A 46,089-nucleotide genomic window follows, 5' to 3' on the forward strand; every position below is an offset into this window, starting at 1 on the left:
GCAAAAACCCAGCCATAGGCTGGGTTCTCTGAATAGTGGTGCCCGGACTCGGAATCGAACCAAGGACACGGGGATTTTCAATCCCCTGCTCTACCGACTGAGCTATCCGGGCAACGGGGCGCATTAAACCTGATTCGCCGCACCTCGTCAACGAAATTTATCTGTTTCGCAGCCGACTGGACAATCTATCACCACATTGCGTCAAAAGCACGCATCTTCAGGCGAAAAACGCCGTCCAGGCTACCGAAATCGGCATCGCCAGCACCAGGGCCGGCAGCATATTCACCACGGCGAACATTTTAATTCCGCAGATGCGCAAACCGGTGGCAACCAGCAGCATCCCGCCGACAGCGCTGAAATCCGCCATCATCATCGGCGTGGTTAACGGCATAATCAACGATGCGCAGGCCGCCAGCGCCAGCTGGATGGCCAGCATCGGCACGCTAATGGCCGAGACCGCCAGCCCCAGGGTGCAGGCGAAAATGGTGGCGGTAAAGAAGTCGAGAAACGCTTTGGCAATGAGAATGCTGGCGTCACCGGTCATTCCTTCGCGCATCGCGCCGAAAATCCCGGTTCCGCTGGCGCAGAACAGGACGATAATCGCGACGTAGCTTTGAATATACGACTCATGCGCCGAACTCTTTATCTGGCCCTTTTTTGGCGAAAGCAGCTGCTGAAGCTTACTCACCAGCGTATTAATGCCTTTCTCCATATTACATACTTCGCCGAACAGCGCGCCCACCAGCGTTGAAAGCACCATCACCGGCAGGTTGGCGCATTTGATCACCAGTAGAATACCGATGCCTAGCGACGCCAGCCCAAAAATAGAGGTCATTGATGTACGAATCCGTTCCGGCAATCTTTGACTTAAGAGTGCGCCAAGTACGCCGCCCAGAAGGACCGCACCGGCGTTAATAAATGGCCCTGTAACCACAGTATGACTCCTGTTAATTATCCCTAACGACTGCATTATTATGGCGCGAAGCTGGCCAAAAGGCTTGCGCATCCGTGGGGTCGCTGCATACGTAATTCATCTTGCACGGTACATTTAAAGGTGACATGATTGCGCGAATTTTCTCCTCCTCTGAATGAGGCCGCCGGGATGACGACATCGCCACTACATCACCAGTGCCGCTGCGTACAGATGCGCATGCTGCCTCGTCTTGCTACCCTTACTCTGCAACTTCTGCCCGTCATGCGGTGAGCGTAACGCAGGCTCACTGCAGGACAACAGTAAGATCGGACGCGGTCTGCTTTTACTGATGTCTGGCGGTCGGAGCTGGGATCCAGCCAGACCCTGACAGTTCGTTGGCCAGAGCAGAGATGCCCTGGCCTAAGCCTTTTACTCTCCGGAAACGGGTATCCGCGCTCATGAAATCAATGCACATTGCCGCCAGCCGCGAGCTGGTATCCCACCTGTCCACCCACCGTCGCGTGGTGGCCCTGGACAGTACTGATTTTACCGATGTGGCGGCAGTCGTCATTACCGTGGCGGACAGCCGCAGCGGCATCCTTGCGTTGCTGAAACGCACGGGCTTTAACCTGCCGGTCTATCTGTTCAGCGAAGCTGAGCACGAAAAACCAGAAGGCGTGACGGCCATCGTTAGCGGCAAAGAGCAGGAGTGGCTCGAACTGGAAGCCGCCGCCTGCGGCTATGAAGAGAACCTGCTGCCGCCGTTCTTCGATACGCTGACTCAGTACGTAGAGATGGATAACAGCACCTTCGCGTGCCCCGGCCATCAGCACGGCGCCTTCTTTAAGAAGCATCCAGCGGGGAGGCAGTTCTTCGACTTCTTTGGTGAGAACGTCTTTCGCGCCGACATGTGCAACGCCGACGTTAAGCTTGGCGATCTGTTGATTCATGAAGGGTCTGCGAAACACGCGCAGAAGTTCGCGGCGAAGGTCTTCAACGCCGATAAAACCTATTTTGTCCTTAACGGTACCTCGGCGGCGAACAAAGTGGTGACTAACGCGCTGCTGACCCGCGGCGATCTGGTGCTGTTTGATCGCAATAACCATAAATCCAATCATCATGGGGCGCTGATTCAGGCAGGCGCGACGCCGGTCTATCTCGAAGCATCGCGCAACCCGTTCGGTTTTATCGGCGGGATTGACGATCGCTGCTTCGATGAAAAATACCTGCGCGATCTGATTCGCGAGACGGCGCCGGAAAAAGCTGATATGCCGCGCCCGTTCCGCCTTGCGGTGATCCAGCTCGGAACCTATGACGGGACGGTATACAACGCCCGCCAGGTGGTCGATAAAATCGGCAGCCTGTGCGACTACATCCTGTTTGACTCGGCCTGGGTCGGCTACGAGCAGTTTATCCCGATGATGGCCGACTGTTCGCCGCTGCTGCTGGACCTGACGCCGGATGACCCGGGCATTTTTGTTACTCAGTCGGTGCATAAACAGCAGGCCGGTTTTTCGCAAACTTCGCAGATCCATAAAAAGGATAACCATCTGCGAGGGCAGGCGCGTTTTTGCCCACATAAGCGGTTGAATAACGCCTTTATGCTGCATGCCTCGACCAGCCCGTTTTATCCGCTGTTCGCGGCTCTCGATGTGAATGCCAAAATCCATGAAGGGGAAAGCGGGCGCCGCCTGTGGGCCGAATGCGTGGCGCTGGGTATTGACGCGCGCAAAGCGATTATCGCTAACTGCAAAATGATCCTGCCGTTTATTCCGCCAATGGTCGCGGGACGCCCGTGGCAGGATCACCCCACCGAAACCATCGCCCGCGAGCGGCGCTTCTTTAGCTTTGAACCGGGCGCGCGCTGGCACGGCTTTGAGGGCTATGCCAGCGAACAGTACTTCGTTGACCCCTGTAAGCTGCTGCTGACGACGCCAGGAATCGATGCGCAGAGCGGGGAATATACTGATTTTGGCATCCCGGCGACCATTCTGGCCCACTATCTGCGCGAAAACGGCATCGTGCCGGAGAAGTGCGATCTGAACTCTATTCTGTTTCTGCTGACCCCCGCCGAAAGCGAGGAGAAGCTGGCGCAGCTGGTGGCGATGCTTGCCCAGTTTGAGCAGCATATCGAATCGGATACGCCGCTGGCCGAGGTTCTGCCGAGCATCGTTAACAAATACCCGGTGCGCTATCGGGACTACACCATCCGCGAGCTGTGTCAGGAGATGCACAACCTGTACGTTAGCTTTGAGGTGAAGGATCTGCAAAAAGAGATGTTCCGCAAGCAGAGCTTCCCGCGGGCGGTCATGAACCCGCAGGACGCCAACCGCGAGTTTATTCGCGGTAACGTCGAACTGGTGCGCTTAAGCGAAGCGGAAGGGCGCATTGCGGCGGAGGGCGCGCTACCGTATCCACCGGGCGTGCTGTGCGTCGTGCCTGGCGAAATCTGGGGCGGGGCGGTGCTGCGCTATTTTCTGGCGCTGGAGGAGGGCGTCAATATGCTGCCGGGCTTCTCGCCGGAGCTCCAGGGGGTCTATAGCGAAACGGACTCTGACGGCATTAAGCGTCTGTATGGCTATGTGCTGAAAGCATAAAAAAGCGCCCCGTTGATATCACCGGGGCGCTTTTTTTTATTCGTACATCTCGGGTGAAGCCGTTTATTTAATGTACGACGGTCTGCGCACCGGCTGGTACGCGAACGTGCTTGTATTTAAACAGCGCGACGAAAGCAAACGCCAGAACCAGCGAATAGCCGGCGAAAATCAGCCATACGGTTTGCCAGTCGGTAATCCCTTCGACGGTAAAGTGCTCCACCACTTTGCCGCTCACCATCCCGCCAAGTATGCAGCCGAAACCGTTGGTCATCATCAGGAACATTCCCTGGGCGCTGGCGCGGATTTCCGGGCGAACCTCTTTTTCCACAAACACCGACCCCGAGATATTGAAGAAGTCGAAGGCGCAGCCATAAACGATCATCGACAGCACCAGCAGCACGGTGCCGAACGGAGTCGGGTCGCCGTAAGCGAACAGGCCGAAGCGCAGCATCCACGCCACGATACTAATCAGCATCACGTTCTTGATGCCGTAGCGGCTGAGGAAGAACGGGATGGTCAGAATGAACAGGGTTTCCGAGATCTGCGAAATCGACATCATCACCGAGGCGTGCTGCACGATAAAGCTGCTGGCGAACAGCGGATCTTTATCAAAGCTGTGCAGGAAGGTGTTGCCGAACATATTGGTGATTTGCAGTTCGGCGCCAAGCATCATCGAGAAAATAAAGAAGATCGCCATACGTTTGTTTTTAAACAGCGCGAAGGCATCAAGGCCCAGCATGGCGGTCCAGCTCTGGTTTTTCTGCTGATTGGCCACCGGAATATGCGGCAGCGTCAGAGTGAAGAGCACCAGCAGCAAGGAGAGCGCCGCGCCGATATAGAGCTGCATATGGCTCAGCTCAAAGCCGGAGAAGCTGACGCCCCACATGGCGAGGATAAAACCGATGGTGCCCCAGATGCGAATCGGCGGGAAATCGGTCACGATATCCATGTTCGCAGACTGCAGGCGGTAGTAGGAAATGGTGTTAATCAGCCCCAGCGTCGGCATATAGGCCAGCGAGTTAAGCAGGATGACGAGGAACATCTCGCCCGGCGTAGTGACCTGGGCGGCGAGCCACAGCGTCAGCGCGCCGACCAGATGGCAAATGGCGTAAACCCATTTGGCGCTGATCCATTTATCGGCAACGATACCAAGCAGCGTCGGCATAAATACCGCAGCGATACCGAGCGAGCTATAAACCGCTCCGATGGCCGCACCGTCAAACTTCAGGGTAACGAACATATATGAGCCGAGCGTGGTCAGCCAGCTTCCCCAGAGGCAGAACTGCAGGAACGACAGTATTTTGAGCTGCAGCTTAAGATTCATGTTTTGATCCTCACGGATATAGAATTGTTTTGTGTTTTAAATAACATTTGTAGCGTTATTTTGGTTGGATTCTATCATTCATGGGGTGGATACTTTTGTTAACTGCCGCAGAAAATCGCAAAACAGTTGCGCAACTCTATTGTGTATAGCAGAAGGAAGGCGCCCTTGAGGAAACAAGGGCGTTGGCAGAGGATTACTTGCGGCGGTAGCCTTTTTGCGCGGTGTTTACCTTGTAGAGATAACGGCGCGATTCGGCGGACGGGTGACGGCTGGTGATGGTCTGATAAACGTCGCCCGGCGTCATATTATTGATGATATTCGCGGCCTGAATCTTATCGCTGGAGAAGACCCGCAGCACGCTGCCCGCGCCGCCGTTATAGGCGGTAATCACCGCATAGCGACGCGAGGTGGGGTTAGCAATACCGGCCAGATAGACGTTGTTCAGCATGGCCAGATAGGCGGTCCCGGTATCGATATTATTGGCCGGATCGAACAGATAGCTGCGGCTCGGCAGGCCGGATTTCCCCTGCGAGCGGAACACATCCTTCCCGGCACTGTGCTGCACCACCTGCATCAGCCCCAGCGCGTCGGCATGGCTGACTGCATAGGGGTTAAAGGACGATTCGGTTTGCATAATCGCCAGGATCAGCGACTCATCAACGCCATATTTGCGCGACGCCTGACGGACCATGCCAATGTATTTATGCGCACGTTTGTCGAGATGGTTCGGCACCAGGTTGATGGTGATGCTGTAGATCATGCGCGGACCGTTGCTGCGGCTTTTCAGACGCGTTTGCAGCAGGTAGTCCGCAAAGCGTGAGGCGCGCCACTCCCAGCGAATCGACTCACCGGTGTTATCCACGACCTGACCATACAGGAACGGTTCTTTTGAGATCTGAATGTCATCGACGTCGGAATAGAGGTCGATGGAGTTAGGGTCGTCGCCCATCAGCAGGGTTTTAATAATCGCCTGGCGCAGACGCCCGGCCGGGTCGGTGCCGGCGATGGTTTCGACGGTAATCGTCCCGGCGTCAAAGTTGATGTGGCTGCGGGTTTGATACTGGTCGGTGTATTTGACGTAGTCTTTCGGCCCGGCGAGCAGAACTTCGTTATAACCCCAAATGTTCTCGATGTTATGGGCGAACTGGCCCATCAGAATATCAAAGCCGTTGGTGTCCTTCACCCACGCCTCGTTATACTCGGCGCCTTTTTTGGTTGAGCTGGAACACGAAACGAGCAAAGGCGCAATCAGCGCTAGCGCTAAGTATTTTTTCATCATTCCGGGAGTGCGTGTTGTGTTTGTTGTGGTAAAGGGCCATCAGGCCCTTACTGTTTTTCTGGCGGCGTATAGCCTTCGATGTGTACGTCTTTACCTTCAAACAGGAACTGAACCATCTCCTGCTCCAGCAGTTTGCGATGCTCGGGATTCATCATGCTGAGTTTTTTCTCGTTGATCAGCATCGTCTGTTTATGCTGCCACTGGGCCCAGGCTTCTTTAGAGATTTCGTTATAGATACGTTTGCCCAGTTCGCCCGGATACAGCTGAAAATCCTGGCCATCGGCTTCACGCTGCAGGAAAGTACAAAAAATCGTTCTGCTCATTCTTAATCCTCTTTAATCGCCAGAAAGCTAAACCGGTGCTCCGGCTTTTAACTGTTGCAACAAGCGCTCCACGGGGGCCGCCAGACCGACGGACGGCGGCTGCGCTAAGTTATACCAGAGTGCGCCCCCTTCATCCATGCATGCGCCGGATGAGTGCACTGTAAGCCACATCGGCACAATATCCAGATGGAAATGGCTGAAAGTGTGGCGAAACGCGGTTAATTGCGTCAGATTATCGGCTTTAATCTGGCGCTGCGCCAGCCACTGCCGCAGCGCATCTTCATCTTCAAACTGCGGGAAGCAGAACAATCCGCCCCATAAACCCACCGGCGGGCGCTGGCAGAGAAATACCTCATCGCCGTGCTGCATCAGCAGGAAATAGCCGGTACGTTCCGGGATCGTCTGTTTCGGTTTTTTGCCTGGATATTGAGCCCATGAATGACTGGCGTAGGCCACGCAGCCGTTATTCAGCGGACAGAGCTCGCATTTGGGCTTAGAGCGGGTACACACCATCGCCCCGAGGTCCATCATGGCCTGGTTAAAACGCTCAACCCCTTTTGCTGGCGTCACGTCCTCACTAATATCCCACAGGCGTTTCTCAACCTCTTTTTTCCCCGGCCAACCGCTGACAGCATAGCAGCGCGCGAGCACGCGCTTCACGTTGCCGTCGAGAATCGGATAATGCTGACCGAGAGAAAGGGATAAAATCGCCCCGGCGGTGGAACGACCCACGCCCGGCAGCGCGGCGACTTCATCAAAAGTTTGCGGGAAGTTTCCGCCGTGCAGGGTGGCCACCTGCTGCGCCGCTTTATGCAGATTGCGCGCGCGGGCGTAATAGCCCAGCCCGGTCCACAGATGGAGGACTTCATCGAGTGGCGCATTGGCCAGATCGGTAATTGTTGGGAAACGCGCCATAAAGCGCTCAAAATAGGGGATAACCGTCGCCACCTGCGTTTGTTGCAACATCACCTCGGAGAGCCATACTTTGTAGGGCGTCTTGCCGATTTGCCAGGGCAGGGTTTTACGTCCGTATTTGTCGTACCAGTCCAGTACCTGGGCTGAAAATTGCGCGGCGAGAAAAGTCAAAGCTACGGCTCCGGGATAGCGATTATAAGGTGGCAGATTGCAGCACAAGGGCGAGAGGCTGTAAACCCTTGCATCCGCCGGGTAACTTTGGATAATGCCCGTTTTCCGAACACTCTCACAAGCAGACTTAACTTTTATGAAAAACGACGTCATATCTCCGGAATTCGATGAAAACGGCCGTCCGCTGCGCCGTATTCGCAGCTTCGTCCGTCGTCAGGGCCGCCTGACTAAAGGTCAGCAGCACGCGCTGGACACCATTTGGCCGGTGATGGGCGTTGAATTTAACGATGCGCCGCTCGATTTTGCCGCGCTGTTTGGCCGTGAAGCGCCCATCACGCTGGAGATTGGTTTTGGTATGGGCGCTTCGCTGGTGGCGATGGCGAAAGAGAAGCCGCAGCAGAATTTCCTCGGCATTGAAGTGCACTCTCCTGGCGTCGGCGCCTGTCTGGCGTCTGCTGAAGAAGAGGGCGTGCAAAATCTGCGCGTTATGTGCCACGATGCGGTAGAAGTGCTGCACGCGATGATCCCCGATAACTCCCTGAGCATGGTGCAGCTGTTTTTCCCTGACCCATGGCACAAAGCGCGTCATAATAAGCGCCGGATCGTTCAGCCGCCTTTTGCCGAACTGGTGAAAAGTAAACTGAAGCTGGGCGGCGTTTTCCATATGGCGACCGACTGGGAGCCCTATGCCGAGCATATGCTGGAAGTGATGTCCTCGCTTGAAGGATATCGCAACCGGTCAGAAAGCAACGACTATGTGCCGCGCCCGGAATCGCGCCCGGTAACCAAATTTGAACAGCGTGGCCATCGTCTTGGCCACGGCGTATGGGACTTAATGTTCGAGAGGGTGAAATAATGGCAACGAATCGTAGCCGTCGTCTGCGTAAAAAAATGCATATCGACGAATTTCAGGAAGTGGGTTTTTCCGTCGCGTGGCGTTTTGCGGAAGGAACCAGCGAAGAGCAGATCGACCAGACCGTTAACGATCTGATTGATGAGGTGATTGAGCCTAATAAGCTGGCCTTTGACGGCAGCGGCTATCTCTCCTGGGAAGGCCTGATCTGCCTGCAGGAAATCGGTAAATGCACCGAGGAGCACCAGGCCATTGTGCGTAAATGGCTGGAAGACCGCGGGCTGGCCGATGTACGCACCAGCGAACTTTTTGATATCTGGTGGGACTAAGTTTGACAAGGGTCGGCAACTGCCGGCCCGTTTTGTCTGAAGGGAGTTAAATGATGCGCAAAACGCTGTTAGCTGTGGCGCTTTCCGTCACCGCTTTGTCCGCGCATGCGGACTACCAGTGTAGCGTCACGCCGCGTGACGATGTCATCCTCAGCCCGCAGCAGGTGCAGGTGAAAGGCGAAAATGGCGATCTGGTGATTAAGCCGGACGGCAGCCTGAGCTTTAACGGGAAAGCGTATTCTCTGAACGCCGCTCAGCGCGAACAGGCTCAGGACTATCAGGCCAGCCTGCGCAGCAGCCTGCCGTGGATTGATGAAGGCGCACGCTCGCGGGTAGAAAAAGGCCGCGCCGCGCTGGATAAAATTATTACCGAACAGGTAGGGGCCAGCAGCAGCATGCATAGCCGCCTGACCAAGCTTGATGCGCAGCTGAAAGCGCAAATGAGCCGCATAATTGAACATCGTAACGATGGCCTGACGTTCCACTATAAAGCTATCGATCAGGTGCGCGCCGACGGCCAGCAGCTGGTAAACCAGGCGATGGGCGGCATCCTGCAGGACAGCATCAACGAGATGGGCGCGAAGGCGGTTCTCAAAGGCGGCGGTAACCCGCTGCAGGGGATCCTCGGCAGCCTTGGCGGCCTGCAAACCGCCATTCAGGATGAATGGAAAAATCAGGAAGCCGATTTCCAGCAGTTTGGTAAGGATGTCTGCAGCCGCGTGGTTTCCCTTGAGGATAGCCGCAAAGCGCTGGTGGGGTCCTTAAAGTAAGCTTTATTCCGCTACCTGCGTCCGCAGGTAGCAAAATCAGATTTCATTTATCCTGCCTGCGGTGGCGAACTCCTTATGATGCCTGCTGTATTCATAAAAGGAATTTGCTGATGAAATATGCATGGAAAACGCTCACCGTCCTGATGATCGCTTCCCCTTGTCACGTGCTGGCGGATGCCAACACGCCAACAGACGACGTGGTAAAACAGCAGTTTGCTGAACAGACTGGCGGGATTATGCGCTTGCAAAATGTGACGCTGAAGCAGCTAGACGCCAGGGGAAATCAGGCGACCTATATGCTGGAAGGCGATATGGCCGCCGCGGAAGATCTCTATATTCGCGTCGGCGTCGCGGGAGATTACTTTTTTTATGAGCGAGTCTGGACCAGGGGGCGGCCGGTAAAGTTCTCCGCCATGATGACCGCGGTAGGGACCAAAGACTCCGGCTGGCAGACCGAATTCTTTTCTCTGCAGATGGCGGCGAAGAGGGGCGGGAGAACCTTTAAGGAAATCGGAGGGGATGAAAGTAAAACCCTGATCGTCAATGACCACAAATTTATGGCGCAATTTGCCAAAATTGACGCCAGCTTTGCCGCCAGCAAAGCCACGATGAAGACGCTGCAAGGGCAACAGGATGCGCTGAAAACCGAGATCGCCGCGTTAGAGAAGCAGATTAACCGTTCATGGGGTACGGATGCGAACGGCAAGCCGCTCGATCGCAGCGACGTGCAGCAGGCGATGCTGGAAAAAATGTATGAAGTAGACCGGCAAAACGATCCGCTGAAGTTCGAGAATCATTACTACAAAACTCTCTATGAACCCGCACTGGCCGTCTGTCAGAAAAAAGCGGTTTGCGATGCCGCGCCGCTGCGCGCCGAGCGCGATGCCGTGCTGAATGAGCAGAAGCGTAACTATTATCGCCAGCATAAAGAGATGAGTGAAAATATCAAAGCGGAGATGGCCGCGCGCGATAAAAAGATAGCGCCGCTGCAGAAGCAAAAAGGCGAACTGAACGCGCAGCTGATGGCGCTGGAGATCCGCTACCGGGAGTTGGCTCGCGACGAAAAATACTGGCAGGAGGGGCTGGAGAAGATGCGCCGCAACGGGGTTCTAAAGTAGCCGGATCAGGTTCGGAATGGCCCGGCTGCGCCTGGCGCGTATGAGCTTGTCGGATGACAGAATATTTTGCTATTGAAGCTTTTGTCGGCCGGGCACGGCGCTAGCCGCCGCCCGGCAGAAGCGTTAGCTCAAGGTCTAACGCCCATTCTTCCTCAGGAATGCGTCCCCTCCTTTCCAGGGCAATAACGCTACATCAGCCCCAGCAGCTGCGGAATAAACAGCGAAATCTGCGGGATATAGACAATCATCATCAGCGCGATCAGCAGGGCGGCGTAGAACGGCAGCAGCGGTTTGATCAACTGCTGAATTTTGACACCAGAAATAGAACAGCCAACGAACAGCGCGCTGCCAACCGGTGGGGTGAGCAGCCCGATACACAGATTGGCGACCATCATAATACCGAAGTGCACCGGATCCATCCCCAGGTCCTGCGCGATTGGCAGGAATATCGGCGTGAAAATCAGCACCGCTGGGGTCATATCCATAAAGATCCCGACGATTAACAGCACGATATTTATCAGCAGCAGAATCACCACCGGGTTTTCAGAAACGCCCATTAGCGCGTCGCTTATCATGTAGGGAATGTCGGCGTTGGTCATCGCCCACGACATGCCCACGGAAAAGCCAATCAGCAGCAGCACAATAGAGGTCATGACTACCGATTCCAGAATCAGCTTCGGCAGATCGCGCCACTTCACTTCCCGATATATCAGTACCGACAGGATAAAGGTGTAGACCACGGCGATGGCAGAGGCTTCCGTCGCGGTAAAAATGCCGCCAAGGATCCCGCCCATCACAATGATGACCAGCAGCAGGCTGGGCAGAGCATCGAAAAACGCTTTTGCCGCCTGGGCGCAGGTCGGACGCTCGGAAACCGGATAGCCGCGACGTTTAGCAATGACGGCACAGACCACCATAATAGCCAGGCCCATCAGGATGCCCGGCAAATAGCCGGCCATAAACAGCGAGGCCACCGAGACGCCGCCTGCGGTCAGGGAAAAGACGATCAGTACGTTTGACGGCGGAATAAGCAGACCCGTGATGCAGGATGAGACGTTCACCGCCGTAGAGAAGGCCGGATCGTAGCCTTTCTGCGTCTGTATGGGGTTGAGCGTGCCGCCGACCGCGGCGGCGGCGGCGACCGCTGAGCCTGAAATCGAGCCGAACATCATATTGGCCAGCACGTTGACGTGGCCCAGAGAGCCCGGCACGCGTCCGACCATCACCTGGGCCAGATTGATTAAACGTATGGCAATCCCGCCGCTGTTCATCAGGGTTCCGGCAAAGATAAAGAATGGAATCGCCAGCAGCGCGAAGTTATCGAGGCCGTTTGCCAGGCGCTGAGAAACGGTAATCACTGCGATATCCCAGGGGAACATCAGCAGCATCGAACCGACGGTAGCGATGCCAATGGAGAAGGAGATAGGTACGCCAATAAAAACCAGAATAAAGAAAGAGCCAAATAGCATCAGTGCGATATAGCTGTCCATCAATTTGCCCCCGCTGCAGAGTGCTTCATGTTTTTCAGTCCGGTGCTGATAAAACACAACGCGTAGAACATCATAATGATCCCGGTTAGCGGCAGGATCAGATACACGTAGCCCATGGGGATTTGCATCGCCGCTGAGACCTGGGACGTCGATAGCGTTTTCTCAATCAGCTTCACGCCGCCGGTCACAATTACTGAACCAGCAAAAATAAAGATCAGCAGATTAATGATGACGCTGAGAAGCGCCTGCCTGCGAGGAGGGAGCGTCATCGCCAGTAAATCGATAGCCAGATGACGCTGGGCGCCGACGGTATATGCCGCACCCAGCAGCCCGACCCAAATCATTAAAAAGCGCGCCAGTTCGTCGGTCAGGGTGCTTGGCTGGTTTAGCACGTAGCGGCTAAATACCTGCCAGACGACGCAGACCACCAGCGCAATCATAACGGCGACGGAGAATGCGGCGATCGTGCGGTCCACCGCCAGCTTTATGCGGTTAAGTATCATCTTTGAGTTCCCGGTGAAAGGGGCCAGCGGCTGGCCCGCTAAGTGTTATTCAGCAGCAGCTTCAAATTTGGCCAGCAGAGCCGCCTGCTTCGGATCTTTTTTGAAGTCATCAAAGAGCGGTTGAACGGCGGCGCGGAACGGTGCTTTATCAACTTTGATAATTTCGCCGCCCATGGCTTTGGCCTGCGCGCGGGTGTCGGCGTCAATTTTGTCCCACAGTTTTTGCTGATAGGCCTCTGAGGCTTTCGCCGCCTCGTTCAGGATTTGCTGCTGCTCCGGCGTCAGCTTGTCCCAGGTTTTGCTGGAGATAACGAGGAAATCCGGGATGGAGGCATGTTCATCTTCTGAGAAAACCTTAGCGATTTCGATATGGCGCGTTTGCACCCAGGAAGGTACGTTATTTTCCGCGCCGTCCACTACGCCCTGCTGCATCGCGGTATAGACTTCACCAAACGAAATTGGCGTTGGCGAACCGCCCATTAATTCGATCATTTTCAACGTTGTCGGACTGGCCTGGACGCGGATTTTCAGCCCTTTTAAATCTTCCGGTTTAGTAATGGGTTTTTTAGCATAAAAACTTCGGGTCCCGGCAACATAAGCGGAAAGGGCAAAGAATCCTTTATCTTTCGTGGACTCCATTATTTCTTTACCCACTTCACCGAAGACGACTTTATTGAAGTGATTCTGATCCTTGAACAGGAACGGTAAATTATATATCGCGTAGACGTTATCAAATGACTCCAGGTCGCTGGCGGAACCTTTCGTCATATCCAGTGCGCCGTTTTGTAATAACTCCATCGTTTCACGCGCGCTGCCCATCTGGCTACTCGGGTAAATGCGAATTTTCATATTGCCGTTGGAAAGTTGGTTAACCTCTTTCGCCATCTGCTCAAACGCCTGATGAACAACGTGGCTGCGTTCAAGGTTATGTGCCAGTTTTAACGTAACTTTTTCAGCTGCGCTGGCGCCCGCTGAGAGCAGGGCAAGCAAAGAAACACACACCAGAGAACGAGAAAACGAGAGTTTTTTCATGAGCCGGCTCCATGCACTTAGGTTAATTGGTCAATATCTAATGAGTCATTCTTTGTTTCTGTATGACATATTATCCTGGTTGTCGTACACCTTTAAGCTGTCTGACTCACACTTTTTCCCAATGAGACGATGAAATGCGTATTTTTGTGCGTTAGGTTATATTTATTTTCTATAAATGAATGTGAATTAATTTTTATTAAGAATGCTGAACTGAGATTCTTCGGGAATTGCGATATTAATATTTCGGGAAAAACGAATAATTAATTATCCCGCTATTTATATAACGGGATAATCAGGGAGAGGTTTATTCGCTGAGGAATAATTCGAGAAGGGAGTTCAAAAATAGCTTGCCGTGCTCGGTAATCTGCCAGCAGCCTTCATCTTCCGTCAGGTAGCCCTGGGCAATAGCGGCATCGATTTGCGGGCGGATCGTCCGCTCGTCGAGGCCGGTAAAGCGGCTGAATTCATCCCGTGGCGCCGCTTCGAGCAGGCGGAAACGGTTCATAAAGAACTCAAACGGTTTATCTGCGTTCTCAACATCATGCTGGCGCTCCAGGTAACGGCCTTCCATATAGCCGCGCGGGTGGCGGGTTTTCGCCGTCCGCAGAATGCGTCCGTCCGCAAACGTCACTTTACCGTGCGCGCCGCAGCCAATGCCCAGGTAGTCGCCAAAGCGCCAGTAGTTCAGATTATGCTGGCACTGATATCCCGGTTTTGCATAGGCGGAAGTTTCATATTGCCGGTAGCCCGCGGCGCTAAGCAGGCTATGCCCCTGCTCATAAATATCCCACAGCGCATCGTCGTCAGGCAGGACCGGCGGTCGCGAACCAAACAGGGTATTTGGTTCAATGGTCAACTGATACCAGGAGAGATGCGGCGGATTGAGCGCAATCGCCTGGCGCAGGTCGTCCAGCGCCTCTTCCAGAGACTGGTCCGGCAGACCATGCATTAAATCGAGGTTAAAGCTGCGCAGTCCCAGACCGCTTGCCAGGTTTGCCGCGCGTTTGGCTTCCTGTGGCCCATGAATGCGCCCCAGACGCTGCAGCTTTTGCTCGCTAAAGCTCTGTACGCCGATGGAGATGCGATTAATGCCGGCGCGCTGATACTCCACGAAGCGATCCGCTTCCACGGTGCCGGGGTTGGCTTCCATCGTGATTTCGGCTCCGGCCGCCAGCGGAAGAGCCGCGCGTACGCCATCGAGTAGGGTTTGCATCGCCGGGCCGGAGAGCAGGCTCGGCGTACCGCCGCCAATAAAAATCGTCCCGATTTCACGTCCCTGCGCATAGTGGGCGTCGGCGCGCAGATCGTTCAGCAGATGCTGGACATAGTCATCATGCGGCACTTCGCCCTTCAACGCATGCGAGTTGAAATCGCAGTACGGGCATTTCTGCACGCACCACGGGATGTGAATGTAGAGGCTCAGGGGCGGCAAATTAGCCATTACGTAAGGCTTCCAGTAACAGTTTCAGCGCTCGTCCGCGGTGGGAAATGGCGCTCTTCTCTTCACGGCTCAGCTCCGCTGCTGTTTTACCTTCCGTCGGAACAAAGAAAATCGGATCGTAACCAAAGCCGCCGCTGCCGGCGGCCTGGCGAGCGATGATGCCTGGCCAACTGCCGTGGCACACCAGCGGCGTGGGATCTTCCGCATGGCGCAGATAGACCAGCACGCAGTGGAACTGCGCCTGGCGCTTATCGTCCGGCACGTCGCGTAGCGCGTCGAGCAGTTTTTCCAGATTGCGCTGGTCGGTCGCATCTTCACCGGAATAGCGGGCAGAATAGATGCCAGGCGCGCCGCCTAACGCATCGACGGCCAGACCTGAGTCATCGGCGATAGCCGGAAGGCCGGTAATCTGCGCGGCGTGGCGCGCTTTAAGAATGGCGTTTTCGATAAACGTGAGGCCGGTTTCCTCTGCGGAATCCACGCCCAGTTCGGTTTGCGCCACGATATCGAGGCCAAAATCTGCCAGCAGCGAGGCCAGCTCGCGCACTTTACCGGGATTGCCGGTGGCGAGAACAACTTTTTGCATAAGAGATCCTGTCTATTCTGTCAGCGCAGCGACCCCGTCGGGGATCTGCTGCGGATGAATGATTTTTATCTGTTTGTGGCGACCCAGTTCGCCCTTCTCAATAAGCACCTGGCTTTTTGCTACGCGAAACTGTTTGGCGAGAAATTTTACCAGATGGGCGTTGGCCTGGCCGTCAACGGGTGGCGCGGTAATGGCGACTTTGAGCTCGTCGCCATGTAAACCAACGATGCTGTCGCGGCTGGCCTTAGGCTGAATATACAGCCTTAAGACCAGACCGTCAGCGCAGGCCTGGACAGCACTCATAGCGCCATCCACAGCCCCGGAAGCAGAACGTTACCGGTAGCCTGCAACAGTTCGGCGATACCCATATTGATCACGTACAGCAGCAGAACCAGCACCATCGGCGAGAAATCAATTCCGCCCATTGAGGGCAGCAGCCTGCGGATAGGGCGCAGCAGCGGGTCTGCCAGCTGCATCAGAACATATTCCACCGGGCTACGGCCCTGGCTTACCCAGCTCATGATCGCCATTAACAGAAGAACCCAGAAGATCAGCGAGCCGACGGTTTTGATAAGGATCAGCAGCGCGGAGATCCAGATAATCGGCTGGAAGGTGACGACCATAAACAGGACGATAGCTTTCACGACGCAGAGAATAAAGGCGACCAGCAGGGAGGCGCTGTCGAGCGGCCCCATCGCCGGGATAATGCGGCGCAGCGGCCCAACGACAGGCTGCGTAGCCTTGACCACGAACTGCGAAAACGGGTTATAAAAGTCGCAGCGCGCCCACTGCATCCAGACGCGTAACAACACGACCATTGTATAAAGCTCAATGACCGTTGAGAGCAGGAAAGTCAACGTCTTCATGGCGTTCCTCAGATTCCTTATTTTTTGCTGTAGTCGCGCGCGCCGAAAATTGCGGTTCCGATGCGCACCATAGTGCTTCCCGCCTCGATGGCGGCTTCCATATCATCCGACATTCCCAGCGACAACGTATCGACGGTAGGGTAGTGCGTTTTTAGCCGCGCAAATGCTACCGCCATTTGTTGGGCGACGGCAAACTGCCTTACATATTCTGACTCAGGCGCGGGGATGGCCATTAAACCGCGCAGCTGCAGATTCGGCAATTTAGCGATCTCTGCCGCCAGCGCGTCCAGCTCTGCAGGCGGAATACCCGACTTGCTCTGCTCATCGCTAATGTTGATTTGAATCAGCACGTTGAGCGGCGGCATGTCGGCAGGGCGCTGTTCACTGAGGCGAGCGGCGATTTTGAGTCGATCGACGGTATGACACCAGTCAAAATGTTCGGCCACGAGGCGGCTTTTGTTGGACTGCAGCGGACCAATAAAGTGCCACTGCAGCCCGCTTGCCCCGGTCTCCTGAAAGTAGCGGATTTTCTCCACCCCTTCCTGAACATAGTTTTCGCCAAACGCGACCTGGCCTGCGGCCATCGCTTCTTCGATAGCGCTCGCAGGTTTCGTTTTACTGACTGCAAGCAGCGTAACTTCTTCTGGAGCACGGCCGCAGCGTGCGGCAGCGGCTGAGATTTTGTCCCGGACCTGTGCCAGGTTATGCGCAATATCGTTCATATACCGAGGATGAGTTATGGAACTGGAAGAAATAGTGGCCCTTAGTGTAAAGCATAACGTCTCCGATCTACACCTGTGCAATGCTTCAGCGCCGCGCTGGCGTCGCCAGGGAAAGCTGGAGCCTGCGCCTTTTACCTCCCCTGATATCAGCAAAATACTCCATGACTGGCTCAACGCCGAGCAGCTCGCGCAGTGGCAGGCCAGCGGGCAGGTCGATTTCGCTTTAGCGCCGGCTGGCGGGCCACGCCTTCGCGCCAGCGCATTTGCCCACAGCCGCGGCCTGTCGCTGGCGCTGCGTCTGCTGGCGGAAACCTGCCCGCAGCTGGAGGCGCTCGGTGTACCAGCCGCCTTAAGCGAGCTGCTCAATGAGGAGAGCGGGCTTATCCTCGTCACGGGCGCCACCGGCAGCGGGAAATCAACTACCCTGGCGGCGATGGTGGGCTATCTTAATCAGCGCCTCAATGGTCATATCCTGACGCTGGAAGATCCGGTCGAATTTATTCACCACAGCGAGCGTTGCCTGATCCAGCAGCGGGAAATCGGCCGCCACTGCCCCTCCTTTGCCGCGGCGTTACGCGCTGCGCTGCGTCAGGATCCGGACGTCATTCTGTTAGGGGAACTGCGCGATAGCGAAACTATCCGCCTGGCACTTACGGCAGCGGAGACCGGACATCTGGTTATGGCGACGCTGCATACGCGCGGCGCGGCGCAGGCGGTTGAAAGGCTGGTGGATGTTTTTCCCGCCCAGGAGAAAGAGCAGGTTCGCAGCCAGCTGGCGGGAAGTTTGTGCGCGGTACTGGCACAAAAATTGTTTCCGGATGCTGCAGGCGGCAGAGTTGCGCTATACGAGCTTTTAGTTAATACCCCAGCAGTGGCGAATTTGATCCGGGAGGGAAAAACGCATCAGCTGCCCGGCGTGATGCAAACCGGGCAGCAATCTGGCATGCAAACATTTACGCAAAGCTTTCAGCAACGTACGGCAGCGGGTCTTTTATAGCTGCATTTTTTATATTCAGACATCTTACCAATGGCTTGTTATGATAATGTTTTATTAATGTTCGGTATTATTATTTTATATTACAAAGAACCATATGGAATTAAGCCGAATAATGTAGGCTATGAAAAACGAATTGACATAAACCTCCCATAACCAGGAAAAAAGTTTGATAATCTTTTGACTCTCTCAAGGTATTCGATTTATGCTGTTTACAGGGATAGGAAAATTCCCATGGAATATTGTTTCAAAGTGTAAATTTGGTTTTTATTTATAAATACACCGGCGATGGTATTCTTGTTAATTCATTTAACCGCTATGAAGGCGGGTATCAACTAAGGAGAGTTTTAAGTGATTAATTTTTCTGAGGATTTAGTTCTTTCTCATCAGGTTACCTTTATTACTCACCCCTCAATTCAAAGCAAGGCATTTGCAACCTGGCTGGCTGACAGGTTATCTGCTACAGTGATCCTGCAAAATATTAACAAACCCCTCGCGCAACGACTTGTGAAAGATTCTGTAATATTATTTGATATTGCGGTTTCAAATAAAAAGTTGAATAGCGTGTGGCGTGATATTATTCGCCTGCAGGTAGATAACCCCCGTTTATTGATTATCAACAGCGCACAAAAGTATGAGCTCTACGAAATGGCACAGTGGCCAGCGCTTTATGGCGTTTTCCGTCACGACGATGATGAATTGCGCTTAATTGAGGGCGTTAAAGCTGTGCTTAACGGCGAACAGACGGCTGAATTGAGCGTAATGCACCCGGCTATGTACGCAGCGGATCATCAATCGGCGCCTGTGGAAAGTTCGCCGCTGACCGAGCGCGAATGTGAAATCCTTAATGAACTTCGCTGCGGGGCGACCAATATGGATATTGCTCGCGCGCTGTTTATCAGCGAAAACACGGTGCGTACCCATCTGTACAACGTGTTCCGTAAGCTAAGCGTGAAGAACCGAACCCAGGCGGTCAGCTGGGCGAATGAGCATCTGCGTCACTAAAAACTGAATCAGGATGATGGCGCCTGTCGCTGCGATGTGGCGCCAGCATTCAGGATCAGAAGCCCTGCTCGAAGTAGCTTTCCAGAATAATGACAGCGGACGCTGAATCAATGCTGCCTTTATTGAGCGCACGGAATCCACCGTGTTCAAATAACCCGGCTCTGGCTTCCACCGTGCTCAGACGCTCATCGTGCAGGATTATCTGCACGCCGAAACGGCCATGGATTTTATTCGCGAAGTTGCGCGCGCGCGCGGTCAGAGGTTGCTCCGTACCGTCCATATTCAGCGGCAGGCCGACAACCACCTTTTCGGGCTGCCACTCTTTGAGCAGCTTCTCGATAATATTCCAGTCAGGTTTGCCGTCCTGCGCCTTCAATGCGGGCAGGGGGCGGGCAGTGCCGGTGATGCGCTGCCCTACGGCGACGCCGATGCTTTTGGTGCCAAAATCAAAGCCTAAAAACGTTCCGCTCATCAGGCATGCCCCGCTGCGGCCGGCATGGTGACGATATCGATGCCGATCAGCTTCGCAGCCTCGCGCCAGCGGTCGGCTATTGGCGTATTGAACAAAATGTTCCGATCCGCCGGCGCGGTGAGCCAGGCGTTATCCAGTATCTCTTGCTCCAGCTGACCTTTCTCCCAGGAGGCATAGCCCAGCGCAACCAGCACGTTGTCCGGCTGTTTATCCGTGCCCAGCGTTTCGAGCACGTCGCGGGAGGTGGTGATCACCGTATTATCGGAAATACGAATGCTGGAAGAAAAGTCAGAGGGCGGCGAGTGCAGTATAAAACCCCGGTCCTCGGCCAGCGGGCCGCCAACCATCACCGGTTTATCCAGGCGGATCTCGGGATTGCGCGGCTCAGGCGTGATTTTTAACTTCTCCAGGATCCCTTCAACCTGCAGATTTTCCATCGGCTTATTGATGATGATGCCCATGGCGCCGTCATCGTTATACTCGCAGATATAGACTACGGAGCGACGGAACATCGGGTCCTGGAGAGCAGGCATGGCAATCAGAAAGTGATGCTGTAAATTCATTGTCAGAGGTTCTGTTCCTGGTTCAAAAAAGCAGCACCCAGTATGCGGGTAAAGCAAGAGAGTGTCGATTCACTTTATCTTGCAGGCGTCACGGCCATTGCCTGTCTGAGCCTGAAAGTGAATCTCTGAAGCGAGCTTCAGGCTACAGGCGTTGGCCCATAGCCTGAATGAGCGCGTTATTTATTGAGGCGCTTTTCGATGGCGTCCATCAGCATCCCGGTGATGGAAATCGGGAAGGCGGCTTCGATTTCACGTACGCAGGTTGGGCTGGTGACGTTAATTTCCGTCAGGCGATCGCCGATGATATCCAGGCCGACGAAGATTAAGCCTTTGGCCTTCAGCGTCGGGCCTACGCGGCGGGCGATAGCCCAGTCGCTTTCGGTCAGGGGGCGCGCTTCGCCACGGCCGCCGGCGGCGAGGTTGCCGCGAGTTTCGCCACCCTGCGGAATACGGGCCAGGCAGTAAGGAACCGGCTCGCCGTCCACGACCAGTACGCGCTTATCGCCGTCTTTAATGGCCGGCAGATAGTTCTGCGCCATGCAGTAGCGGCTGCCCAGCTCGGTCAGGGTCTCGGTAATCACGCCGAGGTTAGGGTCACCCTCTTTCACGCGGAAAATGGAGGTACCGCCCATGCCGTCCAGCGGCTTGAGGATGACATCGCCGTGCTTTTCCCAGAAGGCTTTCAGCTGAGCTTTATTGCGGGTGACCAGCGTTTCCGGCGTCAGCTCGGAGAACCAGGCGGTAAACAGCTTTTCGTTACAGTCGCGCAGGCTCTGCGGCTTATTGACGATAAGCGTGCCTTTCTCTTCGGCGCGTTCGAGGATGTAGGTCGCATAGATAAACTCGGTATCAAACGGCGGATCTTTACGCATCAGAATGACGTCCAGGTCCGCCAGAGGCAGATCCTGCTCGCCGTTGAACTCGTACCATTTGTCGTAGTTCTGCTCGACGCTCAGCTTGCGCGTACGGGCGCGGGCTTCACCGTTGATTAAGTACAGATCGTTCATCTCCATATAGTGGAGTTCATAGCCGCGACGCTGCCCTTCCAGCAACATAGCGAAGCTGGTGTCTTTCTTGATGTTGATGGTTGCGATGGGGTCCATCACGATGCCGAGCTTAATCATTGTTCTTCTCCGTTAACGCTTCAACCTAAGTCGCCAAAACGCACCTGCAGGGCGGTAATGGCAGTGAGCGCAGTTGTCTCTGTACGCAGAACGCGCGGTCCCAACAGGATATCAGTAAACTGGTAGCGAGCGGTCATCGCTATCTCTTCTGCCGAAAGCCCGCCTTCCGGACCGATCAGCAGTCGGATACGTTCGACCGGCAGCGGCAGCGTATTGATGCTGGCGCTGGCGCGAGGGTGTAAATTGAGCTTCAGGCCCTCGTCCTGCTCCGCGCACCAGGCTTCGAGCTGCATTGCCGGGCGGATCTCCGGCACCACGTTGCGGCCGCTTTGCTCGCAGGCGGCAATGGCGATTTTCTGCCACTGCTGAATCTTCTTGTGCAAACGTTCGGCGTCCAGTTTAACGCCACAGCGTTCGGAAAACAGTGGCGTTATGAGGCTTACGCCAAGTTCGATCGATTTCTGGATGGTGAATTCCATTTTTTCGCCGCGTGACATCACCTGGCCTAAATGGATATGCAGAGGGGATTCGCGGTTATCGATTTTGCCGCTCTGTACTTCAACCAGCACATGTTTCTTACCTGCCTCGACAATGACCGCCTCGAAGACCTGATTGCTGCCGTCAAAAAGCTCGATTGCCTGGCCTTTACCCATCCGTAAAACGCGACCGACATGGTTGGCCGCGTCGTCGGAGAGGGCTATCTGGCTACCCGTAGTGATGCGTTCCGGGTGATGGATGCGAGGGATGCGCATGCTTGATATTCCGTTCTTCGCGCAGATATTGTCTTCCCTCATTAAAGAGGGAAGCGTGAAGCTGCAAATTAACAATTGCCGCTAGTGTAGGTTAGCTCTTTTGCGCCTGGCAAGCCTGCAGGACGTAAGGATTATGGTTGCCCTGAACTTTTGCAATACGCGCGTCGCGTTCGCATTCCCAGCGTGTTACCGGGTACAGCTTATTCCAGGCGGTAAACAGCTGGGTTTGCTGGCGGGAAAGATTAAGCTGGTAGCGGTCGCGCATATAGAAGTAGGTGCGGGCAATCGCGCCCCGGGCGCGAGCCGGCGGCTCGGCAACTTTATCTTTAAAATCAACCTTCATCGCGCACTGGCCGTACTGGCCTTCGCCACCGTTCCACTGGCTGTACATAAAGTTGGCGCGATCGCCGTTGACCTCGCCAACCGCCGGCTGCAGGTTATGCATGTCGCTTTCCATCTTGCGATAGACCGGGTCTTTGGCGCAGTTTTTCCGCCCGCCGTCCTGCCAGCATTGAAGCTGGTGACCAAACAGCCAGGCCGGAACCACGTGTTCCCACTCTACCCGGCTGGCGCGGTTCTCATTTTTACGCACTTTATAGCCGCATGATTCCAGATCGATAACGCCCTTTTTCCCCTGCCAGTTGATTTTACAGCCGCAGTAGAAATCGCCGGGGACGTCGGCGTTGACCTTGACGCCAGCGGCTTTGGCCTGAGAAAAACTGTTGATTCCCTCCGCAGCAAGCGGGGCACACGCCGCCACGCTAAGAAACGCGGCAGCAAAAATATAAATACGGGACATCGTTAACTCCGTGTCAAAACGAGCCCGCAACGTAACGAATGTGATTGCCTGATGCAATCAGTCAGATCAGAAAATTTCCAGTTATTTCCGGAGATTACTTTTCCGCCACCAGCACGTCGCCGCAGCGCACGCAGCGATAGGTGGCCTCACCGCGCATCACGCGATTGTGGCGGCGAACGGTAAGCTGATGCTGCTGACACTGGCAGCGGTAGGGGAAGGTATTTTTACGGACAGAATCGAGTTCGAAACGATGAGTACGCAGCGCCGGTACGCCCAGTACGCTCTCCATCATCCATTTCCACTCTTTTCCGTGCGGCGCCACGCGGCCAAAGTGTTTCCATACCAGCAGATGGGCCAGCTCGTGCGGCACGACTTCGTCGATAAAAGCCTGCTGGTTTTCCAGCAGCAGCACCGGGTTAAGGCGAATTTCGTTTTTCTCCAGCCAGGCGGTACCGGCGGAGGTTCCCCGCTGCTGATAAACCAGCACCGGTTCAGGGTAATGTCGTCCCAGCTTGAGGTTCGCTTTGGCAAGATTTTCCCGCAGGCTGCGCATAACGGCCTGTTGAAGGGCAATGGGAATTCGGGGTGTTTTCATAGCGCCAGAGGATAGTGCGGCGGGATGAGGAGAGCAAGAAGAAGCTTCCTCCCGGAGGGGAGGAAGCGTGTATCGTACTAGTCGCGCGCGCCGATTTCGCGCAGTTTACGGCCTTTCATCAGATTACGTTCAATATGTTCCAGCGAAACGTTTTTGGTTTCCGGGATCAACCACAGAGTCAGGAAGATGAACAGGATGTTAAGGCCGCCATAGACCCAGAAGGTGTTGGCGCTGCCCAGCGAGTTCAGCATCGTCAGGAAGGTCGCGCCGACGATCATGTTGGCAATCCAGTTGGTCGCCGTTGAGCAGGTGATACCGAAATCACGCCCTTTCAGCGGCTGGATTTCGGAGCACAGCACCCAAATCAGCGGGCCGGCGCTCATCGCAAAACCCACGATGAACATCAGCAGCATCAGGACGGCAAAGTACTGCGCCGTGGCGGAGTGGATGCCGATATGCATCATGCTGCCCAGCACGCCCATGCCGAGTGCCATGACGATAAAGCCGAGGATCAGCGTCGGTTTACGGCCCCAGCGGTCAACCAGTCCGATGGCGATAAAGGTCGCCAGAACGTTGGTCAGACCGACGATGACGGTCCCCCACATCTGTTCGGTGGTGTTGGCATAGCCCGCCAGTTCAAAAATCTTCGGCGCGTAGTACATGATGACGTTCATACCGGTGAACTGTTGCATCACCTGCAGCAGGACGCCGAGGAACACCGCGCGGCGGAAGTTGCTGTTTTCTTTGAACAGCGACCAGCCGGACTGTTTTACCTTCAGGCTTTCGCGGATCTCATCCAGCTCGCGTTTCGCTTCAGCGCTGGTGTCGCGCAGGCGCAGCAGAACGCGTTCGGCATCGACAAAGCGGCGCTTAGCGGCAAACCAGCGCGGGCTGTCCGGCAGGAAAACTACGCCAATCAGCAGCAGCACCGCCGGGATAATGATCACCCCGAGCATCCAGCGCCAGGCGCCGCTGTAGCTGAAAGCGGTATCCGAAAGATACGCCCCGAGAATACCAATGGTGATCATCAGCTGGTACATCGAAATCATGCTGCCGCGAATTTTTTCCGGCGCAATTTCCGACAAATACAGCGGAGCCGTGTAGGAAGCGACGCCAACGGCGAGGCCGAGCAGCACGCGAGAAATGAGCAGGACTTCCACATTCGGGGCGGCGGCGGAGAACAGGGAACCGGCAACGAACAGGATGGCGCCAATCATCAGGCTTTTTTTACGCCCGAGTTTGAAGGAGAGCCAGCCGCTGCCGACCGCGCCGACCGCGGCGCCGAACATCATGGAGCTTACTACCCATTCCTGCGTATGAGCGCTTATCTGGAACTCGTTGGCAATAAAGGGTAAGGCACCCGCAATAACACCAATATCCAGGCCAAATAGCAGGCCTGCCAGTGCGGCGAGGAAGCAGACAAAGAACGTCATCGTCTTGTTTGAACGCCCTTGTTTTTTGTTGTCAGGCATAACGCCCTCCGGTTGAGTTATTGATTCTGTCGAGGCATAGGGTAGGTAAATGCGTAGTAAAAAAATGTGATAATAATCACGCTGGTGTAATCGGTTACACTATCGTAAAGAAAGGTAATCACATTTAATTTATTTAAATCAGCATTTTAATAAAGTTTAGCTCAAGAAATTTAAAGCGCTAATCAGAGTTTGCTGAAATATTGTGTAACAAAGCCAAGGGTTATTACATTTTTCGCGCACGTCGAGGAAAAGGATGTTGCACATGGGATGTAATCGCTTCCATAGGAAGCTTTGCAAAGGGCTGGATGCAGAGGCTGCGGTTATACGGTTGAAAATAAAAAGGCCAGCGCGAGGCTGGCCTTAAGAGCGAGAAGAGCAGGGGCTTATTTCAGGCCGGCCGCTTCGCGCAGCTGAGCTGCTTTGTCGGTTTTTTCCCAAGGGAAATGTTCGCGACCAAAGTGACCGTAAGCCGCCGTCTCTTTGTAGATCGGGTGCAGCAGGTCAAGCATCTGGATCAGGCCATACGGACGCAGGTCGAAGAACTCACGAACCAGTAGCGTCAGCTGCTCGGACGATACTTTTTCGGTACCGAAGGTTTCAACCATAATCGAGGTCGGCTCTGCGACGCCGATGGCGTAGGAAACCTGAATTTCGCAACGATCGGCCAGACCGGCGGCAACGATGTTTTTCGCCACATAGCGCGCCGCGTAGGCCGCAGAACGGTCGACTTTAGACGGATCTTTACCGGAGAACGCGCCGCCGCCGTGGCGAGCCATGCCGCCGTAGGTATCAACGATGATTTTACGCCCGGTCAGGCCGCAGTCGCCCATCGGGCCGCCGATAACAAAACGGCCGGTTGGGTTGATAAAGAATTTGGTCGCGCTGTTCAGCCACTCGGTCGGCAGCACCGGTTTGATGATCTCTTCCATGACCGCTTCCTGCAGCGATTTCTGATCGATGCTTTCGGCGTGCTGTGTGGAGAGAACGACTGCATCAATACCGACAACTTTGCCGTCGTCGTACTGGAACGTCACCTGGCTTTTTGCGTCCGGGCGCAGCCACGGCAGGGTGCCGTTTTTGCGTACTTCAGCCTGACGCTGCACCAGACGGTGAGCGTAGGTGATCGGCGCAGGCATCAGCACATCGGTTTCGTTAGTCGCATAGCCAAACATCAGGCCCTGGTCGCCCGCGCCCTGCTCCAGCGGATCGGCGCGGTCAACGCCCTGGTTGATGTCCGGAGACTGTTTACCGATAGCGCTCAGCACCGCGCAGGAGTTGGCGTCAAAGCCCATATCGGAATGCACGTAGCCAATTTCACGGACCGTATTGCGGGTGATCTCTTCGATATCAACCCAGGCGCTGGTAGTGATTTCGCCACCCACCAGAACCATGCCGGTTTTGACGTAGGTTTCACATGCTACGCGCGCTTTTGGATCCTGTTCAAGGATCGCATCCAGCACGGCGTCGGAGATTTGGTCAGCAATTTTGTCGGGATGCCCTTCGGATACGGACTCTGACGTAAAGAGGTGTTTTGCCATGTTTTATTTCACCTGTGGACGATTCGGGTAGCTCATACTGTTGTGTAGAATGGCTTTGACGGATGACTCTACCAAAGCTTGCAGGTAGTGACACGAGCAGTCTGAGTGTTAATCAGTATAGATGGATTAACTTCTGGACGGCTATTTTAGGGCAGTTCTTGACCCCATTTCCAGCCTTTTTTGATATTCGTCGCATTTATAGAAAAAGGGCGGTGGCAATTTTTCCTGACAATGCCCGGCAACGCGCATATTTTTATTTTGCTTTTTACCCCGCTTATCGGTATAAAACGCCGCGCGCGGCTCATTAAAACAGCGCACGAGCACTCACCTCGTGACGCCACTTCCAGCCGGGTTAAGCAGTCTGTATTGACAGAGTCCCGCAGCGGCTTTTTTGCTGGCTGTCCGGATCCTATAGCTTTGGCTTGTCGCTGGCCCGTACCGGGGCAGTGTGGAGGTGATACCAGATAATGAACCCACGTTTTTCGCCTGACTCGTCGCGTCGTTCCGTCGCGCGTCACTATTCCTCAATCCGCATCTCTCTCATGCAAACCAGCCGATGTTCTACCCATCTCGGCGCTTCTCAGGATTCCAGGGCCGGCAGGCTACAGGAAAACTGAACAAGGGCGCTCTTGCGATAGCAAGGGTTTTCTCGTGGTTTCTCCGGACTGTCATACTCCGTTCGGGTACGTGTTTTACGATGATATGAATAAGAAACCGGTCGCTCAGCCGCAAGTCCAGCACTATCTACTGGGATTTCGGACTGTTTATGGGTTGTTATCGCTTCTTCGGATTGCGATAGTAGTCAACTGTTTTACACTTGTTACTAAAATTTGAGGTTCGCTATGTCTGACGACATGTCTTTATCTTCGCCTTCGTCAGCAGGCGATCACGGTGTACTACGTTCCATGCAGGAGGTTGCGATGAGCTCCCAGGAAGCCAGCAAGATGCTACGTACTTACAATATTGCCTGGTGGGGTAATAACTACTACGACGTTAACGAACTGGGCCATATCAGCGTCTGCCCGGATCCTGACGTTCCGGAAGCGCGCGTTGACCTTGCCGAGCTGGTGAAAGCGCGTGAAGCTCAGGGGCAGCGCCTGCCTGCACTGTTCTGCTTCCCGCAGATTTTGCAGCACCGCCTGCGTTCGATTAACGCCGCCTTTAAACGGGCGCGTGAGTCTTATGGCTATAACGGTGACTACTTTCTGGTTTATCCCATCAAGGTTAACCAGCATCGCCGCGTGATTGAATCGCTGATCCACTCCGGCGAACCGCTGGGTCTGGAAGCCGGCTCGAAGGCCGAGCTGATGGCGGTACTGGCGCACGCCGGCATGACCCGCAGCGTGATTGTTTGTAACGGTTATAAAGACCGTGAATATATCCGCCTGGCGCTGGTGGGTGAAAAGATGGGCCATAAGGTCTATCTGGTCATTGAGAAAATGTCGGAAATCGCCATCGTGCTGGAAGAAGCCGAACGGCTGAACGTGGTGCCGCGTCTTGGCGTGCGTGCGCGTCTGGCTTCGCAGGGCTCTGGCAAGTGGCAGTCCTCCGGCGGCGAAAAATCCAAATTCGGCCTCGCGGCGACCCAAGTTCTGCAGCTGGTTGAAATTCTGCGCGCTGCAGGGCATCTCGACAGCCTGCAGCTGCTGCACTTCCACCTTGGCTCGCAGATGGCCAATATTCGCGATATCGCCACCGGCGTGCGTGAATCGGCGCGTTTCTACGTCGAGCTGCATAAGCTGGGCGTGAATATTCAGTGCTTCGACGTTGGCGGCGGTCTCGGCGTTGACTATGAAGGGACCCGTTCGCAGTCCGACTGCTCGGTGAACTATGGCCTGAACGAATACGCCAACAACATTATCTGGGCAATTGGCGATGCCTGTGAAGAGAACGGTCTGCCGCATCCGACGGTGATTACCGAATCCGGCCGTGCGGTCACCGCGCACCACACCGTACTGGTATCCAACATCATCGGCGTTGAGCGTAACGAATATACCGAGGCGACCCCGCCCGCGGAAGATGCCGCGCGTCCGCTGCAAAGCATGTGGGAAACCTGGCTGGAGATGCAGGAAACCGGCAACCGCCGCTCGCTGCGCGAATGGCTGCACGATAGCCAGATGGATCTGCACGATATTCATATCGGCTACTCCTCCGGCACCTTTAATCTTCAGGAACGCGCCTGGGCCGAGCAGCTGTATCTGAATATGTGCCATGAAGTGCAGAAACAGCTCGATCCCAGCAACCGCGCGCATCGCCCGATAATCGATGAGCTGCAGGAGCGTATGGCGGATAAGATTTACGTCAACTTCTCTCTGTTCCAGTCGATGCCGGATGCATGGGGTATCGATCAGCTATTCCCGGTGATGCCGCTGGAAGGGTTGAACAAGGTACCGGAACGCCGCGCGGTGCTGCTGGATATCACCTGCGACTCCGACGGCGCAATTGACCACTACGTCGATGGCGATGGCATTGCGACCACCATGCCGATGCCGGAATACGATCCGGAAAATCCGCCGATGCTGGGCTTCTTCATGGTAGGCGCCTACCAGGAGATTCTGGGCAATATGCACAACCTGTTCGGCGATACGGAAGCCGTAGACGTGTTTGTCTTCCCTGACGGCAGCGTCGAAGTGGAGCTGTCGGATGAGGGGGACACCGTCGCGGATATGCTGCAGTACGTCCAGCTGGATCCGAACACGCTGCTGACGCAGTTCCGCGATCAGGTGAAAAAGACCGATCTCGACGCTGACCTGCAGCAGCAGTTCCTTGAAGAGTTCGAAGCGGGTTTATACGGCTACACTTATCTGGAAGACGAGTGATATACGTCCTCTCCGTAGCGGAGAGGGAAGAGAGAGGGGAAGGCTCATTACGCCATTCGCCAGACTCACTTGAACACGTAGACATTTGCGGCGATAATTCGCCCAATTAAGCAGCAAACTTATTCAAACCCTTCCTCGTCGGGCCTAACGACGCGGAGGGGTTTTTTTATATTTGTATTTCAATACAACGACTGTAAAAGAGGTCATAACCATGAGCACCTTAGGTCATCAATACGATAACTCCCTGGTATCCAACGCATTTGGCTTTCTGCGTCTACCGATGAATTTTATGCCGTACGACAGCGATGCGGACTGGGTCATCACCGGCGTACCGTTTGATATGGCGACCTCCGGACGCGCGGGCGGGCGTCATGGCCCGGCGGCGATCCGTCAGGTGTCGACTAACCTTGCGTGGGAGCATAACCGTTTCCCGTGGAACTTTGATATGCGCGAGCGGCTGAACGTCGTGGACTGCGGCGATCTGGTTTACGCTTTCGGCGATGCGCGTGAAATGAGTGAAAAGCTGCAGGCGCACGCGGAAAAACTGCTGGCGGCAGGTAAGCGCATGCTTTCATTCGGCGGCGACCACTTTGTGACGCTACCGCTGCTGCGCGCTCATGCTAAGCACTTCGGCAAAATGGCGCTGGTGCATTTCGATGCCCACACCGATACCTACGCCAACGGCTGCGAATTTGACCACGGCACCATGTTCTATACCGCGCCGAACGAAGGCCTGATCGACCCGCACCATTCAGTGCAGATCGGCATTCGCACCGAGTTTGATAAGGACAACGGGTTTACCGTGCTGGATGCGGGTCAGGTTAACGACCGCAGCGTCGACGACGTGATCGCTCAGGTGAAACAGATCGTCGGCGATATGCCGGTATACCTGACCTTTGATATCGACTGCCTGGATCCGGCGTTTGCGCCGGGCACCGGTACACCGGTGATCGGCGGACTGACCTCCGATCGCGCGATCAAACTGGTGCGCGGCCTCAAGGATCTGAACATCGTCGGTATGGACGTGGTGGAAGTCGCTCCGGCCTATGACCAGTCCGAAATCACCGCCCTGGCGGCGGCGACGCTGGCGCTGGAAATGCTCTACATTCAGGCGGCGAAAAAAGGCGAATAAGCCTCAGACGCTGACTGCTGCTGCGCGACGCATGCGCAGCAGCAGCATGCCTCCGGCGCAAAGCGTTATCAGCTGCGATACTACCAGCACCGAGAATCCTGAGCTTACCGATCCCGCCGATTTCATGACCATTCCCATCAGCAGCGGGATAAACGCCGCGCAGATATTACCGATGCCATTAATAATGCCATAGGCGCTGCCTACCGCTTCGCGCGGCGCATGATGCTGCACGACCGCCGGGATCGCCGCGCCCTGCAGCCCCCAGAAAACGTTCGCCGCCAGCATAAACAGCGCCAGCATCGCCTGCTGGTGGCTGAGCATCAGCGCCAGTACCGACAGAGCGGTCAGCAGGCCGCCGATAATAAACAGCACCGGCGCCTGCTCCGGGCGCATTTTATCGAGAAGTACCCCTCCGAGAAATTTTGAACCCAGGCTCAGCAGAAACGGAACCGCCGCCAGCAGGCCGGTAGCCTGTAGCGAGAAGTGATGCTCGTCGCGCAGCCAGGCCGGCAGCCAGGCGCTGCTGCCCCATAGATAGCTGAGGGTGGCGATCTCCACCAGCAGGATCCAGCCCAGCAGCGGCGTGCGCCAGGCGAGGGTCAAGGTTGTAATCATACCGGGCCTGGCGCGGCGTTCATTGACGACTGGAGCAGGTAAAAAGCGCCAGACTAAGCCGCCGCCGAGCAGCAGGTTGAGCAGCGCCAGGGCGTAAAACGATCCCATCCAGCCGACGTGCGCCATCAGCCAGGTGACCAGCGGAAAGCCAGCCGCCAGCCCGAGCGAAACGCCGAGAGCGGTCACGGCGTTAGGTTTACCGACCTCATCGGCGGCGAAGCTATCGCTGATAAAGCGGGTTTTCAGCGAGAATAACGGCCCCTCGGCAACGCCGAGAACGATGCGCGCGATTAACATGCCCAGCAGGGAGCCCAGCAGCGGAGAAACCGCGCAAACCAGCGCCCATATCGCTACGCCGCTTAACAGCCCCTGGCGATAGTTGAGCTTACTTTCTATAAGGGGAGTTAATATTAAAGCCGATAAACCATAACCAAGAAGAAAGCATGTCATCAGCATGCCTTGTAACATTCTGTTTTCATTTAAATGAAAGTGAGCGGCAAATTCGGGGTTCAGAATCATCACTGAGATATTTACCCGATCGACGTAAGAAATAATTATTAACAAAAGTAATGCGATAGTACCTTGCCATCTTGCCGCCATGATTTACCTCTTTTTAAATTTAATACATTTTGGTTATTATTTTTTTGACGCCAGAAATAATCACTTAACTAAAATGGTTCACCTATGAAACTCATTGTTTATTAAGGTTTAATTTTCTTTTTGTTTCATATGTGAAACACCGCAAGCTCCCTTCCTGTTCATTTTTAACGATCTTCATGAAAAGAAGTCAATAGCGCATTTTGTTTCTGAAGAGATAGCGTTTTTTATAATGAAAGGGCGCTTTAAATATCATCATTTCATCTGGCTGCTTTTTTTCGTGATCAATTCCACAGTTAGCTAATTAAAAAGCCATTCATTAACAATTTGGTCACATTGCTGCTTGACGAAAGATACATCGCTTTTATATTGACCGTATTAAATAAGAAACAGAGTTTCATATATGAAACAAAGCCCGGAGGAATGCGATGAGCTGGATTGGCGTGTGTGACGCGGAGCAAGTACAGGAAGATTTCCCCTATAGCGGCAGTATCGACGGTAAAGAAATCGGTATCTATCTGATTGATGGCGAATATTACGCGCTGGAAGACGTTTGTCCCCATGCGTATGCGCTGCTGAGCCAGGGCTTTGTCGAAGATGGCAAGGTGGAGTGCCCGCTGCATGAAGCGGTATTCGACGTCAAAACCGGCCAGTGTCTGCACGGCCCCGGCGGGCGCAACCTGCATCGCTACCCGGTGCGGGTATACGACAAGCAGATCCAGATTTCTTTTATCGAGGAGAACGTGGCATGAGCGAAACCCTGGACTTTAACCCGGCGCTGCCGGAAAGCCGTCAGTTTACGCCGCCGGTGGAAGGCGGAAACGGCAACATTCACAAACCCGGCGACTACACCAATCTGATCTGGCAAACCCGCAGCCGGGTGCCGGAAAGCTGGGAGCTACAGCTTATCGCCACCCTCGAGACGCTCTTTGAACAGGGCGCAGAAAGCCTCGGTGAGCTGGTGAACGGCCTGAACGGCGTCAGAATGCACGACCAGCAGGGGGAACCGTGGAGCGAGAGCAGCTTCCAGGCATTTCTGCAGGTAAACGGATACTGAGGACACAGCGATGACAACAACGGTACAAAACTATCTTGATAAAGGATTACGCGGCCTGTGGTATCCGGTGCTGGCGAGCTGGGAAGTGCAGTCGGCGCCGGTGGGGATTACCCGCCTCGGCGAACAGATTGTGGTCTGGCGCAATAAAGATGGCCAGGTGCAGGCGCTGGAAGACCGCTGCCCGCATCGCGGCGCGCGCCTGTCGATGGGCTGGAACCTGGGCGATCGCATTGCCTGCTGGTATCACGGCGTGGAAGTGGCCGGTAACGGCGAAGTGAAAGACGTCCCGGCGGTTGACCGCTGCCCGCTGGTGGGTCAGCAGTGCGTTCGCAGCTACAGCGTTCAGGAAGCGCATGGCGCCATTTTCCTGTGGTTTGGCGTCACCGCCGACCAGCAGCCTGATGAGCTGAGCTTTCCGGAAGAGCTGGCCAATAGCGACAAATTTAGCCACTTCCTGTGTACCGCAGCGTGGAAATGCAACTACCAGTACGCGCTGGAAAACGTGATGGACCCGATGCACGGCACCTATCTTCACTCCTCCTCGCACTCGATGGCGGAAGGCGATCGCAAAGCCGACATGGTGCTGCAGCCGACGAAAACCGGGTTTATTTTTGAGAAGAAAGGGCAGGTTGGCGTTAACTTCGACTGGGTCGAACTGGGCAGCAGCGGGGCCTACTGGATGCGCCTCTCTATTCCGTACAAAAAGCGCTTCGGGCCGGGCGGCCACTTCTGGATTGTCGGCATGGTGGTGCCGGAAGATAACGACAACTGCCGCGTCTTCTTCTGGCGCATCCGCGGCGTACAGGGCTGGCAGCGCGATCTATGGCGATTTATGTACCGCAACCGCCTGGAAAAACTGCACTGGGAAGTGCTCGAACAGGATCGCGTGGTGCTGGAAAGCCTGGCGCCGAATGCCCGCGATCGCGAATATCTTTATCAGCACGACGTCGGCCTTTCCCGCCTGCGCCGCATGATGCAGAAAGCGGCAAAAGAGCAGTTGGCGGCCCTGGAAGAGCAGCAGGGAGCCGCCTGATGAACGGTCTGTTGAACGGAAAACGTATCGTCGTCACCGGCGCGGCGCGCGGCCTGGGCTATCACTTCGCCGAAGCCTGTGCCGGGCAGGGCGCGGCGGTAGTGATGTGCGACATTCTTCGGGGCGAACTGGCGGAAAGCGCTCATCGTCTGCAGGAAAAGGGCTACTGCATTGAATCCCATGAGATCGATCTCGCCGATAGCGAGTCGATCGACCGGGTATTCAGCGCTATCGGCGAGCGGGGGGCGATCGACGGGTTAGTGAATAATGCGGCGATGGCCACCGGCGTCGGCGGGAAAAACATGCTCGATTACGATCCGGATCTGTGGGATCGGGTGATGACGGTTAACGTCAAAGGCACCTGGCTGGTGACCCGCGCGGCGGTGCCGCTGCTGCGTGAAGGGGCCGGGATCGTCAATGTCGCTTCGGATACCGCTCTGTGGGGAGCGCCGCGGCTGATGGCCTACGTGGCCAGTAAAGGTGCGGTGATCGCGATGACCCGCTCGATGGCCCGCGAACTGGGGGAGAAACGGATCCGCATAAACGCCATCGCGCCGGGGCTGACCCGCGTTGAGGCGACGGAATACGTGCCCGCGGAACGCCATCAGCTGTATGAAAACGGTCGCGCGCTCAGCGGCGCGCAGCAGCCGGAAGACGTCACCGGCAGCGTAGTCTGGCTGCTCAGCGATCTGTCGCGGTTTATCACCGGCCAGCTGATCCCGGTCAACGGCGGTTTTGTTTTTAACTAATAAGTGAGGCGGTATGGCGAACGAGCAGGAAGTGAAGTATCTGGTGCCGGGGCTTGAGCGCGGCCTGCAGCTGCTGCTGGCTTTTGGCGAACAGCATCGCGATCTGACCTTCGCCGAGCTGCACCGGCTGGTGGATATGCCGAAAGCGACCGCCTATCGCGTGGTGCAAACGCTGGAGTATATGGGCTTTCTCGAACGCAACGCGCGCACCAATACCTTTTCGCTGGGGATGAACGTGCTGCGGCTGGGCTTTGAATATATTGCCTCGCTGGATATCGCCCAGGTAGGTCAGCCGGTTATCGAGCAGTTGCGTGATGTCAGCCAGTGCAGCAGCCATCTGGCAATCCGCGATGGCCGGGACATCATCTACATCGCTCGCGTCAGCGCGGCCGGTTCGCGGATAAACCAGGTCAGCGTCGGCACCCGGCTGCCGGTGCACTGCACCTCGCTGGGCCGCATGCTGCTGACCGATGTTTCACGCAGCGAGTTTGAACAGCTGTTCCCCAACGAGCGGCTGCCGGGCAACACCCCGGGCCAGCTGCACGATCGCGAAGCGCTGTGGCAGATGGTGCAGCAGGATAAAGCCCGCGGCTATGTGATTGGCGAGTCTTTCTTTCGCCACGGCATTTCGTCGATTGTCTACCCGGTGTATGACCGCAGCGGCCGGGTGGCGGGAGTCGTTAGTATCCTGGTGCCCTCCGATGAGATCCCGCAAAGCGATCGCGAGCGGCTGCAGAACGACGTCAGCCTGGCGGCGGACAAAATTTCCGGTTTCCTGGGATATTTGTCTCAGGCAAGTTAAATCAAACACTTAACGGCAGGCGCTTGAGTGCGTCGGGCATGTTTTACGCCCAAATTCGGGCGACTGAACGGTAAAGAGGCGACGAAAAATGAGTATTACCGGAATTGAAAAGCTGGAATTTGGCGTAGATGACCTGAACCATAGCGCCAAATTTATGCACGATTTTGGCCTGGCTGGCGACGCCAGCGGCCGCGTGTTCACCACCCTCAGCGGCGCGCGCATTGAGCTTAACCCTTTGGAGGCTGCCGACCTGCCGCCGGCTTTTGAAACCGGCAATACGCTGCGCCGTATGACCTGGGGCGTAGCGGACCAGGCGGCGCTGGAAGCGCTGCGTCCAAAGCTGGAACGTCAGCCTGGCTTCCGCAGGGTCGACGGCGCGCTGGAGTGCCTCGACCCGAACGGCATGACGCTGCGAGTGCAGGTCAGCCAGCAAAAGGCGGTGGAGCTGAACGTCGAGCCAATTAATCAGTGGGGCGATATTCGTCGTATCGACACGCCGAGTCCGGTTTACGACCACGCGCAGCCGATCAACGTCGGCCACGTGGTGTTCTTCGTTGAAGAGCTGGCGGCGGTCGAAAGCTTCTATCGCGAGGTGCTCGGCTTCCAGGTGTCAGACCGCTACATTAACCGCGCGGTCTTCCTGCGCTGCGGCGCGCGCGGTGGCCATCACAACCTCTTCCTGCTGCAGCTGCCGAACCGTAAGCGCGGGCTGAATCATGTTGCTTTCACCGTCCGCGATATTCACGAGGTGATCGGCGGCGGCATCGCGATGAACAAAAATGCCTGGAGCACTTTCATCGGCCCCGGTCGCCACCCGGTCTCCTCGGCCTACTTCTGGTACGTCAACAGCCCCACCGGCGGCGCCTTCGAGTACTACACCAACGATGATTATCTGACGGAAAACTGGCAGCCGCGCGAACTGGAGCACTCGTTGGTCTCCTTTACCGAGTGGGCGGTGGAAGGCGGAATCGACCACGATACCCGCCGCCAGCAGAAAAAAACGGAGGCGGTATGACGGCGCGGATCGTGATAGTCGGCGGCGGCCAGGCGGGCGGCTGGGCGGCGAAAACGCTGCGCGACCAGGGCTTCGGGGGCGAGATTTGCGTAGTGGCGGAAGAGGAATGGGATTTCTATGAACGGCCGCCGCTGTCCAAAGCCGCGTTGCTGGATACCGATGCGCAGCTACCGCGCTTGTTTTCGCACGAGGCGCAGCAGGCGCTGAACCTGACCTGGTACCGTCCGCTGCGTGCAGAGCGGATTGACCGACTAGCTAAAACGGTGATTTTAAGCAACGGCGAACGCCTGAGTTACAACGTCCTTTTAATCGCCACCGGGGGGCGAGCGCGTCTACCGGACGAGTCGTGGGCGGCGCATCCCCAGGTTTATACCCTGCGTCACTGGCAGGATGCGCAGCGTCTGAAAAGTCGTCTGGCGGCAAGTCAAAAACTGGCGATAGTCGGCGGCGGCTGGATTGGCCTTGAGATTGCCGCTTCGGCGCGCAAATGCGGCGTGGCCGTAACCCTTTATGAGCAGCAGCCAGCATTGTGCATGCGTTCGGTGAGCGCGGAAGTTTCGCAGGCGCTGGCGCAGATGCACCGCGAGCAGGGTGTCGATATTCGCTGCGGCTGCGGCGCGCTGGAGCTGGAAGAGGATAACGCTCTGCCAACGCTGCACTGCGACGGCCGGCGGGAAACCTTCGATGCGGTGGTGGTGGGGATCGGGGTCGATCTTAATCTCGAACTGGCGCGCGACGCGGGGCTGAAAACCGAGCGCGGGATCGTTGTGGATAGCCAGGGGCGAACGTCGGATCCGTTCATCTTTGCTGCCGGGGATGTGGCGCAGCATCATCACTACGGCCTGTGCATCCAGTCCTGGGCCTTCGCCCAGAATCAGGCGGTGGCGACGGCAAAAGCGATGCTCAACCCCGATGCGCCAGGCTACGACGACGCGCCGTGGCTGTGGTCGGATCAATATCAGCACAATATCCAGATCCTCGGTATTCCGCAGCCGGGCAGCAGAACGATAGCGCGTGAAGATTCGCTGTACTTCTCGCTGGACGAAAACGGGCGGCTGACGCAGCTGGTGGCGTTTAATGATGCGCGCACCGTCAAGCTGGCGAAGCGCTGGATGGCGGCGGGGAGGGATCTTTCCGATGTCCCGCTCGCCGACCCGGCTTTTTCACTGATGTCGTTGCGATAGCTAACCCGCACCCTTAAGGGGGAGAAATGACCACATTAGAGACTAACGCCGCGCCTGCTGAGGCGAGCGGCGAGGGCATCCGCACGCCTGAAAAAGCGGTTCGCTGGGCCATTCCGCTGTCGCTGCTGGCCTGCGTACTGCTGGCGTTCTTCGACAAAATCAGCATCGCCGCGCTGTTTTCCGATAGCCACTTCCAGCAGGCGATGGGGATCGATTTCGACACCACCCGTCTGGGCATACTGATGAGCGCTTTCCTGCTGAGCTATGGATTCTCTTCGGTGCTGCTAAGCGGCCTGGGCGACCGTATTGCGCCGCTGCGCCTGCTTACCGGAATGATGGCGGTGTGGTGCGTTTTGATGCTGGTGATGGGCTTTACCCATAACTATACGCTGATGGTGACGCTGCGAATTTTGCTGGGTATCGCCGAAGGGCCGCTGTTCCCGCTGGCGTTTGCTATCGTGCGCCATACCTTTCCCCAGCATTTGCAGGCGCGCGCCACCATGCTCTGGCTGCTCGGGACGCCGGTCGGCGCGGCGATTGGCTTCCCGCTATCGATTTGGCTGCTCAACACCTTCGGCTGGCAGAGCACCTTCTTTGTAATGGCGATGCTGACGGTACCGGTACTGATTTTTGTGCGCATCGGGCTGCGCGGCATCACGCTGGAGGCAAAAGCCAGCGGCGGGCAAACGTCGCAGGAGGCACGCCGCAGCGCGCGCCGCGAGCTGTTTGTCAGCCCGCACTTCTGGATGATCTGCATCTTCAACATCGCCTTTCTCGCCTATCTGTGGGGCATCAACGGCTGGCTGCCCGGCTACCTGATTAAGGGTAAAGGCATTCATCTCGAACACGCCGGCTGGCTGTCGTCGATGCCGTTTATCGCCATGCTGCTCGGCGAAATCATCGGCGCCTGGCTGTCTGACCGCGTCGATAAGCGCGCCGCCGCCTGCTTTATTTCCCTGGCGGGCGCAGGCATTGGCCTGGCGGCGGTGATGCATTTCACCACCCCGCTGCCGGTGATTGCGGCGATGAGCTTTAGCACCTTTATGTGGGGGACCGGCGCACCGAATATTTTTGCGCTGCTGGCCAAGGCAACCCATCCGCGAGTCAGCGCCACGGCGGGCGGGATTTTCAACGGGCTGGGAAACTTTGCCGGGGCGCTATCGCCGGCGGTGATGGGCGCGCTGATCGCCTTCACCCACAGCATGGATTCCGGGCTGATTTTTCTGGCGGTGATGGCGGCGGTGGGCTGCGTCCTGTTACTGCCGCTGCTAAGACGTTACTGAGGATAAAACGATGACTGATTCAACCGTAACTGCAAAACCGAGTCTCAAACCTGAACATCTGACGATGGAGGAGTGGGTCGAGTCGCGTATCGCGCGCTTTGAAGGCCGTAAATACGACTGGAATGCGCTGAAGTTCCAGGCAGATTTTGACCCGAAATATCGTCGCGCGCAGATGCGCTACATCGGCACCGGCGCGACCGGCGTCGCCAGCGATAGCAATACCGTCCAGGCGGAACACTTTACCTTCTCCACCATGGTACTGCCGTCCAGGTGCGAAGGCCCGCTGCACCTGCATGATGATGTGGAAGAGGTGTTCTTCATGCTCAAAGGGCAGATCACCCTGATGATTCAGGATGGCGACAACTACACCGAGACCGTTCTGCGCGAACGCGATCTGATTTCTGTTCCTGCCGGGATTTATCGCGGGCTATTCAACCACGGCGAGGAAGAAGCGCTGATGTGCGTGATGCTCGGTACGCCAAAGCCGCATATTCCGACCTACCCGGAAGATCATCCGCTGTCGAAAGTGAAGCGTAGCTAAGGGGGGATGATGACGGGTTTTCGTGAACAAGGAAGCGGTACGCCGCTGACGCTGCTGCACGGCATCAGTTCCGGCGCGGCCTCCTGGCATAAACAGATGGCGCTTCCCGGCTACCGCGTGCTGGCCTGGGATATGCCCGGTTATGGCGAAAGCCCGATGCTTGCGACGGCGAGGGCGGATGCCGGCGCCTACGCCGATGCGCTGGCGCGGATGCTTGACCGCGCCGGGGTGCAGAAAACCGTTCTGGTTGGCCATTCGCTGGGCGCGCTGGTCGCCGCCGCTTTCGCCGCCAGATATCCCCAGCGCGTGCGGTATCTGGTGCTGGCCGACGTCGCCCAGGGCTACGGCCAGGCGGAGGCCGCGCAGCGGGAAAAAATCTGGCAGGGGCGTCAGCAGCAAATGGCTCTGGGCGGCGAGGCGATGGCCGAGGGGCGGGCGGCGAAGCTGCTGCGCGCCGGCGCGCGCGAAGCCGATGTGGCGACGGTCGCGGCAGGCATGCGCAGGCTGCGCAGTGAAGGCTATCTCGCCGCCGCCTGGATGCTGGCGCACGACGACATCCACCGCTGGCTTGCCGGGTATCGCGGCCGCTTCGCCGTGTGGTGCGGCGAGCAGGATGCCATCACCCAGCCCGAGCTGGTGCAGGGGGTGGCGCTACGCTACGGCATGCCGTATCTCGCCATCCCGCAGGCCGGGCACGCCAGCTATCTCGATAACGCTACGTTTTTTAACCAACAGCTTTTACGCATAGGGGAAGAGGTGCGCGATGAATGCACAAATTGAAGGACGCGTCGCGGTGGTCACCGGCGGCTCGTCAGGGATTGGCTTCGAAACGCTGCGCCTGCTATTGGGCGAAGGGGCGAAAGTCGCCTTTTGCGGCCGCAACCCGGACCGGCTGGCCAGCGCTCACGCGGCGCTGTTAAACGAATATCCCGCAGGAGACGTGTTTTCCTGGCGCTGCGACGTTCTGAACGAACAAGAGGTTCAGGCCTTTGCAGATGCGGTCGGGGCCCACTTTGGCGGCGCTGACATGCTGATAAACAATGCTGGCCAGGGCTATGTCGCCCATTTCGCCGATACGCCGCGCGAGGCCTGGCTGCACGAAGCCGAACTGAAGCTGTTCGGGGTGATTAATCCGGTCAGGGCGTTCCAGCCGCAGCTTGAACGGTCGGACATCGCTTCAATTACCTGCGTGAACTCGCTGCTGGCGCTGCAGCCGGAAGAGCACATGATCGCCACCTCAGCCGCCCGCGCCGCGCTGCTTAATATGACGCTGACCCTGTCGAAGGATCTGATTGGCAAAGGGATTCGCGTCAATTCCATTCTGCTGGGCATGGTCGAATCCGGGCAGTGGCAGCGCCGTTTTGCAGACCGCAGCGATAAGAGCCAGAGCTGGCCAGAGTGGACCGCCGACATCGCCCGTAAGCGCGGGATCCCGATGGCGCGGCTTGGCAAACCACAGGAACCGGCGCAGGCGCTGCTGTTTCTCGCTTCGCCGCTGGCTTCGTTTACCACCGGCGCGGCGCTGGATGTGTCCGGCGGCTTTTGCCGTCACCTGTAAGGAAAGATGATGAAAAAGGTGATGTTAATCGGCTATGGCGCGATGGCGCAGGCGGTCATTGAGCGGTTACCGCCGCAGGTGTCGCTGGGCTGGATCGTGGCTCGCGAGCCGCATCATGCGGCGATCCGCCAGCAGTTTGCCGGGGCGGTTACGCCGCTGAGCGATCCGCAGCAGTGCGATCGGACGCCGGATCTGGTGCTTGAATGCGCCAGCCAGCAGGCGGTAGCGCAGTACGCCGAGGCGGTGCTGGCCCGCGGCTGGCATCTGGCGGTGATCTCCACCGGCGCGCTGGCGGATAGCGAACTGGAACAGCGCCTTCGCCAGGCGGGCGGCAAGCTCACGCTGCTGGCGGGCGCGATAGCCGGTATTGATGGCCTGGCGGCGGCGAAAGAGGGCGGCCTTGAGCGCGTCACCTATCAGTCGCGTAAAAGTCCGGCCAGCTGGCGCGGCAGCTACGCTGAGCAGCTTATCGATCTCAGCGCGGTACATGAAACGCGCATTTTCTTTGAAGGCAGCGCCCGCGAAGCGGCGCGGCTGTTTCCGGCGAATGCCAACGTGGCGGCGACCGTGGCGCTGGGCGGTATTGGTCTCGATGCCACCCGGGTGCAGCTGATGGTGGATCCGACGACCCAACGCAACACCCATACGCTGCACGCCGAAGGACTGTTCGGCGAGTTTCACCTGGAGCTGAGCGGTCTGCCGCTCGCCAGCAATCCCAAAACGTCGACCCTGGCGGCACTGAGCGCGGTACGCGCCTGCTGCGAACTGACATAACGCAGAGAGGCTGAGATGGACGAGTTAGACATTTTTATCGGCGGTCAGTGGCGGCGCGGCGGCGGCAACCTGATGCACAGCCGCTTTCCGGCGGATGGATCGCTTAACGCTTCATTATATGCGGCCAGCCTGGACGACCTGCAGGAGGCGATCGACTGCGCCGATCGCGCATGGCTGGAACCGACGTGGCGGACCATGCTGCCGCATCAGCGGGCAAAGATCCTGCATAACGTCGCCGATCTGATTGAAGCGCAAATTGACGAGTTAACCCGTAAACAGAGCCGCGACAACGGTAAACCGCTGGCGGAAGCGCGGGGCCTGGTCATGAGCGCGGCGGGCACCGCGCGCTATTTTGCCGCCGCCTGCGAACTGCTGGAAGGCGAGCTGCCGACGCCGCGTCAGGCGGATCTGCTGACCTTGAGCCGCTATGAACCGCTGGGCGTAGTGGCGGCGATTACGCCGTGGAACTCGCCCATCGCCAGCGAAATGCAGAAGGTGGCTCCGGCCATCGCCGCCGGTAACGCGGTGATCCTCAAGCCGGCGGAAGCGACGCCGCTGATGGCGCTGGAGCTGGCGAAGATTTTTGCACAGGCCGGATTACCTCCCGGGCTGCTGAGCGTTCTGCCCGGAAAAGGCTCGGTCATTGGCGATGCGCTGGCTCGCCATCCTAAGGTGCGCAAAATTTCCTTTACCGGCGGTACCGCTACCGGGCGGCATCTGGCGCACGTGGCGGCGGAAAAGCTGATCCCGGCGTCGCTGGAGCTGGGCGGAAAATCGCCAACTATTGTGCTGGAAGATGCCGACATCGAACAGGCGGCGCGGGGCATCTGCTACGGCATATTCAGCTCCGGCGGCCAGGCCTGTATCGCCGGATCGCGTCTGTTCATTGATGAAAAAGTCTATCCGCAATTAATGGCCCGCCTGCTGGAATTAACCCGAGGGCTGCGGGTGGGCCACCCGTTTAGCGGGGATACCCACGTCGGACCGCTGATTAACGATAAGCATCGTCAGAGCGTGCTGGAGTATGTCGAGCTGGCGAAGCGCGAAGGCGGTAGCGTGCTGTGCGGCGGCGAGATCCCGGCGGATCCGGCGCTGGCGGCGGGCAGCTACTTCCTGCCGACGATCGTCGAGGGACTCAACAACCGGGCTCGCGTCTGTCAGGAAGAGATCTTTGGGCCGGTATTGGTGGCGATGCGCTTTCGCGACGAAGCGGCGCTGATCCGCGAGGCCAATGATTCGGTGTTCGGGCTGGCCGCGGGGATCTGGACGCGCGATACCGGCCGCGCCCTGCGCCTGAGCGAACAGCTGGAGGCCGGTACGGTGTGGATCAACACCTACAAGGTTTTCTCTATTTCCACCCCGTTTGGGGGATTTAAAGAGAGCGGTCTGGGCCGCGAAAAAGGTATCCAGGGCCTGAAGGCCTGGATGCAGCAGAAGAGTATTTATCTGGCGACGGGTAATAGCGTCAACCACTGGTGTGATTGAGAGAAGGGTGAGCAATGAGTGAAATGATAACCGTCGGCGACGCCATCGCCAGAACGCTGGAGCAGTATCACGTTGAAGCCATATATGGCGTCATTTCTATTCACAATCTGCCGATCGCCGATGCCGTCGGCCAGCGGGAAAAAATCCGCTTCGTCCCGGCGCGCGGGGAGGCGGGATCGGTGACCATGGCCGACGCCCACGGGCGTTTTTCCGGGCTCGGCGTGGCGCTGACCAGCACCGGCGCCGGGGCGGGCAACGCCGTCGGCGCGTTGGTTGAGGCAATGAACGCCGGCACGCCGCTGCTGCACCTGACCGGTCAGGTCGAAAAGGCCTGGCTGGATGCCGACACCGGGTTTATTCACGAAACCCGCGATCAGCTGACCTTCCTGAAAGCCAGCTCAAAGCGCGCATACCGTATCAGTAACGCCAATCAGGCGGTAGCGCTCCTGCATAAAGCGATTCAGGATGCGCAAACGCCGCCGTGCGGTCCGGTCTCGGTTGAAATTCCGATCGATATTCAAAGCGTGAAAATTCCGCTTTCGCTGCTGACCGCGCCGCTGAAAACGCCACCGGTGGCGGAAGCTGAAGAGGCAATGGTTGATGCGCTGTGGGCGCAGCTTAAGCAGGCGAAGCGGCCGCTGCTGTGGCTCGGCGGCGGCGCTTTAGAGAGCTGCGAGGCGGTGAAGACGCTGGCCGATGCCGGGATGACGGTGATTTCCAGCACCCATGGCCGCGGTATTCTGCCGGATAGCCACCGCGCCAGCCTGCGCGCATTTCACAATTCCCCATCGGTTGAAGCGTTGATTTCACAATGTGATTTCACACTTGTCGCTGGTTCACGTCTGCGCAGTAACGAAACGCGCTCATGGACGCTGGAACTGCCCGCGCCGCGGGTACAGATTGATATCGACCCGGCGGCGGCCAGCCGTAACTATCTGATGGACAATACGCTGGTGGCGGACTGCAGCGCGTTTTTAGACGCGCTGGCGGAACGAGCGCAGGGGCGAATATGGGGCGACGCGCGCTGGGATAGCCAAATAAAAGAAGCGGTGGCGATGGCGGAGCAGGGGCTGCGCGAACAGTGCGGTGATTACGCCAGATTAAATGACGCTATCGCGCAGGCGCTGCCGGAGAACGGTATCCTGGTTCGCGATATTACCGTGTCCGGCAGCCTGTGGGGGAGCCGCCTGTTTCGCGCCCACGGTCCGCTGATGAATATTCATTCTCTGGCCGGTGCTATCGGTATGGGGCTGCCGATGGCGATCGGCACCGCAATTGCTAATCCGCAGCGTAAAGTGGTGGGGCTGGTCGGCGACGGCGGACTGAGCCTGAACCTCGGCGAGCTGGCGACGTTGGCACAGGAGAAGGCTAACGTGACGCTGCTGATTATGAATGACGGCGGCTACGGCGTGATGCGCGGTATTCAGGATAAGTACTTTGGCGGCCGCCAGTATTATAACGAGCTGCATACGCCGGACTTTACGCTGCTGGCGCAGGCCATCGGTCTGCAGGCCTGGAGCGTCGATCGGGCGGATGATTTCCAGGCGGTGATGACTGAAGCGCTGGCGATGCCGGGGCCGTCGGTGGTGGAAGTGAAGATGGGCCAGATCGGCGCGCTGCGTTTTGCCGGGCCGCCGCAAAAGACGCTGTACTAATCTGCCGGCGAGCCCGCATGCCGCCTCCGGGGAAAACGCCCGGCTAGAGGGCCCAAACCCTCTCCTTACCGGGAGAGGGGGGACTCCGCAAGGCGTTCCTCTTCACTATAAACAGTGAGAGTCCGCCGGGGCTTACTTAATCCCGTCGGCCTTCATGCGATCGCGGATATGCTGAGCGCGTTCTTCCGATGCCGGGTGGTCATCAAACATTGAGCTTTGGCGTCCGGCTTCCAGCTTCGCCAGTTTTTCGAAGCTGGTCGCGAGGCCCGCAGGATTAATTCCGCGTTTGCGCAGCAGATCGTACGAGTAGTCATCCGCCTCGGACTCCTGACGCTGGGAGAACTGTGAGTTCACCAGCTTCTCGCCAAGATCGCCCAGCTGCGACTGCGACAGGCTGCCGACGATACCGCCAGCGGAGGCCGCCGCCGCGCGTACCGCGTTGGTGCCTAATGCCACCTGCATGCCTTTCTTCACATGGCCCAGCGCGACGTGACCCATTTCGTGGCCGATAACCGCTTCGACTTCATTATCATTCATCAAATCCATCAGTCCGCTGTAAACGCGGATACAGCCGTTAGCCATGGCGAAGGCGTTAACGTCCTTGGTCTGGTACACCTTATAGTTCACCGGCTGGCCGTTGATGTTGTCCCCCAGCGCGGCGGCGATTTTACTCAGACGTTTGCTGTATTCACTGCTGGCAGGCGCGATAGTCGCTTTCGCATCCATCTCCTGACAGGCTTTGTCGCTTAGGGCTTTGACCTGCTCATCGCTGAGTGAATAAGCCTGGAAAGCTTCTGCGCCGGAGCTAAGCAGACCATTGGAGTCCATGTTCTGACATCCGGTAAGCGTTGCTGCGATCCCAAGGGCAAGAAGAGCTGAGCGAATTTTCATTTTTTTATCATCCACAATCTTATGGTTCTTTATCCGAAAAAACGGCGATAGCTGACCTGCCGTATCCTGTGCAAATTATAAATACTATATGAGAATGCGGGCGAGAGGATTACGCCGTAGCACAACGTGTTCCAGAGATTTCTTAAACGGCAAAAGGATGCTCCATGTACATGCTTTGCCGCTTAGGTTACATTGTTCACACTTTTTTCCGGCGTAGCCCAAAACGCGCTGTCGTCAAGTCGCTGCGGGCATGGCCTTCATTATCCGATCTGGAGTCAAAATGTCCTCACGTAAAGAGCTTGCTAACGCTATTCGTGCGCTGAGCATGGACGCAGTACAGAAAGCCAAATCCG

The 46,089-nt window shown here is 56.7% G+C and carries 48 protein-coding genes and 1 tRNA gene; 25 read left to right on the forward strand and 24 right to left on the reverse strand.

Going from position 1 to position 46,089, the window contains the following annotated elements; translation table 11 throughout:
- Positions 1–36: 36 nt before the first annotated feature.
- Positions 37–112 (reverse strand) — tRNA-Phe (locus tag HMPREF3178_RS14220).
- 105 nt (positions 113–217) lie between these two features.
- On the reverse strand, positions 218–934 hold the full coding sequence (locus tag HMPREF3178_RS14225) for a DUF554 domain-containing protein (RefSeq protein ID WP_004115404.1): 717 nt from the start codon (positions 932–934) through the stop codon (positions 218–220).
- Between the two features lie 437 nt (positions 935–1,371).
- Between HMPREF3178_RS14225 and HMPREF3178_RS14230 the strand changes: the two genes are divergently transcribed.
- Complete coding sequence (locus tag HMPREF3178_RS14230; protein WP_017145428.1) at positions 1,372–3,510, forward strand: ornithine decarboxylase; 2,139 nt, start codon at positions 1,372–1,374, stop codon at positions 3,508–3,510.
- A gap of 67 nt (positions 3,511–3,577) precedes the next feature.
- Here HMPREF3178_RS14230 and HMPREF3178_RS14235 read toward each other — a convergent pair whose 3' ends face one another.
- From HMPREF3178_RS14235 to mutY, 4 genes are all read right to left on the reverse strand, one after another.
- On the reverse strand, positions 3,578–4,834 hold the full coding sequence (locus HMPREF3178_RS14235; RefSeq protein ID WP_016807921.1) for a nucleoside permease: 1,257 nt from the start codon (positions 4,832–4,834) through the stop codon (positions 3,578–3,580).
- A 193-nt stretch (positions 4,835–5,027) separates the two neighbouring features.
- On the reverse strand, positions 5,028–6,113 hold the full coding sequence (gene mltC / locus HMPREF3178_RS14240) for a membrane-bound lytic murein transglycosylase MltC (protein ID WP_004105745.1): 1,086 nt from the start codon (positions 6,111–6,113) through the stop codon (positions 5,028–5,030).
- A gap of 47 nt (positions 6,114–6,160) precedes the next feature.
- Positions 6,161–6,436, reverse strand: a complete 276-nt coding sequence (locus HMPREF3178_RS14245) for an oxidative damage protection protein (RefSeq protein WP_004105744.1) — start codon at positions 6,434–6,436, stop codon at positions 6,161–6,163.
- 27 nt (positions 6,437–6,463) lie between these two features.
- Positions 6,464–7,522, reverse strand: a complete 1,059-nt coding sequence (gene mutY / locus HMPREF3178_RS14250) for an A/G-specific adenine glycosylase (protein WP_004105734.1) — start codon at positions 7,520–7,522, stop codon at positions 6,464–6,466.
- A gap of 136 nt (positions 7,523–7,658) precedes the next feature.
- Here mutY and trmB point away from each other — a divergent pair, with 136 nt between their 5' ends.
- From trmB to HMPREF3178_RS14270, 4 genes are all read left to right on the forward strand, one after another.
- Positions 7,659–8,378, forward strand: a complete 720-nt coding sequence (gene trmB, locus HMPREF3178_RS14255) for a tRNA (guanosine(46)-N7)-methyltransferase TrmB (protein WP_004115399.1) — start codon at positions 7,659–7,661, stop codon at positions 8,376–8,378.
- Positions 8,378–8,704, forward strand: coding sequence for a YggL family protein (locus tag HMPREF3178_RS14260; RefSeq protein ID WP_004105731.1), 327 nt, complete (start codon positions 8,378–8,380; stop codon positions 8,702–8,704). The genes trmB and HMPREF3178_RS14260 overlap by 1 nt, the downstream gene beginning before the upstream one ends.
- A 50-nt stretch (positions 8,705–8,754) precedes the next feature.
- The gene (locus HMPREF3178_RS14265; protein WP_017145429.1) at positions 8,755–9,474 is read left to right on the forward strand and encodes a YggN family protein; all 720 of its coding nucleotides are present in this window, start codon (positions 8,755–8,757) and stop codon (positions 9,472–9,474) included.
- 110 nt (positions 9,475–9,584) lie between these two features.
- Entirely contained in the window at positions 9,585–10,592 is a 1,008-nt protein-coding gene (locus tag HMPREF3178_RS14270) for a DUF1202 family protein (RefSeq protein ID WP_017145430.1), read from the forward strand.
- Positions 10,593–10,780: 188 nt separating this feature from the next.
- Here HMPREF3178_RS14270 and HMPREF3178_RS14275 read toward each other — a convergent pair whose 3' ends face one another.
- The 8 genes from HMPREF3178_RS14275 to HMPREF3178_RS14310 form a co-directional block, all read right to left on the reverse strand.
- The gene (locus HMPREF3178_RS14275) at positions 10,781–12,082 is read right to left on the reverse strand and encodes a TRAP transporter large permease (protein ID WP_004105725.1); all 1,302 of its coding nucleotides are present in this window, start codon (positions 12,080–12,082) and stop codon (positions 10,781–10,783) included.
- Positions 12,082–12,585 (reverse strand): TRAP transporter small permease, encoded by a 504-nt coding sequence (locus HMPREF3178_RS14280; protein ID WP_004105723.1) that lies wholly within the window; start codon positions 12,583–12,585, stop codon positions 12,082–12,084. The genes HMPREF3178_RS14275 and HMPREF3178_RS14280 overlap by 1 nt, the downstream gene beginning before the upstream one ends.
- Positions 12,586–12,630: 45 nt before the next feature.
- Positions 12,631–13,617: a TRAP transporter substrate-binding protein gene (locus tag HMPREF3178_RS14285; protein ID WP_004115390.1), complete on the reverse strand. Its 987-nt coding sequence runs from the start codon at positions 13,615–13,617 to the stop codon at positions 12,631–12,633.
- 304 nt (positions 13,618–13,921) lie between these two features.
- Positions 13,922–15,058, reverse strand: a complete 1,137-nt coding sequence (gene hemW / locus HMPREF3178_RS14290) for a radical SAM family heme chaperone HemW (protein WP_004105720.1) — start codon at positions 15,056–15,058, stop codon at positions 13,922–13,924.
- A complete protein-coding gene (locus HMPREF3178_RS14295) occupies positions 15,051–15,644 on the reverse strand; it encodes an XTP/dITP diphosphatase (protein WP_004105717.1) in 594 nt (197 codons plus the stop codon). The genes hemW and HMPREF3178_RS14295 overlap by 8 nt, the downstream gene beginning before the upstream one ends.
- A 12-nt stretch (positions 15,645–15,656) precedes the next feature.
- The gene (gene yggU, locus HMPREF3178_RS14300) at positions 15,657–15,947 is read right to left on the reverse strand and encodes a DUF167 family protein YggU (RefSeq protein WP_004105716.1); all 291 of its coding nucleotides are present in this window, start codon (positions 15,945–15,947) and stop codon (positions 15,657–15,659) included.
- Positions 15,944–16,510: a YggT family protein gene (locus tag HMPREF3178_RS14305; protein WP_004105714.1), complete on the reverse strand. Its 567-nt coding sequence runs from the start codon at positions 16,508–16,510 to the stop codon at positions 15,944–15,946. Before HMPREF3178_RS14305 ends, yggU begins: the two co-directional genes overlap by 4 nt.
- Before the next feature lie 17 nt (positions 16,511–16,527).
- On the reverse strand, positions 16,528–17,232 hold the full coding sequence (locus HMPREF3178_RS14310; protein WP_017145431.1) for a YggS family pyridoxal phosphate-dependent enzyme: 705 nt from the start codon (positions 17,230–17,232) through the stop codon (positions 16,528–16,530).
- Positions 17,233–17,248: 16 nt separating this feature from the next.
- On the opposite strand from HMPREF3178_RS14310, the gene HMPREF3178_RS14315 reads away from it, so the two are divergent.
- Positions 17,249–18,229 (forward strand): type IV pilus twitching motility protein PilT, encoded by a 981-nt coding sequence (locus tag HMPREF3178_RS14315; protein ID WP_004105710.1) that lies wholly within the window; start codon positions 17,249–17,251, stop codon positions 18,227–18,229.
- A 348-nt stretch (positions 18,230–18,577) separates the two neighbouring features.
- Entirely contained in the window at positions 18,578–19,231 is a 654-nt protein-coding gene (locus HMPREF3178_RS14320) for a LuxR C-terminal-related transcriptional regulator (RefSeq protein ID WP_017145432.1), read from the forward strand.
- Positions 19,232–19,286: 55 nt separating this feature from the next.
- Here HMPREF3178_RS14320 and ruvX read toward each other — a convergent pair whose 3' ends face one another.
- From ruvX to metK, 8 genes are all read right to left on the reverse strand, one after another.
- Entirely contained in the window at positions 19,287–19,703 is a 417-nt protein-coding gene (ruvX, locus tag HMPREF3178_RS14325) for a Holliday junction resolvase RuvX (RefSeq protein WP_004105707.1), read from the reverse strand.
- Entirely contained in the window at positions 19,703–20,266 is a 564-nt protein-coding gene (locus HMPREF3178_RS14330) for a YqgE/AlgH family protein (RefSeq protein WP_004105705.1), read from the reverse strand. The genes ruvX and HMPREF3178_RS14330 overlap by 1 nt, the downstream gene beginning before the upstream one ends.
- Positions 20,267–20,442: 176 nt before the next feature.
- Positions 20,443–21,390 carry a glutathione synthase gene (gene gshB, locus HMPREF3178_RS14335; protein ID WP_004105704.1) on the reverse strand — a complete coding sequence of 316 codons (948 nt, stop codon included), beginning with the start codon at positions 21,388–21,390 and terminating at the stop codon, positions 20,443–20,445.
- A 20-nt stretch (positions 21,391–21,410) separates the two neighbouring features.
- Positions 21,411–22,142, reverse strand: coding sequence for a 16S rRNA (uracil(1498)-N(3))-methyltransferase (gene rsmE, locus HMPREF3178_RS14340; RefSeq protein ID WP_004115377.1), 732 nt, complete (start codon positions 22,140–22,142; stop codon positions 21,411–21,413).
- 91 nt (positions 22,143–22,233) lie between these two features.
- Positions 22,234–22,941 carry a deoxyribonuclease I gene (gene endA / locus HMPREF3178_RS14345; protein WP_004105700.1) on the reverse strand — a complete coding sequence of 236 codons (708 nt, stop codon included), beginning with the start codon at positions 22,939–22,941 and terminating at the stop codon, positions 22,234–22,236.
- A 94-nt stretch (positions 22,942–23,035) separates the two neighbouring features.
- Positions 23,036–23,536, reverse strand: coding sequence for a SprT family zinc-dependent metalloprotease (locus HMPREF3178_RS14350; RefSeq protein WP_024274713.1), 501 nt, complete (start codon positions 23,534–23,536; stop codon positions 23,036–23,038).
- A gap of 77 nt (positions 23,537–23,613) precedes the next feature.
- The gene (locus tag HMPREF3178_RS14355; RefSeq protein WP_004105696.1) at positions 23,614–25,008 is read right to left on the reverse strand and encodes a sugar porter family MFS transporter; all 1,395 of its coding nucleotides are present in this window, start codon (positions 25,006–25,008) and stop codon (positions 23,614–23,616) included.
- Between the two features lie 383 nt (positions 25,009–25,391).
- Positions 25,392–26,546, reverse strand: coding sequence for a methionine adenosyltransferase (gene metK, locus HMPREF3178_RS14360; protein ID WP_004105695.1), 1,155 nt, complete (start codon positions 26,544–26,546; stop codon positions 25,392–25,394).
- A 702-nt stretch (positions 26,547–27,248) separates the two neighbouring features.
- Here metK and yqgB point away from each other — a divergent pair.
- The 3 genes from yqgB (at position 27,249) to speB (ending at position 30,497) form a co-directional block, all read left to right on the forward strand.
- Positions 27,249–27,380, forward strand: coding sequence for an acid stress response protein YqgB (yqgB, locus tag HMPREF3178_RS29945; protein ID WP_127472328.1), 132 nt, complete (start codon positions 27,249–27,251; stop codon positions 27,378–27,380).
- 8 nt (positions 27,381–27,388) lie between these two features.
- Positions 27,389–29,365 carry a biosynthetic arginine decarboxylase gene (gene speA / locus HMPREF3178_RS14365; protein WP_004105692.1) on the forward strand — a complete coding sequence of 659 codons (1,977 nt, stop codon included), beginning with the start codon at positions 27,389–27,391 and terminating at the stop codon, positions 29,363–29,365.
- A gap of 211 nt (positions 29,366–29,576) precedes the next feature.
- Positions 29,577–30,497, forward strand: coding sequence for an agmatinase (speB, locus tag HMPREF3178_RS14370; protein ID WP_004105690.1), 921 nt, complete (start codon positions 29,577–29,579; stop codon positions 30,495–30,497).
- Between the two features lie 3 nt (positions 30,498–30,500).
- Here the strand turns inward: speB and HMPREF3178_RS14375 are convergent, their stop codons facing one another.
- The gene (locus HMPREF3178_RS14375; protein ID WP_029496781.1) at positions 30,501–31,712 is read right to left on the reverse strand and encodes an MFS transporter; all 1,212 of its coding nucleotides are present in this window, start codon (positions 31,710–31,712) and stop codon (positions 30,501–30,503) included.
- 425 nt (positions 31,713–32,137) lie between these two features.
- On the opposite strand from HMPREF3178_RS14375, the gene HMPREF3178_RS14380 reads away from it, so the two are divergent.
- From HMPREF3178_RS14380 to HMPREF3178_RS14445, 14 genes are all read left to right on the forward strand, one after another.
- A complete protein-coding gene (locus HMPREF3178_RS14380) occupies positions 32,138–32,461 on the forward strand; it encodes a Rieske (2Fe-2S) protein (RefSeq protein WP_004105687.1) in 324 nt (107 codons plus the stop codon).
- Positions 32,458–32,766 (forward strand): recombinase-like helix-turn-helix domain-containing protein, encoded by a 309-nt coding sequence (locus HMPREF3178_RS14385; RefSeq protein WP_017145434.1) that lies wholly within the window; start codon positions 32,458–32,460, stop codon positions 32,764–32,766. The genes HMPREF3178_RS14380 and HMPREF3178_RS14385 overlap by 4 nt, the downstream gene beginning before the upstream one ends.
- 10 nt (positions 32,767–32,776) lie before the next feature.
- A complete protein-coding gene (locus HMPREF3178_RS14390; RefSeq protein ID WP_004115357.1) occupies positions 32,777–33,799 on the forward strand; it encodes an aromatic ring-hydroxylating oxygenase subunit alpha in 1,023 nt (340 codons plus the stop codon).
- Positions 33,799–34,548 carry an SDR family oxidoreductase gene (locus tag HMPREF3178_RS14395; protein WP_016807911.1) on the forward strand — a complete coding sequence of 250 codons (750 nt, stop codon included), beginning with the start codon at positions 33,799–33,801 and terminating at the stop codon, positions 34,546–34,548. Before HMPREF3178_RS14390 ends, HMPREF3178_RS14395 begins: the two co-directional genes overlap by 1 nt.
- Before the next feature lie 13 nt (positions 34,549–34,561).
- On the forward strand, positions 34,562–35,350 hold the full coding sequence (locus HMPREF3178_RS14400; protein ID WP_004105673.1) for an IclR family transcriptional regulator: 789 nt from the start codon (positions 34,562–34,564) through the stop codon (positions 35,348–35,350).
- An 88-nt stretch (positions 35,351–35,438) separates the two neighbouring features.
- The gene (locus tag HMPREF3178_RS14405; protein WP_016807910.1) at positions 35,439–36,365 is read left to right on the forward strand and encodes a VOC family protein; all 927 of its coding nucleotides are present in this window, start codon (positions 35,439–35,441) and stop codon (positions 36,363–36,365) included.
- Entirely contained in the window at positions 36,362–37,549 is a 1,188-nt protein-coding gene (locus tag HMPREF3178_RS14410) for an NAD(P)/FAD-dependent oxidoreductase (RefSeq protein WP_016807909.1), read from the forward strand. Before HMPREF3178_RS14405 ends, HMPREF3178_RS14410 begins: the two co-directional genes overlap by 4 nt.
- A 26-nt stretch (positions 37,550–37,575) precedes the next feature.
- Entirely contained in the window at positions 37,576–38,832 is a 1,257-nt protein-coding gene (locus tag HMPREF3178_RS14415; RefSeq protein ID WP_016807908.1) for an MFS transporter, read from the forward strand.
- Positions 38,833–38,842: 10 nt separating this feature from the next.
- Positions 38,843–39,373, forward strand: coding sequence for a cupin domain-containing protein (locus HMPREF3178_RS14420; protein ID WP_004105665.1), 531 nt, complete (start codon positions 38,843–38,845; stop codon positions 39,371–39,373).
- Positions 39,374–39,382: 9 nt separating this feature from the next.
- Positions 39,383–40,153, forward strand: a complete 771-nt coding sequence (locus HMPREF3178_RS14425; protein WP_017145435.1) for an alpha/beta fold hydrolase — start codon at positions 39,383–39,385, stop codon at positions 40,151–40,153.
- Positions 40,137–40,931, forward strand: coding sequence for an SDR family oxidoreductase (locus HMPREF3178_RS14430; protein ID WP_004115344.1), 795 nt, complete (start codon positions 40,137–40,139; stop codon positions 40,929–40,931). Before HMPREF3178_RS14425 ends, HMPREF3178_RS14430 begins: the two co-directional genes overlap by 17 nt.
- Positions 40,932–40,940: 9 nt before the next feature.
- Positions 40,941–41,705 carry an aspartate dehydrogenase gene (locus HMPREF3178_RS14435; protein ID WP_004115341.1) on the forward strand — a complete coding sequence of 255 codons (765 nt, stop codon included), beginning with the start codon at positions 40,941–40,943 and terminating at the stop codon, positions 41,703–41,705.
- Between the two features lie 15 nt (positions 41,706–41,720).
- Positions 41,721–43,190 (forward strand): aldehyde dehydrogenase, encoded by a 1,470-nt coding sequence (locus HMPREF3178_RS14440; protein WP_017145436.1) that lies wholly within the window; start codon positions 41,721–41,723, stop codon positions 43,188–43,190.
- 14 nt (positions 43,191–43,204) lie between these two features.
- The gene (locus tag HMPREF3178_RS14445; RefSeq protein ID WP_017145437.1) at positions 43,205–44,845 is read left to right on the forward strand and encodes a thiamine pyrophosphate-binding protein; all 1,641 of its coding nucleotides are present in this window, start codon (positions 43,205–43,207) and stop codon (positions 44,843–44,845) included.
- Between the two features lie 132 nt (positions 44,846–44,977).
- Here the strand turns inward: HMPREF3178_RS14445 and HMPREF3178_RS14450 are convergent, their stop codons facing one another.
- Entirely contained in the window at positions 44,978–45,736 is a 759-nt protein-coding gene (locus HMPREF3178_RS14450) for a metalloprotease LoiP (RefSeq protein ID WP_017145438.1), read from the reverse strand.
- A gap of 280 nt (positions 45,737–46,016) precedes the next feature.
- Here HMPREF3178_RS14450 and HMPREF3178_RS32200 point away from each other — a divergent pair.
- A partial coding sequence (locus HMPREF3178_RS32200; protein ID WP_370655577.1) for a hypothetical protein occupies positions 46,017–46,089 on the forward strand: 73 nt, incomplete at its 3' end.

It is taken from the genome of Klebsiella sp. HMSC09D12 (assembly GCF_001808475.1).
Taxonomy (GTDB): Bacteria; Pseudomonadota; Gammaproteobacteria; order Enterobacterales; family Enterobacteriaceae; genus Klebsiella; species Klebsiella oxytoca.

Excerpts from the sequence above, each read along its gene's own strand:
- HMPREF3178_RS14230 (WP_017145428.1), top strand. The coding sequence starts at position 1,372 with ATGAAATCAATGCACATTGCCGCCAGCCGCGAGCTGGTATCCCACCTG.
- HMPREF3178_RS14235 (WP_016807921.1), bottom strand. The coding sequence starts at position 4,834 with ATGAATCTTAAGCTGCAGCTCAAAATACTGTCGTTCCTGCAGTTCTGC.
- mltC (WP_004105745.1), bottom strand. The coding sequence starts at position 6,113 with ATGATGAAAAAATACTTAGCGCTAGCGCTGATTGCGCCTTTGCTCGTT.
- HMPREF3178_RS14245 (WP_004105744.1), bottom strand. The coding sequence starts at position 6,436 with ATGAGCAGAACGATTTTTTGTACTTTCCTGCAGCGTGAAGCCGATGGC.
- trmB (WP_004115399.1), top strand. The coding sequence starts at position 7,659 with ATGAAAAACGACGTCATATCTCCGGAATTCGATGAAAACGGCCGTCCG.
- HMPREF3178_RS14260 (WP_004105731.1), top strand. The coding sequence starts at position 8,378 with ATGGCAACGAATCGTAGCCGTCGTCTGCGTAAAAAAATGCATATCGAC.
- HMPREF3178_RS14265 (WP_017145429.1), top strand. The coding sequence starts at position 8,755 with ATGATGCGCAAAACGCTGTTAGCTGTGGCGCTTTCCGTCACCGCTTTG.
- HMPREF3178_RS14270 (WP_017145430.1), top strand. The coding sequence starts at position 9,585 with ATGAAATATGCATGGAAAACGCTCACCGTCCTGATGATCGCTTCCCCT.
- HMPREF3178_RS14275 (WP_004105725.1), bottom strand. The coding sequence starts at position 12,082 with ATGGACAGCTATATCGCACTGATGCTATTTGGCTCTTTCTTTATTCTG.
- HMPREF3178_RS14280 (WP_004105723.1), bottom strand. The coding sequence starts at position 12,585 with ATGATACTTAACCGCATAAAGCTGGCGGTGGACCGCACGATCGCCGCA.
- HMPREF3178_RS14285 (WP_004115390.1), bottom strand. The coding sequence starts at position 13,617 with ATGAAAAAACTCTCGTTTTCTCGTTCTCTGGTGTGTGTTTCTTTGCTT.
- hemW (WP_004105720.1), bottom strand. The coding sequence starts at position 15,058 with ATGGCTAATTTGCCGCCCCTGAGCCTCTACATTCACATCCCGTGGTGC.
- HMPREF3178_RS14295 (WP_004105717.1), bottom strand. The coding sequence starts at position 15,644 with ATGCAAAAAGTTGTTCTCGCCACCGGCAATCCCGGTAAAGTGCGCGAG.
- yggU (WP_004105716.1), bottom strand. The coding sequence starts at position 15,947 with ATGAGTGCTGTCCAGGCCTGCGCTGACGGTCTGGTCTTAAGGCTGTAT.
- HMPREF3178_RS14305 (WP_004105714.1), bottom strand. The coding sequence starts at position 16,510 with ATGAAGACGTTGACTTTCCTGCTCTCAACGGTCATTGAGCTTTATACA.
- HMPREF3178_RS14310 (WP_017145431.1), bottom strand. The coding sequence starts at position 17,232 with ATGAACGATATTGCGCATAACCTGGCACAGGTCCGGGACAAAATCTCA.
- HMPREF3178_RS14315 (WP_004105710.1), top strand. The coding sequence starts at position 17,249 with ATGGAACTGGAAGAAATAGTGGCCCTTAGTGTAAAGCATAACGTCTCC.
- ruvX (WP_004105707.1), bottom strand. The coding sequence starts at position 19,703 with ATGAGCGGAACGTTTTTAGGCTTTGATTTTGGCACCAAAAGCATCGGC.
- HMPREF3178_RS14330 (WP_004105705.1), bottom strand. The coding sequence starts at position 20,266 with ATGAATTTACAGCATCACTTTCTGATTGCCATGCCTGCTCTCCAGGAC.
- gshB (WP_004105704.1), bottom strand. The coding sequence starts at position 21,390 with ATGATTAAGCTCGGCATCGTGATGGACCCCATCGCAACCATCAACATC.
- rsmE (WP_004115377.1), bottom strand. The coding sequence starts at position 22,142 with ATGCGCATCCCTCGCATCCATCACCCGGAACGCATCACTACGGGTAGC.
- endA (WP_004105700.1), bottom strand. The coding sequence starts at position 22,941 with ATGTCCCGTATTTATATTTTTGCTGCCGCGTTTCTTAGCGTGGCGGCG.
- HMPREF3178_RS14350 (WP_024274713.1), bottom strand. The coding sequence starts at position 23,536 with ATGAAAACACCCCGAATTCCCATTGCCCTTCAACAGGCCGTTATGCGC.
- HMPREF3178_RS14355 (WP_004105696.1), bottom strand. The coding sequence starts at position 25,008 with ATGCCTGACAACAAAAAACAAGGGCGTTCAAACAAGACGATGACGTTC.
- metK (WP_004105695.1), bottom strand. The coding sequence starts at position 26,546 with ATGGCAAAACACCTCTTTACGTCAGAGTCCGTATCCGAAGGGCATCCC.
- yqgB (WP_127472328.1), top strand. The coding sequence starts at position 27,249 with ATGAATAAGAAACCGGTCGCTCAGCCGCAAGTCCAGCACTATCTACTG.
- speA (WP_004105692.1), top strand. The coding sequence starts at position 27,389 with ATGTCTGACGACATGTCTTTATCTTCGCCTTCGTCAGCAGGCGATCAC.
- speB (WP_004105690.1), top strand. The coding sequence starts at position 29,577 with ATGAGCACCTTAGGTCATCAATACGATAACTCCCTGGTATCCAACGCA.
- HMPREF3178_RS14375 (WP_029496781.1), bottom strand. The coding sequence starts at position 31,712 with ATGGCGGCAAGATGGCAAGGTACTATCGCATTACTTTTGTTAATAATT.
- HMPREF3178_RS14380 (WP_004105687.1), top strand. The coding sequence starts at position 32,138 with ATGAGCTGGATTGGCGTGTGTGACGCGGAGCAAGTACAGGAAGATTTC.
- HMPREF3178_RS14385 (WP_017145434.1), top strand. The coding sequence starts at position 32,458 with ATGAGCGAAACCCTGGACTTTAACCCGGCGCTGCCGGAAAGCCGTCAG.
- HMPREF3178_RS14390 (WP_004115357.1), top strand. The coding sequence starts at position 32,777 with ATGACAACAACGGTACAAAACTATCTTGATAAAGGATTACGCGGCCTG.
- HMPREF3178_RS14395 (WP_016807911.1), top strand. The coding sequence starts at position 33,799 with ATGAACGGTCTGTTGAACGGAAAACGTATCGTCGTCACCGGCGCGGCG.
- HMPREF3178_RS14400 (WP_004105673.1), top strand. The coding sequence starts at position 34,562 with ATGGCGAACGAGCAGGAAGTGAAGTATCTGGTGCCGGGGCTTGAGCGC.
- HMPREF3178_RS14405 (WP_016807910.1), top strand. The coding sequence starts at position 35,439 with ATGAGTATTACCGGAATTGAAAAGCTGGAATTTGGCGTAGATGACCTG.
- HMPREF3178_RS14410 (WP_016807909.1), top strand. The coding sequence starts at position 36,362 with ATGACGGCGCGGATCGTGATAGTCGGCGGCGGCCAGGCGGGCGGCTGG.
- HMPREF3178_RS14415 (WP_016807908.1), top strand. The coding sequence starts at position 37,576 with ATGACCACATTAGAGACTAACGCCGCGCCTGCTGAGGCGAGCGGCGAG.
- HMPREF3178_RS14420 (WP_004105665.1), top strand. The coding sequence starts at position 38,843 with ATGACTGATTCAACCGTAACTGCAAAACCGAGTCTCAAACCTGAACAT.
- HMPREF3178_RS14425 (WP_017145435.1), top strand. The coding sequence starts at position 39,383 with ATGACGGGTTTTCGTGAACAAGGAAGCGGTACGCCGCTGACGCTGCTG.
- HMPREF3178_RS14430 (WP_004115344.1), top strand. The coding sequence starts at position 40,137 with ATGAATGCACAAATTGAAGGACGCGTCGCGGTGGTCACCGGCGGCTCG.
- HMPREF3178_RS14435 (WP_004115341.1), top strand. The coding sequence starts at position 40,941 with ATGAAAAAGGTGATGTTAATCGGCTATGGCGCGATGGCGCAGGCGGTC.
- HMPREF3178_RS14440 (WP_017145436.1), top strand. The coding sequence starts at position 41,721 with ATGGACGAGTTAGACATTTTTATCGGCGGTCAGTGGCGGCGCGGCGGC.
- HMPREF3178_RS14445 (WP_017145437.1), top strand. The coding sequence starts at position 43,205 with ATGAGTGAAATGATAACCGTCGGCGACGCCATCGCCAGAACGCTGGAG.
- HMPREF3178_RS14450 (WP_017145438.1), bottom strand. The coding sequence starts at position 45,736 with ATGAAAATTCGCTCAGCTCTTCTTGCCCTTGGGATCGCAGCAACGCTT.